This is a genomic window from Egibacter rhizosphaerae (genome assembly GCF_004322855.1).
GTDB classification, from domain to species: domain Bacteria; phylum Actinomycetota; class Nitriliruptoria; order Euzebyales; family Egibacteraceae; genus Egibacter; species Egibacter rhizosphaerae.
This window is the reverse complement of the sequence record NZ_CP036402.1, coordinates 2,448,174-2,504,283: the sequence shown is the minus strand read 5'-3', so window position 1 is coordinate 2,504,283 and position 56,110 is coordinate 2,448,174. Positions and strand designations below refer to the sequence as shown.

Below are 56,110 nucleotides of genomic sequence, written 5' to 3'. Positions count from 1 at the left end.
AGACGTCGAGGCCCTGGGCGACGAGCTCGTCGAGCTCCTCCAACAGGACCCCCGGGTCGAGGACGACCCCGTCGGCGATCACCGGCGTGACCGCCGGGTACATGACCCCGCTCGGCACGAGGTGGAGCTTCAGCGTGCGGTCGCCCACGATGATCGTGTGGCCCGCGTTGTTGCCCCCCTGATAGCGCACGACGTAGCCCACGTCGTCGGCCAGCAGATCGGTGGCCTTGCCCTTGCCCTCGTCACCCCACTGGGTGCCGACAACGATGATCGCGCCCATCGGCTCGCTCCTCGCGTGTGCGGCGGTCGCACGTCCACATCCATGGTGCCGGATCATCCCCCGGCTTACCGCTCCGGCACTCCCACCGGGCCTACCGCTCCGGCACTCCCACCGGGCCTACCGCTCCGGCACTCCCACCGGGCCTACCGCTCCAGGCGGAATCGGATGCGGATGTGCGTGTGGTACTCGTCGATCTCGTTGTCCTGGACGGTCGCGGAGGTCTCGAGCACGTCGAAGCCCTCGATACCGCGGAGCGTCTTGGACGCCTCGGCGAGCGCCTTGTGCGCGGCATCCCGCCACGACTCGGTCGACACGCCCACGAGGTCGATGGTCTTGATCACGGCCATGGCGGGCCTCCAGCTCGGATCGACGGTCCGGGTCCGACGGGCCCGCGCCGCTCGCCGCATCCGGCAGCGAGGTCGGCGAACCCATCGGATCCACCCACCGCGGGCGCGCTCGCCGCACGCCGCGCAGCGAGCAGACGGCGCGATCCTACGGCCGACACGTGGGGACGCCAACCCGCACCGCTCGACGAGACACCCACCCACACCCCGGCGAGACACCACCCACACCCGGTGTGACAACCCACCAGCACCCCGGGAGACCTACGGTTGGGGGCAGCACGCGCTTGACCCCCCTGACCCGCGGGGCAGACTGCCCCCAGACCGGAGACCGCGCACGCTCGATCCCGGTTCCGCAGCCACCCGGGCGACCCCGCAGCGACAGACGACCGACAAAGACGAGCCGACGTCCCGCACCCGACGCAACGGCGACGCAGGAGGACACATGGTCAGCGAGCTCACCATCGACGACATCACGGGCCTGCTCGGCGAGGAGGCCGACTCGCTGCTGAACCACAAGTGCGACACGGTCGGCGCCGAGCAGTTGCACCTGCCGGGGTCCGACTTCGTGGATCGCATCTTCATTCCCAGCGACCGCGGCAACCAGGCGCTGCGCAACCTGGCGCAGGTCTTCAACCACGGGCGGCTCGCCGGCACGGGGCACCTGTCGATCCTGCCCGTCGACCAAGGGGTCGAGCACTCGGCCGGGGCGAGCTTCGCCAAGAACCCCGCGTACTTCGACCCCGAGAACATCGTGCGCCTGGGGTACGAGGGAGGCTGCAACGCCGTCGCCTCGACGTTCGGGGTGCTCGGGATGACCGCCCGCAAGTGGGCACACCACATCCCGTTCATCGTCAAGATCAACCACAACGAGTTGTTGACGTACCCGAACACGTTCGACCAGATCCGGTTCGGAACGGTGCGCGAGGCGTGGAACATGGGGGCCGCCGGGATCGGCGCGACGGTCTACTTCGGTTCGCCCGAGTCGAACCGCCAACTCGTGGAGATCGCCGAGGCCTTCCACGAGGCACACGAGCTGGGGATGTTCACCGTGCTCTGGTGCTACACCCGCAACGACGCGTTCAAGACCGGCGGCACCGACTACCATGCGGCCGCCGACCTCACCGGGCAGGCGAACCACCTCGGCGTCACGATCGAGGCGGACGTCATCAAGCAGAAGCTGCCCGAGACGAACCGTGGGTACGAGGCGCTCAACGCCGGCGACAGCTCGTACGGCAAGCTCGACCCGTTGATGTACGACAAGCTCGCGAGCGACCATCCGATCGACCTCACCCGGTACCAGGTGCTCAACTGCTACATGGGCCGGGCCGGGCTGATCAACTCGGGTGGCGCCTCCTCGGGGCACAGCGACAAGGCCGAGGCGGTGCGCACCGCGGTCATCAACAAGCGAGCCGGCGGCATGGGGCTGATCAGCGGCCGAAAGTCGTTCCAGCGCCCGATGGAGGAGGGCATCGAGCTGCTGCACGCGATCCAGGACGTCTACCGCAACGAGGAGATCGCCGTGGCCTAGACGGCCGCGCACCACGGACGACGGGGCGGCCCACGTGGGCCGCCCCGCGATCATTCGGGGGCCGTGTCACCCGCCGCGACCGCGTCGGCGACCTGAGGCGCCAGCGCATCGGCCCAGAGGCCGTATCCCAGGTCCGAGGGGTGGAAGCCGTCGGCGCTCATGGACTCGGGCCGGCCGAGGAAGCGGGGGCTGGCCTCGGCCCGGATGTCGACGAACCGCACCCCGACGTCGCGGGCGGCCGCGGCCTGGCGGGCGCGCAGCAGGTCGGCCTGCCAGCCGAGCAGCCACCGCAGGGGCCTCGGCACAGCCGGCACCGTGTGGAACTCCGGGATGCCGCCCAGCACCACGGGGGCACGGCTGGCCGCCTCGACCTCCTCGAGCATCCTTCGGGTCGTCTCCGCCATGCGCCAGGGAGCGTGGGCGTGGGTCACGTCGTTGGACCCCACGACCACGAGCACCACGTCCCACTCCCCCCCAGCGAGACGGGGCGCCTGGTCATGCTGCACGTCGCGGGTGCGTGCGCCGGACACCCCCAAGCCCACGACGCCGACCGTCCGGTCCAGCGCCTCGGCGACGCGGGAGGCGACGAGCACCGGCAGCGCGCCCTCGGCAGTCGGTGAGCCGATCCCCTCGACGGTCGAGTCCCCGAGCACGGCGAGCCGTACCTGCCCCGTGTCGGCGCCGGCGCGAACCTCGCCGTCGGGCGTCACGGTGTGTGCCACCTCGTAGGGCGGCCGCGGGAGGTACTCCTCGCGCGCGGTCATCCAGGCCTGCCCGACGACCAGGGCCAGCAGCGCGGCCGGCGCCCCGAGCCAGAGCGCCGGTCGGCGGACCCCTCCGCGCTTGCCTCCTTCGACCGCCACGCGCCTCACGCCGGTGTGCCCCTCGCCGCCACGCGTCTCACGCTGCCGCGGCCTCGAGGGCGCGCGCGAGGTCGGTCCAGAGATCCTCGACGTCCTCGCAGCCGACGCTCACGCGCACGAGGCCCGCGGGCAGGTGCGACTGGCCGCGCTGGCGGGTCCGGCGCTCGAGCGTGGTCTCCACCCCGCCGAGGCTGGTCGCGTGTGCGATCACCCGGACACCGGCGCAGACAGCGTCGGCGGTCCCCGCGTCGGCGACCTCGAACGACAGCATCGCGCCCGGTCCGTCGAGCTGCTCGGTCGCCCGCCGATAACCCGGATCGTCGGGCAGGCCCGGATACCGCACCCGGTGCACCATCGAATGAGCGGCCAGCCGGCGGGCCAGCTCGCGGGCCGAGGCCTCCCCCCGCTCGATCCGCACACCCAGGGTCCGCAGGCCGCGCAGGGCGAGCCACGCCTCCATCGGCCCCGGAACCGCACCGTGCCGCGTGCGGTGGGCTCGCAACTGGGCGAGGTGATCCACGTCCCGCGTCACCGCCGAGCCGAGCAGCACGTCGGAATGCCCCGACAGGAACTTCGTCGCGCTGTGCACGACGACGTCGGCCCCCTGGTCGAGGGCACGTTGCCGCATCGGCGTCGTGAAGGTCGCGTCGACCACCACGCGACAGCCCCGGGCGTGCGCGCCCTCCGCGAGTGCGGGGATGTCCGCCACGCCCATGAGCGGGTTGGTGGGGGACTCCACCCAGAGGGCGTCCGCGCCGTCGCACGCCGCGAGCGCCCGTTCGGTGTCGGCGATGTCGACCGCGCGAGGGGTCAGCCGGCCGCGCTCGGCGAGGTGGTCGACGAGCGCGTGCGTGCCGCTGTACGCGTCGTCCGGGACAACGACGACCGCGCCGTCGGGCAGGCCCCCGAGCGCGGCGTCGACCGCGGCGATCCCGGAGGCGAACGCGACGGCGGCGCCCCCCTCGAGGGACCCGAGGGCTTCCTCGAAGGCGGTCCAGGTGGGATTGCCCTCCCGGGCGTACCCCGGCGGCGCGTCCTCCTCGGAGCGGTAGATCGAGGTCAGGACCACCGGGGGGTTCACGGGATCCCCAGGCTGGTGGGGCCGCCCGGCGGCGACGGCGACCGTCGCCGGTGCCAGGCCGCCCGCGTCGGCGCGTTCGAGCGGGTTCGACATGCGCGGCACCGTACCCGCACCTAGGGGAGGCGGGCGAGCTGGCGCGCCGCTGCCACGAAGCGTCCGTCCCCGTCCCACAGCTCGCACGTCTCGTCGGTGAGGCCCCCCTGCACGACGTGGGAGGCCAGGGCGCACCGCAACCAGCCGGCAGCCGGGTGTGCGCGCAGGTGCACGGTGAGCTCCAGGGTCGGCACCCATCCGCCGATGCCGAGCTCCATCACCGTCGGAGCGATCCCGTCGACCAGGCAGGCCAGGCCGAGGAGGTCGTTGGGCCGTCCGTCCGCGAACCGCAACCACCCGACCTGGCGGGGCCGCCCGTTGGGGATCCCGTCGATCATCCAGCCGCGGGCGGTCGGGTCGACGCGCCAATCGACCCGTTCGAGCAGCGCGATGCCCAGCGGATTCCCCGCACCGGGCTCACGGCCCACGCACGCGTCGGGCGGCGGCAACGACGGAGGGGCCACGTCCAGGTACTGCGGATCGGGTGCGGCCGGCAGCTCCCCGAAGCGGGCGATCGCGCGGACGCGCGCCTCCCCCTCCTGGCGGATCGCCGCGGTGGCCACCGCGGCGCGCCGCCCCTCGCGGTGCACCGCGACGGCGATCTCCACGGGTCCGGGAACCAGCCCCGAGAGGAAGTGCCCGGTGACCGTGAGCGGGTCGGGCGCCGGGACCTCGGCAGCGATCGCTCGGAGCGCGAGCACGAGCCCGTACCCGCCGTTCAGGGCCGGCCCCACGCTCCATCGCTCGCTCGCGACGCCGTGGTGCACCCCCGGCCGACCCCGCTCGAGCACCGTATCGACATCGAGCTCACCGCCGGGCCCGCTCGCCATGGCCCGAGCCTACCGGGCAACGGGACACGCGTGGGACACCGGGGTGCTTGCCTACCGGTGCCGGTGGCGCTGGATGCGGCCGACACGGAGCCGCCGGCACGGCAGGAAGGGCTGGGCACCGCCCGGACGGGGGGACGTGTGAGCTGGAGGCCACGGCCGAACGGGGAGCTAGGCCACCCCGGCGGGGCGGCCCGTGACCCACGTGGCCGGCACGTTCGCCACGCCGGCGGCGGTCGCGGCCACCCCGAGCCCGCGCGTCAGCGGGTCGCGGGTGGCGAACTCCTCGGCCGAGACCCCGGCCGCGCACGCCATCGCGTGCAGCTGATCGATCCCGTGCCCGAACCACACGCGGGCGTTCTCGTCGTCACCGGCGCTCTCCAGCACCCGCCCGTGGGCATAGTGCACCCATACCGCGAGGTCACCCGCGCCGAGCTGGGCCACCTCGGTGAGGGCGCGCTCCGTCGCCACACGCGCCGCGTGCAGCTCGCCGAGCTTGAGTCGGGCGAGCGCCTCGACCACGAGCATGACCGGCAGCTGCTCGAGCTCGTCGCGACGCTCGTACCACTCCCGGGCGCTGGTCACCTCGGCCAGCGCCGACGACGACTCGCCGCGCAGGTAGGCCGCGAAGCCGCGGTGGACCGCGAGCGCCGCGGTGAGCGAGTCGTCGGCGTCCTTCCCGGCGTGGGCCTCGGCCCGTGCGAAGGCACGATCCGCGTGCTCGGTGTCACCCTCGAACAACCGCACCAGCCCGCTCGACAGGCACGCCCACCCGGCGGCGGAGCTCGCGCCGGCGCCCGTCGCGAGCTCCTCGCTGCGCTCGGCGAGCTCGTGCGCCTCCTCGTGCTGCGCGGCCCGCGCCCGGGTGTGCGCGTGCTCGCCGCAGGCAACCGCTTCCCGCACCGGCAGGGACAGGCGCCGCCAGTGCTCGCGCGCCTCGCGGTGGAGCCCGTCGGCCGCGTCGAGCTCCCCGAGCCGGCACCGTGCTCGGGCGAGTTCGTGCAACGCCTCGCCCTCGAGCCGCGCGAACCCCGATCCCGCAGCCCGCGCCCGGGTTTCGACGAGGCGGGTCGCGGCCGCCTTGAAGCGGCCCTGCCGTGCCTCCTCGCGCCCCGCCACCAGGTCCGCCTCGAGCACGGCGTCGAGCCGCCCAGCGCGCTCGGCGATCTCCTGGGCCTGCGCAGCGGCACCCAGGGCCTCTCGCCCCTCGCCCCGCGCCGACATCACCGCGGCCAGCGCCAGCAGCGCCTCGAGCCGCGCGAGCTCCCGTCGGTCGCAGTAGGCGCGCAGCAGCGCGTCGCTGGCCTCCTCCATCGCCTGATCCAGCGCCCCGTGGGCGAGCGCGACGCGGCAGCGGCGGATCTGCAGCGCCACCGTGTCGGGATCGTCGCGGCCCATGGCGAGCAAGCGGTCTGCCAGCGGGTACTCCTCGCGGTCGAGCGCCGCGTCGACCTCGGCGATGCGCAGCTCGGCGCGGGTGATCCGTCCGAGGCTGGAGGCGTTGCGCAGCATCGCGAGCGCCCGCCGCTGCCCCGACGTATCACCGCGGGCACCCGCCAACCGGGCCTCGAGCTGCCACTCCTCGGGAGCGGCGTCCTCGCGGGGCACCTCAGGCATGGTCGCTTCGCGCCGGATCGCGGCCAACAGGTCGCGTACAACCGGCGGGGCGGAGGCCTCGGTGGCACCCTGCGCCTGCTCCCACGCCGCGACCGCCTCGTCGGCCTCCTGTCGGCGGCCGAGCACCCGGTCGGCGCGGAGCCGCAGCTCGAGCGCGGTCGTCGAGCCCGGATCGTGGGCCAGCAGCCAATCCGCGGCGTCCCGAGCCGCCGCCATCTCGCCGCGCCCGGCGCGGTCCTCGGCAACGCGCGCAGCGATCCGCTCGGCCAGGGTGCGCACCCGTTCGCGTTGCTCGCTGACCCAGGGCAGGTCGACGTCGGGGCAGAGCGGCCCGCCCACACGCTCGAACGCCGCCTCCAGCGCCTGGGGCGTGTCCGAGGCCGCCAGCTCCTCGACCTCGGCGACGTCGACCGTCAAGTGATCGGCGTCGAGCGCCACCCACCTGGGGCCGACGGTGACCGGCAGCGCCGGCACCGCGTCACGCAGCAGCCACAGCAAGCGCGACAGGCGCCGTCGCGCTGCACTCGACCCGGCCCCGGGGGCCACGAGCTCGGCCAGCCGGCCCCGCTCGTATCCGCCGGGCTCGAGCGCGAGCACCGCCAACAGGCCGTGGGTTCGCGGCGGAGGCTCCTGCACCCGCCCGTCCGTCTCGACCCGCACCGGCCCGAGCAATCTCACCCGCACGTTCACAGATCCCATGACCTCGCCTCTCGACTCGACCGTCGATCCACCGAGCCACGCGCGTCCCCCCGTGATGCGCGTGGCGCTGCGCGGCGTTCCCCTCGTCTCCCGCGTCGGGGGATCGCCGCGTGTGAAGGATGGTGCACGATAGGGCGTGACACGGGCGTGACACGATGAGGGCACGGCGCGGGAGGCCAGTGATGACGATGGCGGCCGAGCACGTCGCGCGGCCGCACCTTCGGCAGGCGCTGTTGCGGACACGTATCTCCGCGGTGATCGCGGGAGCGGGCTACGGCAAGACGGCCCTGGCCGCCGAGCTCCTCGAGACGCACGAGTGCCCCGCCGCGCGGGTGCGCGTACGCCAGGACGCCGCCGACGCCCACCAGCTGCTGGAGAGCGTGCGGCAGGCGTTGGCGCGTGCCCGCCTCGAGGAGGCCTCGGAGATCCTCGACGCCACCGCCGCCGACCCGAGCGGCCTCGCCGACGCGCTGCACGACGGGCTGGTGGAGGTGAGCGAGCCGACGCTGCTGCTCGTCGACGACGCCCAGCGACTGCAAGACGACGCCGCCCGCTACCTGCGCGAGGCGATCGAGGAGCTGCCCGAGCCGCACGTGGTCGTCCTGTGTGCCCGCTGGCTGCCACCCGAGCTGCGTCCGCTGAGCGAGCGCCCCGACGCGACACTGCTGTCGAGTGACGACCTCGCGTTCTCCGAGGCCGAGATCGCCGAGCTCGGCCGTGCCTACGGCCTCGACCTGTCGGAGGACGATGCGGGGCTGCTGCGGCGCACCACGGCCGGCTGGCCCGCGGCGCTGCGCATGCTCCTGCCCGCACTGCCCGCCGAGGACACCGGCGCGGCGATCCAGCGGCACGCCCAGGAACCCGCGACGCTCGGGGCGCTCACCGAATCCGCGCTCGGACGACTGCGCCCCGAGGACCGGGACCTGGTCGTCCAGCTCGCGCACCTGCCGCTGCTCGACGGGCCACTCACGGACCGCGTCGCGGGGCGCGCCGGCACGCTGGACACGCTCGCCGCGGCCGGACTGCCGCTCACCCCCACGCGGGACGGATGGTGGACGATCACCGATCCCGTACGGGACCAGCTCGTCGGTCGGGCGTCCCTCGACACCTCCACCGCCGAGACCGCCGCGCGCGCCTACGACCTGCGCGAGGAGCGCCGGGCCGCCGTGTGGGTGTTGCTGCGCGCCGGCTGCGAGGAGCGCGCGGTCGCGACCGCGGGCTCGTGGTCGAGCCAGGCCGCCGTCCAGCTGGGTCCCGAGCCCCTGCAGCGTCTCTGCGGGTCGGTGAGCGACGCGGCGCTGCGCCGCGATCCGCGCGTGCTCGTGCACCTGTCCCGCGCGTGCCGCCACGCACACGACATCGAGGGCAGCCACGCCGCGCTGGAGCGCGCGGAGGCCCTGCCGCCCGACCCCGCCATGGCCGACGAGGTCGAGGCCGAGCGCATCCTCGCCGAGATGTACCAGGGCCGGGAGGACGACGTGCACGAGCGGGCGGAGGAGCTGCTCGCCCGCACCGACACCGACCGACCCGTCGTCCGCGCGAAAGCGCTGCAGGCCGTGGCGCGCATCACGGCCTCGAGCCGGGAGGAGGCGGACCTGCGCCGCGCGGACGGGCTGCTGGCCGAGGCGATGGGCATCTGGGACCGGCTCGGGGAGTCGTCGCTGTTGGCCCAGGTCGCGCTCTTCCGCGGACTCGTCGTCGCGTGGCCGTTGGGGCGCCACGAGGACGCCATCACCTACCTCGACACGGCCCTCGCCAACGCGGGCGCGTTCAGCCAGCAGCGCGCGAACGCCCTGCCGTTCCTGGGGTACGTGCTCACCTACGCCGGGCGCCACGAGGAAGCCGACCGGTGCTTCGCGGAGACCGCACGGCTCGGCGAGCGTCTCCAGGACCGCACCGCCCAGGTGTACGCGCAGTGGGGGTTCGCCCGCTCGGCCTCGCATCGTGGGGACGCCCCCGGCACCGTCCGGGCGGTGGACGAGGCGCTGCGCCTGGCCGGCGACCGGTTCGTCGACACCTCCGGTGGCGCCTACCTGCTCGCCGACCTCGCCCAGCTGCTGGACCGGGTCGGCGAGGTCGATCGGGCCTGGGACCTGCTCGCCCGGGCGGACACCGCTGACACCGGCACGCTCGGCCTCGTGCCGCTCGCCGCGTTCGCGCTGCACGCGCGCAGCGGCGATCCCCAGCGGGCCGAGGACTATCTGGAGGAGGCCGTGCAACGACCGGCCCTCGAACCCCGGGAGCGTTGGCGCGTCGCCCTCCTGCGCGCGGAGGCTGCGCGCCGTCGCGGCGCCCGGGACGACGCCGCGGCCCACGTGCGCGACGCCCTCGAGCGCGCCGAGGCGACCGACGTCCCGGACGCACCGTGGATCCGCGAGGCTCGGCTCGCGGCGCAGCTCGCCCCGCTCGTCACAAGCGAGCCGGCGGACGAGCCCTCCCCACGCACCGTGGTGCGGCTGTTCGACGGGTTCCGTGTGGATCACGCCGGTCACGACGCCACCCCCCCGGACGGCCGCCTCGCCGCCCTCGTGAAGATCGTGGCCCTGCAGGGTGGGAGCGCGTCCTCCGAGCAGGTGATCGAGGCGCTCTGGCCCGAGACCGACCCCCACGCGGGTCGCCAGCGGCTCCGGCGAGTGCTCGCCCGGCTGCGTCGGGAGTGCGCCGACCTCGTGACCCGCGACGGCGACCGGCTCACCCTGCCCGAGGGCGCCACGATCGACCACGCGGCGTTCGTCGAGGCCGCCAGGGAGGCGCTGCACGGGTCGACCGGCTCCCGGGAGGGCGCGCGGATCGCCCTGGGTCTCGCCGGCGACCTCTTGCCCGACAACCGGGGCGAGGAATGGGTCGAGCCGGCGAGGAGGGAGGTCGCGCGGCTGCGGCTCGCGCTGCTGGACCAGGTGGCGACGGCGGCCGCCGAGAGCGGGGATGCCGACGAGGCGGCCCGGCTGTTCGGGGACGCGATCGCGATCGCCCCGTTCGACACGGCCCGCCACGACCGTGCCGCCGGGCTCCTGGAGGCGGCAGGTCGTTCGGCGCAGGCCGAGGCGCTGCGCCGTCGCGCGCGCACCGCGGCGTGGGAGGACGGGGCCACCGGTTAGGGGCGCCGGTCCGACGACGTCCGGCGGGCGGCGCTGGCGGGCGTGTCGTCCAGCGTCCGCGCGGCCGCGGCGGCCGTGAGGGCGCGGGTCAGCGGGTCGCGGGCCGCCAGCGCCATCGGGTCGAGCCCCGCCTCACGGGCGATCTCCCGCAGAAGCTCGTTCCCCCGGCTCAGCCAGCGTCCGGCCTCCTCGGGCCGGTCGCACGCCTCCAGCACCCGCGCGTGCGCGTAGTGCAACCCCACCGCGAAATCGCTCGCGCCAAGCTGCGCGATCTCGCGCAGCCCGCGCGCCGTCGCGTCGCGGGCGAGCTCGACCTCCCCTCGGGCGAGGTGCGCGAGGCCCTCGATCGCGAGCACGAGCGGCAGGTGATCGAACTCGTCGCGGCTCGTGTAACGCTCGCGGGCCTCGTGCAGGGACTCGAGCGCCTCGCCAGGACGATCCGCGAGGTAGTCGAGCAGACCGATCAGCAGCCGGGACGTCGCGACCAGCCCGGGGTCCGCCACGACGTCGGCACGCTCGGTGGCGACCAGCGCGGCCCGCCACGACGCGTCGACCATCCCGTCGCGGCAGGTCAGTGCGAGCGCGCGATAGAAGCACGCCCAGCCGTGCTGCTCGGGGCTGCCGCCGCGCTCGGCGAGGTCACGCGCGTCGTCGGTGGCCTCGAGCGCCTCGGCGATCCGACCGGCGCGAATGAGCGTGTAGGCGTGCTCGCTCGCGGCAGCCGCCTCACGAGCGGGATAGCCCAGCTCGGCCCACCGCTGCCGCAGGTCACGTTGCTGCACGTCGGCGATGTCCAGCTCACCGAGCCGGCACCGGGCCCGCGCGGTCTCGTGCCGCAAGTCCAGCTCGACGCGCGCGAGGCCCAGCTCCTCGGCGCGGGCACCCGCGGGATCGAGCCGGTCGAGCGCCTGGGCGAACCGCCCTTGGCGCAGGAGCTCGCGGCCGTGGGCGAGCTCGGCGGCGAGTTCCAGGTCGGCCCGGCCGAGATCGCGAGCCGCTCGGTGGGCCTCCTGTGCGCTCGCGATCGCGTCGCGTTTGTCCGCCCGCCGCGAGTGCGCCGCCGCTTGGACGAGCAGCGCGGCCACCCGCGCCTCGCGCTCGCCCTCGCAGTAGTGGTCGACCAGCGCGCGCGAGGCCTCCTGCACCGCCTCGTCGAGCCGCCACGAGAGGAGCGCGAGCCGCGCCCGCCGCACCGCGACCGCACCGCTGTCGGCGTCGGCCATGGCGAGCAGCCGCTCCGCGAGCGCCAGAGCGTGCTCGTCGAGCGCTCGGTCGATCTCGACCAGCCGGAGCTCGTCGCGTGACAGCGTCCCGTCGGTGACGGCCTGACGCAGCACGCCGATCGCCCGGTTCTGCCCGCGTCGGTCCCCGCGCGGCCCGCAGCCGTGCGCGAACGCCTGCCAGGCGTGTGGCGGGGCGGTCGGGCGCGGCTCGTGATAGGCGACCTCGTCCCGTTCCCCGCGCAGCTGGCCGACGAGCTCGCGGAGGTGCGGGGGTAGCCGCTCCTCCTCCAGCCCGCTCTGCTCGCACCAGCGATCCAGCGCGGCGAGCCCTTGCGCGCGCTCGCCGAGGGCGAGGTGGGCCCGCAGGCGCAGTCCGAGCAGCTCACCGTCCCCCGCGTACTCGGCCTGGCGCGGGGCAAGGACACGGATCGCCTCGGCCGGCCGGTCGGCTGCGAGGTGCCAACTCGCGAGCTTAGCGATGGCGTCGCGCACCGCCGCGGTCACCTCCCTGCGGCGCTCGACGACCCAGGGCAGGTCGCACCCTTGAGCCAACGCGCCCGACGTCCCCTGAAGGGCCAGCTCCAGGTCGTCGGCGGCCTCGCTGCGCGCCGAGGCGAGCATCTGCTCGACGTCGACCTCGCGGGCGTCCGCGGGCAGGGTGACGCGCCGACTCGTGATCGAGAGCGCCAGGTCGGGCACCGCGTCGCGCAGAAGCCACAGCAGGCGCGAGAGGCGGCGGCGAGCGGACGTGCGTTCGAGCTCGGGAGCGACGATCCGCGCGAGCTCCTCCCGCTCGAATCCCTGCGGGCGCAGCGCCAACGCCACCACGAGGCCCCACGTCCGCGGCGGGGGCTCGAACTCACCATCGGCCCCGGTGACCGCGACCCGCCCGAGGAGGCGGATCGATGCCCTCTCGGCGCAACCCGCCATCAGATGCTCCCGCCGTTCATGGATACGTTCCGCGGTCGGTCGGTCGTCGCGCGACGGATGGGGCTCGTCCCGGCCCGAGCCCCACGCCTCGGGCCGGGACGAGCCGGGGGTGTCAGGAGGTACCTCCGCGGGCGTCCTCGTCGGCGACCGGTGCATCCCCCGCCGACCCTGTATCCCCGGCCGGCGCCGCCTCGCCTGTATCCCCGGTCGGCGCCGCCTCGCCTGTCGGTCCCGCGGGCGCCGGACCGTTACCGCCGTTGCGCTGCCCGAGGGCGTCCCCGGCGGCCGAGGCGGCCTGACCGAGGAGCCCGCCGAGCCCCCCGCCGACACCGGCCTGACGCGACGCGGCCCCGCCGCGGCTAGCCCGGCCGGTATCCCCGGCGGACCCCTCCGCCCCCGTCCCCTCGGACGCGTCGGCGTCCACCGGGTCGGTCGTGTCGTCGTGCTCGCGCGCACGGCCGACGAGGTCGCGGAAGGCCTTCGAGGTGTCCTGCAGACGCCGGTCCCAGGTCGCGTTGATCTCGACGCCCTCGATCGCCCGGTGGTAGGTCGCGAGGGTGTAGATCATCGCGAACGGCTCGAAGAAGGCGCGGACGAGCAGGTGCGCGAGCAGGAACGTCGCGACCAGCGCGATCAGCTGGACGACGAAGGCGTCGAAGAACACGGCCGCACCGAAGAACAAGGGGACGCCGACCGCGACGAGCGCGACGACGAAGAAGACGCGGCCGAGCACCCAGACCTTCGCCGCGGTCGCGAGGACCGGCTTGTACACCTGCGCGTAGAGGATCAGCCCGTGCCGCGCGCTGCGCCACACGTTGTCCTCGTTCAGCGCGATCGCGTAGGACAGGATCGCGTTGTCGATGTACGAGGCGGCACGGCGCACGACCTGGCCGACGATCCGCGCGATCTGGGAGACGGCGCCACCCAGCGGCAGGATGTCGACGATCCGCACGAACGACCGCACGAACGCCCGCACGACCCGGTCGACGATGCGGTCGACCGCGAACAGGATGCTCACGTCACGGAAGTTGTCCTTGACGACCTCTCGTCCGTACTCGACCTGCCCCTTGCCCTGCGGGAGTTCGCCCTCCAGCAGCAGCTTCGTCGCGACCGCGATGTGCGCGCCCTGCACGAGGTAGAGGACGTAGCGCTTGCCGAGCACCAGCAGCCCACCCGGCACCGCGACGGCGATGATGAAGCAGATGATGGCGAGCAACTCGACTCGCTCGGCGAAGAACACCGCCAACGCCCCCCACAGGGCCATCCACAGGACCGTGGCCAGGAAGAACCCGCCGTATACGACCACGTTCGCGAACAGGAACGGTGTCGTCTTCCGCAACAGCCCCATCGCTTCGCGGAAGGGCACCTTGCCCGTCGTCTCGTCGCTCATCCCCTCACCTTTCATCCCGCTCGAACCCGACCTGCAACACGACACCGGAGTCGCCCTCGTCGTCGCTCACGTCGAGGATCACGAGGACACCGTCGTCGAACCCGTGGCCCGCCAGGGCGTAGACGTCGGCCTCCGGCCCCTCGACCGCCTGCCCGTCCAGCTCGAGCGTCTCGCCGGCGTCGTGACCCTCGCCCTCGTCGACGTCCCAGCCGGCCGCCTCGACCTCGTCGCGCAGCGGTCCGGCGGTCTCCTCGAACGGCGCGTCGACCGCCAGCTGCACGGAGAGGCTCAACCCGTCGTCGTCCCGCTGGGTCTGCTGACCGAGAACCTCGGCGCCCTCGGGCAGCGGGAACTCGTCGGGGAACTCGTCGGGCAACTCGCCGCCCCCGAGCGTCATCTCCCCGTCCTCACCGGAGAACGAGAGCTCCCCCGACTCCTCGTCGAAGCTGACCTCGCTCTGCTCGCCGTCCTCGCCGGTCACGGTGACGCCCTCGTCGAAGTCGATGTCGACGTCCTGCTCGTCATCGGACAGTGCCTCACCGACCGCACGCTCGGTAAGCGACTCGACCATGTTCCCGCACGCGGCGAGTAGCAGCGCGAGCGCCGCGAACACCGCCCCGAACACTAAACGCCTCCGCACAGGTCACCCTCCCGCCGGTTGTCCCCGCCCGCCCGCACCCACCAGTACGGCTGCGGGTACGGACAGTAAAGCGGATCGCTGTCCCGATTCTGTCCCGAGGGTGTCCCCTTACGGGCCACCGGCCCGTCCACGACCCGCCTGGAGAGCCCACCGGAGGCCTCGCCCGCCGCCTGTCGAGAGGCGGGGGCGCCGGCTATCCGGTCACGAGCACCGCGATCGCGACCACCACGGCCAGGCCCACCGCGACCCACACGCGCCGATCGGCGAGCAGTGCTCGGAGCCCGCCGGTCGCCCCGGTCTGCGCCGGGCGGGCGAGCGGCTGCGGTTGCAGCTCGGGACGGCTGATCGCGACCGCGAGACCGGTGCGCCCGGTCTCGCCCAGCTCCTCACGGACCACCCAGGTGGCGAGGTCGGGCCGCTGGGCGAGCAGTTCGGCGGTGGCCGCGGCCGTTTCGGGAACGATCCGGCCCGCTCGGCGTTGCCCGTCCGCGTCGAGCACCTCCACCTGCCGCCCGTCGGCGACCTCGACGGTGCGCAGCGTCACGGTCCGGTCGACCCCGAAGGCCGGGAAGGCCATCGCCTGCCGCTCCTCGGGGGAGGCGGGTTGCACGTCGACCACGGCGATCTCGTCGAACGCCTCGGGCGCCAGCCGGGCAGGGGGGCGCGGCTCGCCGTCCTCGACGACCTCGTAGCCCCGCGTGATGATCGGCCCCTGCGGGGTGGGGCGCTCGCCCGTGGTCCTGCGGAGTTCGGCCATCTCGCACTCCCGACGTCGTCGCACGCATGCTCGCAGACGTCGGGCGGGTCGACCCGCGAGCCCCACCGCCGAACGGACGGTCGCGGGGACGCCGGACCCTAGTCGTGCCCGGCCGCGAGGGCGCTCGGCTCCCCGGTGGAGGGCTCGGCCGTGTCGACGCCCTCGATCACGAGGGCGTCGTGACCGACGTCGACGCGCACCGCCTGGCCCTCGGTGATCGACCCGTCGAGCAGCGCGAGGGCGACACGATCCTCGAGCTCCTTGCGCAGCGTGCGCTTGAGCGGTCGGGCCCCGTAGACGGGGTCGTAGCCGCGCTCGGCGAGCCAGTCCTTGGCGGCCTCGCTGACCTCGAGAGCCAGGTCGCGCTGGCCGAACCGCTCGCCGACGGTGCGCAGCTGCACGTCGACGATCTCGCGCAGCTGGTCCTTGTCGAGCCGGTGGAAGATCAACAGCTCGTCGAGGCGGTTCAGGAACTCGGGGCGGAAGTGCTCGCGCACGCTCGCCATGACCCGCTCGCGCATCTGCGCCTCGGGCAGGTCGGCCTCCAGCAGCCACTGGCTGCCGAGGTTCGAGGTCATGATGACCACGGTGTTGCGGAAGTCGACCGTCTGCCCGTGCCCGTCGGTCAGCCGCCCATCGTCGAGCAGCTGGAGCAGCGTGTTGAACACGTCCGGGTGGGCCTTCTCGACCTCGTCGAGCAGCACGACCGAGTAGGGGCGACGGCGCACCGGCTCGGTGAGCTGACCGCCCTCCTCGTAGCCGACGTAGCCCGGCGGCGCCCCGACGAGGCGGCTGACGGTGTGCTTCTCCTGGAACTCGCCCATGTCGAGGCGGACCATCGCCCGCTCGTCGTCGAACAGGAAGTCGGCGAGAGTGCGCGCGAGCTCGGTCTTGCCGACCCCGGTCGGCCCGAGGAAGAGGAACGACCCGAGCGGGCGGTTCGGGTCCGCGATGCCGGCCCGGCTGCGGCGCACCGCGTCGCTGACCGCCTGCACGGCCTCCTCCTGGCCGATCACGCGCTCACGCAGCACGTCCTCCAGGCGCACGAGCTTCTCGCGCTCGCCCTCCATGAGGCGGTCGACCGGGATCCCGGTCCACTTCGCGACGACCTCGGCCACGTCCTCGGCGGTGACCTCCTCGGTGAGCAGGGTGGCGCCCTCGGCCTGCAGCTCGGCGAGCTGTTGCTGGGCGTCGGCGAGCTCCCGCTCGGCGGCCGGCAGCTCGCCGTAGCGCAGCTCGGCCGCGCGCTGCAGGTCGCCGTCGCGCTCGGCGCGTTCGGCCTCGTCCCGCAGCCCCTCGATGCGCTCCTTCAGGCTGCGGATGACCTCGATCGCCGCCTTCTCCGCCTGCCAGCGCTCGGTGAGCTGGGCCAGCTCGCCGCGCAGGTCGTCGAGCTCGTCGGCGATCGCCGCGCGCCGCTGGCCTGCCTCGGGGTCGTCCTCGGCCGAGCCCTCGAGCGCGGCCTGCTCGATCTCGAGCTGCTTGACGCGGCGGTCGAGGACGTCGATCTCGGTGGGCATCGAGTCGATCTCGATGCGCACGCGGCTCGTGGCCTCGTCGATCAGGTCGATCGCCTTGTCCGGCAGGTAGCGCTCGGTGAGGTAGCGGTCGGACAGGCGTGCGGCCGCAACGAGCGCACCGTCGGTGATGCGCACCCCGTGGTGGACCTCGTAGCGCTCCTTGAGGCCGCGCAGGATCGCGACAGCGTCGGCCACGCTCGGCTCGCCGACGTGCACGGGCTGGAAGCGGCGCTCCAGCGCCTTGTCCTTCTCGACCTCGCGGTACTCGTCGAGGGTCGTCGCGCCGATCATGCGCAGCTTCCCGCGGGCCAGCAGGGGCTTGAGCATGTTGCCGGCGTCCATCGAGCCCTCGGCCTTGCCGGCACCGACGATCGTGTGCAGCTCGTCGACGAAGGTGATCATCCGCCCCTCGGCGGCCTCGATCTCCTTGAGGACGGCCTTGAGTCGCTCCTCGAACTCCCCGCGGTACTTCGCGCCCGCGATCATCGCGCCCAGGTCGAGCGCGACGATGCGACGGTCCTTGAGCGACTCGGGCACGTCGCCGGCGACGATGCGCTGGGCGAGACCCTCGGCGATCGCGGTCTTGCCGACCCCCGGGTCGCCGATGAGCACGGGGTTGTTCTTCGTGCGGCGGCTCAGCACCTGCACGACCCGGCGGATCTCGTCGTCTCGCCCGACCACCGGGTCGAGCTCGCCCTGCTCGGCGGCCTCGGTGAGGTCGCGCGCGTACTTCTCCAGCGCCTCGTAGGTGTCCTCGGGCGTCTGGCTCTCGACCCGCTGGTTGCCGCGGACCTCGCGCAGCGCTGCCAGCAGCGCGTCGCCGGTGGCCCCGGCCTGCTGCAGCACACGTGCCGCGGCGTCGGTCCCCTCGCCGATGGCGAGCAGCAGGTGCTCGGTCGACACGTACTCGTCACCGAGTGACTCGGCGCGCTGCTCGGCCTCGGTGAGCGCCTGGCTCGTGGCCCGGGACGCGCCGGGCTGGCTCGTCGCGCCGCTGGCCTGGGGCAAGCGGGCCAGCGCCTGCTCGGCCTCCTGGCGGAGCGCGTCCGGAGCGCCGCCGAGGCGACGCAGCACCGGCGGCACGATGCCGTCCTGCTGGTCGAGCAGCGCGACGAGCAGGTGGACGGGCTCGAGCTGCGGGTTCCCGCGTTCCACGGCGAGCTGGAACCCGCGCTGGACGGCCTCCTGGGCCTTGATGGTCAAACGGTTCGCATCCATGGCCCCAACCCTAGCGCGGCGTCGCAGTGCTCGCAGCAGAAAACTTGAGTCTTAGTTGCTCAAGTCGGAGCGGCCCTACCCTCGCCCATGGCTTCTCCTCCGGGGCAGGCCGTCGCGCACATGACCGTCGGCGTCGCGGCGGTGAGCGTGCTGGACGTCGACGACTTCAAGGCGTTCAACGAGGTCCACCACCACGGGGCCGGCGACGTGCTGCTGGCCGAGCTGGCGGCTCGCTGGCGCGAGCTCGTTCCCGAGCAGGCGACCCTCGCCCGCTACGGGGGTGACGAGTTCGTGATCGTGCTGCCCGGCCATTCGAGCGCCGAGGCTCTCGCGGTGGTCGAGACCCTGCGCGGGCGGGTGCCCGAAGGCCAGACCGCCTCGGCGGGCATCGCCACCGGCGACAAGGACGACACCCACACCGAGTTGATCGCCCGCGCCGACATCGCCCTCTACGAGGCGAAGCGCGGCGGGGGGAACCGGGTCGTCAGCGTCGACGAACGTCAGCGCCAGCGAGCTCGCCGTCGAGGGCTTCGCGCCCGAACTCGACGCGACCCTGGCGGCTGGCGACCTGGCGCCGGAACGGTTGACGCTCGAAATCACCGAGAGCGCGTTGCTGCAGCAGACCGAGACAGTCGACCGCACCCTCGCCGCGGTCCGGGAGGTGGGGGTCCGCCTCTCGCTCGACGACTTCGGTGCGGGCCACGGCTCCCTCACGCGCCTGCAGTTCCTCCCGTTCGACGAGATCAAGCTCGACCGCAGCCTGATCGACAGCCCGCACGCGGCGGCGTTCATCGGGGCGGTCACCTGGCTGAGCGACGCGCTGCGCACCCCGGTGATCGTCGAGGGCGTCGAGACCGAGGAGCAGCTCGAGCTGCTCCGCCCGATCGGCTGCCACGGCGCTCAGGGATTCGTGCTCGCGCGCCCGGTGGAGCCCGCCGCGCTGCCGGCCGTCGTGCGGGGCCTGTCGCAGTGGTGGCCCTGGCCCCACCACGAGACGGTGCCCGCCCGAGACTGATCCGCCCGCCGGAGACGAGCCGCCAGCGTCCCGACACCGCTGGCGACATCCGATAGCCGACGGGCGTGGCCGAGTCAGCGCCGGCGGCGGCCCACGGTGCGGTGCGGCTCGATCTCCGTGGACGGCTCACGGTAGAGCACGATCTCGGCCGACCGCGCCCGCGCCTGCTCGCGCAGCGCGTACTCGGCGTCGCGGCGGACCCGTTCGACCTCCGCGAGCGCCTCGGTGAGCCGCTCGCGGGTCTCCTCCAGCTCCTCCTCCAACCGCAGGACCCGCAGGACTCCGGCGAGGTTGACGCCCTCCTCCTGGGTGAGCTCCTGGATGAGACGGACCCGCTCAACGTCGCGCTCGGAGTAGCGGCGCGTACCCCCCGCCGTCCGCGACGGGCGGATGAGGCCCTTGCGCTCGTAGGTGCGCAGGGTCTGCGGGTGCACGCCGGCCAGCTCGGCGGCCACCGAGATGATGTAGACCGCCGTTTCCCGCCGAACTCGCGCAACCATCAGTGCGCCTCCTCCCGAGCGGCCACCGCGGCGTCCAGGTGCGCCCGCAGCTCGTCGGCCTGCTCGGTCGCACCGAACTCCTCGAGCATCTTCTTCTGCGTGCGGCTCAGCTTGCGGGGGACGACCACGTCGACGACCACGAGCAGATCGCCGTAGGCGCCACCGGACTTGGGCGCACCGCGGCCGCGCACGCGGAGGGTGCGGCCCGGTTGCGTGCCGGCGGGCACCTTGACCGTCACGGCGCCGTCCAGCGTGGGGACCCGCACCTTCGTCCCGAGCGCCGCCTCGGTCATCGTGACGGGAAGGTGCACGACGAGGTTGTCCCCGCGGCGGTCGAAGAACTCGTGCTCCGCGACGTGCACGGTCACGTAGAGGTCGCCGGGCTCTCCGCCGCCGCCCCCCGGCGCGCCCTTGCCCTTGAGCCGGATGCGAGCACCGTCCTTGACTCCGGCGGGGATGCGGGCGCGGATGTCGCGGGTGCGGGTCTCGCGCCCACTGCCGCTGCAGGTCGAGCACGGATCGGTGATCTGGCGACCGCTGCCGCCGCACGACGGGCAGGGCTCGCTGAACCCGAACATGCCCTGGTCGCGCGTGATCAGCCCCTGGCCTCCGCACGTGCCGCACACCTGCGGGCTCGTCCCCGGCCGCGACCCGGAGCCGTGGCACGTCGAACAGGGCGCGGGCCCGGCCACCCGCAGCGTCGTCGTCACCCCGGCCATCGCGTCCTCGAAGGACAGCGTCAGCTCGGTCTCGACGTCGGTGCCGCGCTGCGTGCGTGCCCGGCCGCGGCTGCGGGTCGACCCGCCGGCCCCGAACGGGCTACCGCCCGCGCCGGCGCCCTCGCCGAACAGGTCGCCGAGCAGGTCCGAGAGGTCGAAGGTCTCCGCGCCCCGGAACCCGCCCCCGGCACCGAACGGACCGGCCCCGCCGGGGCCCGGTCCACCACCGCGGAACGCCCCGCTGTCGACCAGGTTGCGGACCTGGTCGTACTCCTTGCGCTTCTCGGGATCGGAGAGGACCGAGTAGGCCTCGCTGATCTCCTTGAAGCGCTGCTCGGCGTCCGGATCGTCGGGGTTCGCGTCGGGGTGGTGCTCGCGCGCCAGCTTGCGGTACACCCGGGAGATCTCGGACTGGTCGGCGTCCTTCGAGACCCCCAGGGTTTTGTAGTAGTCCTTCTCGACGTAGTCGCGTTGGGTCATGGCTACTGGGCCACCGACACCGAGGCCGGCCGCAGCACCCGCCCCTTGAAGCGGTAGCCGGGCCGCAACACCTCGGCCACGTACGGCTCCTCGACCTCCTCGTCGGCCTCGACCTGCATCATCGCCTCGTGGTGCTCGGGGTCGAACGGCGCCCTGACCCCGGGGACCTCCTCGAGGCCGGCGTCGGACAGCGCGGCCCACAGCTCCCGGTACACCATCTCGACGCCCTTGGCGAGCGGCTGGTCCTCGGCCTCCTCAGCGCCGAGACGCACGTGCCCGAAGTTGTCGAGCACCGACAGCAGGTTCCCGACGAGCTGTTCCGCGCCCTTGTCGAGCGCCTCGCCGCGCTCCCGCTGAACGCGACGGCGGAAGTTCTCGAACTCCGCGCGCTCGCGCCGGAGCAGGTCGAGGTACTCGTCGCGCTCGGCGGCAACGCGTGTGAGCTCGTCGACGGGCTCGCCGTCGGGGTCCGCACCACCGGCGGCAGCCTCACCGTCGACCGCCTCGCCGGACGAGGGTGGCTCGGACCCGGCCGAGCCACCCTCGGCGAACGACGCGTCGGCGCCCTCGGCCCTCGGGTCGTGCGCACCGGCCTCCCCGGTGGCGTCGTGCGGCGGCTCCTGCCGGGCCGAGCCATCGGTCACGTCAGGCTCCTCGCCCGGGTCGTGCCGCGCGTACTCGTCGCGTCCGTGGCGTGGATCCCCATCCATGGGCTACGCCGACCCCTTGTTGTCGTCGTCGTCCTCGTCCACGACCTCGGCGTCGACGATGTCCTCGTCGTCGGTCGCCGTCCCGGCGCCGCCGGCCTCCGCGCCGGCGGCCTCCTCACCCGTGGTCGCGTAGAGCTCCTGGCCGACCTCCTGGCTGACCTGCATGAGCTCGTCGGTCGCGGACTGGATCTGCTCGGAGTCGTCGGTCTGCAGGGCGTCGCGCACCTTGCCCTGCGCCTCCTCGAGCTTCGCCCGGCTCTCGGCCGAGATCTTCTCGTCGTTGTCCTTGACGAGCTTCTCGGTCTGGTAGAGGACGTTGTCGGCGTTGTTGCGAGCCTCGGCGGCTTCGCGACGCTTGCGGTCCTCCTCCGCGTACTGCTCGGCGTCGCGGACCATCCGATCGATGTCCTCCTTGGGGAGGGCCGTCTGACCGGTGATCTGCATCGACTGCTCCTTGCCGGTCGCCTTGTCCTGCGCGGACACGTTGACGATGCCGTTCGCGTCGATGTCGAAGGTGACCTCGATCTGGGGCACGCCACGCGGCGCCGGCGGGATGTCGGTGAGCTGGAACTTGCCGAGCGACTGGTTCGCGTCGGCCATCTCGCGCTCACCCTGCAGCACGTGGATCTCCACCTGGGGCTGGTTGTCCTCGGCGGTGGTGAAGACCTCGCTCTTGCGGGTCGGGATCGTCGTGTTCCGCTCGATGAGCTTGGTCATGACCCCGCCCTTGGTCTCGATGCCCAGGGACAGCGGGGTGACGTCGAGCAGCAGCACGTCCTTGACGTCGCCCTTGAGGACCCCGGCCTGCAGCGCCGCGCCGACGGCCACGACCTCGTCGGGGTTGACGCCCTTGTGCGGCTCCTTGCCGCCGGCGAGCTCCTTGACCACGTCGATCACCGCGGGCATGCGCGTCGAGCCGCCGACCAGGATCACGTGGTCGATGTCGCCGGTGGCGACGCCGGCGTCCTTGACCGCGGCCTGGAACGGCTTCTTGCAGCGCTCGAGCAGGTGCTCGGTCATCTGCTGGAACTGCGCCCGCGTGAGGGTCTCCTCGAGGTGCAGCGGGCCTTCCTGCGTCGCCGTGATGAACGGCAGGCTGATCGACGTCTCGTTCGTGGTCGACAGCTCGCGCTTGGCCTTCTCGGCGGCCTCCTTGAGGCGCTGCAGAGCCATCTTGTCCTGCAGGAGGTCGACGCCGTGGTGGTCCTTGAAGGTCTTGCCGAGCCAGTTGATGATCTCCTGGTCCCAGTCGTCGCCACCGAGGTCGGTGTCGCCGCTGGTCGCCTTGACGTCGAAGACCCCCTCGGCGATCTCGAGCACCGACACGTCGAACGTGCCGCCGCCGAGGTCGAAGACGAGGACGGTCTGCTCGTCCTGCTCGTCGAGCCCGTAGGCGAGCGACGCCGCGGTCGGCTCGTTGATGATGCGCAGGACCTCGAGACCCGCGATCTCGCCGGCCTCCTTGGTGGCCTGCCGCTGGGCGTCACCGAAGTAGGCGGGCACGGTGACGACCGCCTCGGTGACGTCGTCACCCAGATAGCTCTCGGCGTCCCGCTTGAGCTTCTGCAGGATGCGCGCCGAGACCTCCTGGGGCGTGAAGGTCTTCCCGTCGACCTCGGTCGACCAGTCGCTGCCCATGTGGCGCTTGACCGACTGGATCGTCCGGTCCGGGTTGGTGACCGCTTGCCGCTTGGCGACCTCGCCGACGAGGACCTCGCCGGACTTCGAGAAGCCCACGACCGAGGGCGTGGTCCGGGTCCCTTCGGCGTTCGAGATCACCTCGGCTTCGCCGCCCTGCATGGTCGCGACGACCGAGTTCGTCGTTCCCAGGTCGATGCCGACTGCCTTTGCCATGTACCACCTCCGCGCCGCTCAGGCGCTCAGGGACGTCGTGTTCTCGAACCCGAGCCTACCCCTCGCGACGGGCAGCAACAACATGGTTGAGCCAGTCACACTCAGATTTTATTGCTTCGACACTCGCGGTGCGCGCCACCGGTGGTCGACTCGCCGTCCCCGCGCGTCCGCCCGATCGCGCCCGTTGAACGCCACCGCGAGCACGGCCGGCAGGACCACCACGACGATCGCGATCACCCACATCAGCCAGATCGCCATCTGCCCTCTCCTTCCCCACCTCTTCCCGACCTCGTCACCCTCGGACCGTGGCGTGCGGGGCACTCTCACCCGCGCACCTCGAGCTGCCATCCCGGCTCGACCCCGTGCTCCTGGAACCGCCCCTGGGGGAGCTCGAGCGCGCGACGGTACTGCCCCTCGGGCTCGTGCACCGGGCACGGGTCATCGTCGCACACGTCCATCTCGATGATCTCGGTCACCGTGCCGGCGTCGTCCGCGAAGGCGATCGAGAGAGGGAACCGCACGCCCTTCATCCAGAAGCCGCCATCGCGGGAAGCGGGATACTCGAACAGCATCCCGGTGCCCTCCGGCAGATGGGACCATCCCATCAGGCCGACCGCCCGCCGATCCTGGTCGTCGGCGACCCACACGTGCAGCGGGACGGTGGCTCCGTCCGGACCGGTGAGCACCACGTCGTCCGTCGGCCAGCCCTCGGCCTCGTCGGGGACGTCGGCGGGTTCGGGTGCTCCCGCGGGACCAGCGGCGTCCTCGTTCCCCCCGTCGGACGCGGCTCCCTCGCTCTCCGCGGCTCCCTCACTCCCCGCGGCTTCCTCGCCCGAGGCACCCTCCGAGCTCTCGCCCTCCGTCGCGCACCCCGCGAGGCCGGCGAGGGCGAGGGCCAGCACCGCGCCCGCCCCCGCGGCCGCGCCCAGCACGGCGCGGCCGCGGGCGTGCGGGCGAACTCGCCGTCGCGTCATACCGGGCACGATACGCGTTCCGCGCACAAAGCCCCCGAACGGGGTCGGCGACCGACGCACCGGTGCGGGGACCCCTGGACGCCGGACGTGCCGCCCGTCCGCATCGTTCGACCCGTCGCGCCGCGGACTCTAGCCTGCGGACAGTACCGGTCTGACTTCTAGGAGCGCCGATGGACACGCTCGACGTCGTTCGGCTCGCTGCCGGCATCGCGATCTTCGGGATCGGCCTCGGCCTTGCAGCACGCCGGATCGTCTTCCTCGTGCGCCTGCTCTTCGTCGCACAGCCGATGCCCGAGCGCATGCACGGGTGGGGCGAAAAGGTCAAGTACCTCGTGACCCACGTGCTCGCCCAGCAGAAGATCCTGCAGTGGAACGCCAACGGTTGGCTGCACGCGCTGATCTTCTGGGGCTTCATCGTCCTGCAGACCAAGACGCTCGAGGCCGTCGGCGAGATCTTCGACCCCGCCTTCCACATCCCCGGCTTCCCCGCGGGCACCGTCCGCGCCGAGGTGCTCGGGTTCACCCAGGACCTGTTCGCGCTCCTGGTGCTGGTGGCGATCATCGGCTTCGCGATCATCCGCTTCACCCAGCACCCCGACCGCACCGGGCGCGGGTCGCGGTTCGCCGGGTCCAACCTCGACGAGGGCTGGTACGTCCTGATCGCCGAGTTCGCGCTGCTGTACACCGCGCTCGTGCTGCGCGGCGCGCGGTCGGCCAAGGGCATGCTGCCCTACGGCGACGGCGCGTTCGTGTCCAACTGGATGGGTCAGTTCTTCGGCGACCTCGACCCGGCCGTGCTCGACCTGCTCGGCGCGGTGTTCCTGCTCGCCCACCTCGCCGTGTTCGTCGGGTTCATGCTGTTCACGCTGCACTCGAAGCACCTGCACGTCTTCTCCATCCCCTTCCAGGTCGCGTTCAGCCGCTTCCCGAAGGGCCTCGGCAAGCTCGAGTCCGAGAAGATCGACATCGAGGAGATGGACGAGGACGACGAGCTCGGCGTCGGCAGGATCGAGGACTTCGGGTTCAAGCGCTTCCTCGACATGTACTCGTGCACCGAGTGCGGCCGGTGCCAGAGCCAGTGCCCGGCGTGGAACACCGGCAAGCCGCTCAACCCCAAGCTGTTGATCATGGACCTTCGCGACCACCTCTACGCGAAGGGGCCGTACCTGCTCGACGAGTCGAAGGCCGAGGCCGCCGGCGGCCACGAGAACGTGCCGGTGCTGCAGCAGATGCTCGTCGGCGACGCGCCCGGCGAGGAGGGCCCGGTCATCGACTACGACGTGCTATGGTCGTGCACGACCTGCGGCGCGTGCGTAGAGGAGTGCCCGGTCGACATCGAGCACGTCGACCACATAATGGACCTGCGCCGCTACAAGGCGATGATGGAGTCGAGTTTCCCCGAGGAGGCCGCGGGGATGCTCCGCAACCTCGAGAACTCCGGCGACCCGTGGGGCGCGGGCTCGTCGAAGCGGCTCGAGTGGGCCGAGGGCCTGGACGTGCAGGTCGCCGACGGCCCGCTCGACGACGACGTCGAGTACCTGTTCTGGGTCGGCTGCGCCGGCGCGTTCGAGGACCGCGCGAAGAAGGTCACGCGCACCGTCGCCGAGCTGCTCAACACCGCCGGCGTGAACTGGGCGGTGCTCGGGCCGGGCGAGACCTGCACCGGCGACCCCGCGCGCCGGGTCGGCATGGAGTACCTGTACCAGATGATGGCCGAGCAGAACGTCGAGACGCTCAACGAGGTCGGGGCGACGAAGATCGTGGCCACCTGCCCGCACTGCTTCAACACGATCCGCAACGAGTACCCGGACTTCGACGGGCACTTCGAGGTCATCCACCACACCGAGCTGCTGTCCCGGCTCGTCGAGGAGGGCCGCCTCGCGTCGGAGCAGCCGATCTCCAAGCGCGTGACCTACCACGACCCCTGCTACCTGGGCCGGCACAACGGGAAGTACGACGAGCCGCGCGCGGTCGTCGACGGGGTCGAGGGGCTCGAGAAGGTGGAGATGCCGCGCTGCCGCAACCACGGGTTCTGCTGCGGTGCCGGCGGCGCGCGCTTCTTCATGGAGGAGGACATCGGCAAGCGCGTCAACCACGAGCGGATCGACGAGGCCCTCGACCAGCGCCCCGACCTCGTCTCCACCGCGTGCCCCTTCTGCATGGTGATGCTCGACGACGCCGTCCAGGACAAGACCGGCAAGGGCGAGCTCGGCGAGGGCGACGTCCGGGTGGTCGACGTGAGCCAGATCCTCGCCGACTCGATGCTCCCGGTGGCGCAGGTCAACGGTAACGGGTCGCATCCCTCGGTCGCGCCGGGGGAGGCCGACCAGGCGGACACCGCCCCGGGAGCGGACGACGGCGACGGACCTCGCTGAGGACCCCACCCGGCCGCCGCGCGTTGCTCGAGAGCGGCGCGGGGCCTACTGCCGGATGTCGCGGATCTCGGTCCCGCGCTCGGCGAGGTCGGCCGCCGCGTCGACCTCGCCGAGCATCGCGTGCAGCTCGTCCAGCGCCCCGGCCGGGACCGCCAGCTCGTAGGCCGCGCCCGTCGCGTCGTAGGCGCCCGGGGCCATGTCGGCCCCGTGGCGGGCCGCCCACTGCCGCAGCCGGTGCTCGAGGCGCCCCGCCTCGGCGTGGGAGGCCCGCACCTCGACGACGTGCACTCGCCGCCGCGTGACCCGAGGGGCGTCGTCGAGTGCCGCACGCACCGCGTCGCCGTAGGCGCGCACGAGGCCACCCGCGCCGAGCAGCGTCCCGCCGAAGTAGCGGGTGACGATCGCGACGACGTCGGTGATCTCCGCACCCTGCAGCACCGCGAGCATCGGCGCACCGGCCGTCCCCGACGGCTCTCCGTCGTCGTTGGAGCGCTGGCGGGCCCCGTCGGGTCCGACCATGAGCGCGGTGCAGTGGTGGCGAGCGTCGTGGAACTCGCGGCGGACCTCGGCGATGCGCTGCTGCGCGGCCGCTTCGTCGGGTACCGGCGCGAGCGTCGCGATGAACCGCGACTTCGTCACGCAGGTCTCGCGGCGCACCTCGCCGGCGATCGTGTCGAGCGGCTCGGGCTCGTCATGCATGTGCAACGCAGGGTGCGGTCGCGGCCTGGTTGCACGCGCAACGATGGTCGCCACGGCGTTGCGTGTGCAACGACTGGCGGCGTTGCCCACGGAGCGGTCTCATCCGCGCTCGCCGGCCTCCCCGAAGTTCTCGTAGAAGCGGCTCGCTGTCGGACCCTGCTGGCCCTGGTACTTGGAGCCGAGCTCGGCGCTGCCGTACGGGTGCTCGGCCGGCGAGGAGAGCTGGAACAGCGCGACTTGCCCGATCTTCATGTGGGGGTAGATCGCGATGGGCAGGTTCGCGACGTTCGAGAGCTCCAGCGTCAGCTGCCCGGAGAACCCCGAGTCGATGAAGCCCGCGGTCGCATGCACCAGCAGGCCGAGCCGGCCGAGGGAGCTCTTCCCCTCCAAGCGGGCCACGAGATCGCCCGGGAGGCTGACGCGCTCGTACGTGGCCCCGAGCACGAACTCACCCGGGTGAAGGACGAACGACTCCCCGGGCGCGACCTCGACGATCTCGGTGAGGTCCGGCTGCGGCGCCCGCGTGTCGATGTACGGATGACGATGGTTCGCGAAGACGCGGAAGCCGTCCCCGATACGCACGTCAACGCTCGCCGGTTGGATGGCATGGTCGGCCAGCGGGTCGATGACGAGGGCACCCTTGTCGAGCTGCGCACGGATATCGCGGTCGGAGAGGATCACGACGGGCTCCGCGGTCGGCGCACAGGTCTCGTGCATCCTACGCGGTCGCCGCAGCGTCGATTGCTGGTCCCACCCCCGGCGCTGTACAGTCGGGACCCGTACCGCGGGTGTAGTTCAATGGCAGAACACGAGCTTCCCAAGCTCGCAATGGGGGTTCGATTCCCCTCACCCGCTCCATGGGGTCTTAGCGAAAAAATCGGCCGACTGTTGGCGGAAAACCGGCCGGCTACGAGCGGCGAGACGACGGCGCCCCCGCTGCGAGGGCGGGGGCGCCGGTACGTCTCGGGTAGAGGCGGGGCGGCCTCAGGCAGCGTCGAGGTAGGCGCGGTCGAGCGTCTCGGCCTGGTCGGCGGTGAGCTCGACGAACCCGTGGTTGGCCTCGTCAGGCGCGAGTAGGGGATGCTCGGGGTCACCCAGCCCGGTGTCGGCGTGCCAGTTGCGCAGCTGGCGGACGTTGCACGCCGCCGCCGTGATCGCGAGCATCAGCCGGATCGGCCCCAGCCCAGTGGTGCGCACGAACCCGCGGCGTAGGTTCTCGGCGCTAGCGTTCTGGACGTTGCCGAAGAACCCCTCGACGTAGGTACGCCGGTCGTAGGAGGCCCTCCACTTGCGGCTGCCCCAGTAGAAGGGCTGGTCGAGCTTGGCGGACACCTTCCGGCATGATGCGACCCGGTTGGCCGCAGCTAGCCAGAAAGCCGTCGGGTTGGGCGAGCGGCGGTAGGCTAACCACACGACAGTCGGCGCCCCCGAGCTCCTGAACATCGGACCGGAGTCGATGTGTGACCAGCACGGCCGGGGCAAAGCGTTTGCGTTGGAACTCTCGCATCACACTATGGGCATCGGGATGCTTGGCGCTTGAGGAGAAGAGCACCGCCGCGCGGTGCAACAAGCTAGGCGCGTCCAGCATCTCCAGCGACGTACACGCCCGCGCCGGCTGGCGACAGGACTCCTCATGCAGGAGCGCAGCAAGCTGAGCGATCACCATTGATCCACCCGCCCCCGCGAACAACGCCGGGCCTGTACCGACATCTCGAACGGCCGCGCGCAGCTCGCCGACGTCGGCGGTCAGCGCACAGGCGTAGGTTCTCTCGAGTGCGGCGAGCTCGCTCGCATACGGTGCCTTCATCCGTCGCAGTATTGCGCACGCGAGAGGGGGCGGCTCAAGAGCCGCGACCCCCCGCTGGGGCGCCGGCTCGGCAGTCAACCTCGCTGCGCCCGCGGGTTCGCGCCTGCCACGGCGCAGAGACTGTCGAGGCCATCGGGATGTTGCGCAGGCTCGCCCGCCGCATCCGCAGCCTGGAGGCCGAAGCGTCCGAACACGAGACCGCGCTGCATCGACTCATCGCCTCCTGGCGGCCCGACCTGCTCTGGCCCAGACCGGCACCTGGGAGTGACAGGCTGAAGTGGCCCCGGTGTGACGGGGCGGAATCTAGCGATCGTCGCCCATCGAACCGGTAGACGCTTTCGCTGGCAGCAAGCACCTCCTCGTCGTCGGTCACTGCGACGGCTGTCACCGGCCAGTCCGGCAGGCCGTCGGCCTCGCCGTGGGCGCTCCACCGTTGACCGTCGAAGGACGCCACCCCTTCCCAGGAGGCCACCCATGCCCCGCCGTCGGGGCCCACCGCCACCTGGTCGGCGCGGCTGCCGATGGGCGCCGCCTGCTGGTGCGAGAGGGTCGTCCACTCCTGGTCGTCGAACCTTGATACGCCCGCGTGGGTGCCGGCCCACACGACACCGCCCGGACCGATCTCCACCGACTCGACCGCGTCGTGGGCAAGTCCGTCGTCGGCCGTGTAGGTCCTCCACGCCTGCTCGTCCTCGCAGCCGCCCAGCCCCGCCGCCAGCACGGCGCCGCAAGCGAAGGTCGCTAACGCCCCGACCCGCCTCGTGTTCGCAACAGCCATGGCCTGGTCTCCCCGGTGGCATGCCAGCATCCCGCCGAAGAGACGTACACACCCCCCAACAAGTTGCACGGAATCGGGGCGCGATCATCGGCGGCCTGGAGGCCGCAGCGGACACGGTCGCGGTGGTGAGTTCGTCGCATGCCGGGTCGGTGCTAGACGTGCTAGACCCGGCGCGGCATGCAACAAGCCTGCACACCGGGTGTGTCACGCGGGGCAGGCAAGGACCCGCGGATGTGTCAGACCAGAACGATCGGGTGGGAGCTTGGTGCTACCGGCCCTGACCCACTCTCTCGCCGAACCCGCACGAACAATCGAGGCTAGCCGGCGTCCTCACGCGCGAAGACGAGGAAGCCCTCCTGTCCGGTGATGCGCAACTCGTCGCCGTCGCGGGTGAACCGTTCGGCATTCTCGAGTACGGGCTCGAACGCGCGGTTCGCCCGCGCTGCGTCATCGTTCGGGCACTCCATTGCCTCCTTATCGAAGAGGCCGAACTCGATCTCGTCGCCGTCCACTCGCACGCCCGGCACGTCATCGCCGTCGGGCTGCTCGTCGTCGATGTAGCTGTACCCGATGCCGCACGGGTCCTGGCCGCGCGCCTGGGTGCCCTCGATGATCAGCGTTGCGGTGGCCTCAGCGCCTTGAAGTGGGTCACCACCGTCCGGCCCTTCGCCGTCAACCAGCGTCCACTCACCTTGCAGCGCCCCGAGTTCGCCCTCGGTTCCCTCCTCGATCTCGCTCTCTGCGCGCGCCGTGCCGTCCCCCGGCTCCTCGGGTTCGTCGTCGCCCGGGTCGCTGTCCGTACACGCCGCCAACACCAGCACAGGGATGACGCAGGCCAGGCCGAGCTGTAAGACCTGGACACTGCGTGGACAACCGTGTCGCAACGTCATCGCCTTCTCGGGTGGCGACAAGGAGAAGCCCTCACCCTCGCCTAATCCGTTATGACGTCGATTTCAATGGCGTCCTGCACCGAGGAGAGATGGCTCGCCGTTCCCTTCTCACTGCACGGTCCGTAGGCACCTCCTGGGGCGGAGTCCCCTCGGCGGGTTGAGACGATTCCGTACGCCATCGTAACGTCTTCGATATCAGGTCCCCCACTGTCGCCCTTGCAGGTACGTGCTTCGAATTCGAACAACCGATCAGCCCCCTCTGCTGTGATCAATGTGTCCGATATGGGACCTGTCTCGAGGCCACCCGATTTCCCGGTTCGTCGCACCACGACTCCCTGACCATAGTTGATGACATTACTCTGTCGACGCTAATGTAGCGGGTGGTCGGACTGTCGTAGATGTGCGGTGTGTTGGTCTGACCCCAAGCGGCACCGATGTCGATCCTGGCCGCGTCGACCCGGGGACCGTTAACCGAGGCGTTGCCAGCATTCGGGACTCCACCTACGGTCGTGCCGCTGTGACCCACCCAATCACCCTGGTCGAAACAATGCCCAGCGGACATCATGTAGCGCCTGTTGGAACCGTTCGATGCACTGAAGCCCAGTGTGCATCCTGGTTCCGATGCCAGCCCACCCCGCAGATCATGCCCTGTGCAATCCTCCCGACTGCACGACTCAGCCTCCGGCTCGCGCTCCTCGAGCACGAAATGGCGGCTCCAGGAGCCGAGGACATCCTCGACCACGCGCTGCGCTCGTGCATCAGGCGAATCGACACCGAGCCGGATGATGTTGTCCGATGGCCGGTATGCGAGCGTTGCCTGTGTTCTGAGCTCCTCCTCGATCTGGGGGAGCCGCTCGCTGGCGAGGTCGTAGGCCTCCATCAGCGTCTCGGACTCGTGCTCTTGTGATACCAATGCGACGTCGTCCTGATAGGGCGCGAACTCACTGTCGCCCTCGAACACCGCTTCTACCTGCGCCTGCACCTCCGCCCCGTCATCGACTACCCCGACCTTGAGGTCGCGCTCCTGCCCATGGTCCACCCACAGGCCCACGAGACGGTCGTCAAGCGCTTCTGCGAGAGCCTCGGCGATCTCGTAGCGCACGGCTTGACGCTCAAGCACATGCTGCGCCTCGCCGAGCGAGTGACCGAACTCCTCCATAAGGTCGTCGACCTCAGGACCGTGGTTGTCACGATGATCCTCGTCTGGCTCCGCGGAGGACGCCGCTGGAACGTTACCGGCGACAAGAAGGAGGGACGCGGCACTTATCAGCAGGGTCCGACGGCGTGTGAGGATCCTTGAGACTCTCGGCCTAGGCACCTCTTGCATGGTGTGCCCCCCGGTAGATTGCCGCCTCGGACGATACATGTGACGCGTCGAGCGTTTTCAAGGGTGAGCCGCGACTCGTTAGGTAGGTCTAGGCAAGCAAGAGTGGAGTGCGACCTTCTCGAGGCGCCCCGCGCCGAACGGGCGCTGTGTGGCGTGGTCGCGCAGGCGTACGTGGAGGGCGTGTCCACCCGCGAGGTCGAGGACGCGCGGGGCCCAGCTGGCCATCACCAGCTTCTCACGCAGCCAGGTCAGCCAGATCGCCGCCGACCTCGACTGGCCGCTCCCGCGCCTACGGGGCCTCCTCTCCCGGGGCTTCCTCGCCCGGCGCTTCTTCTCCTGGGGCGAAGGCGATCCACTCGCCCTCGGCGGTGATCGTGACGCGCGTGCCCAGGTAGGTCCCGCGGCGCTCGCGGAAGTGCGCGATCTCCTCGTCGTCGAAGTGGGCCTGCGCGGCCTCACGCTCCTCGGCGGGGATGTCGTCCCACGACCCGTAGGAGAACGCCAGGGGCCACTCGTAGCGGATCTCGCCGTCCTGGCGGACCTGCGCGGGCGGTCCCGCGAGCAGGTCGGCCAACAACGCGAGCGGCTCCGCGCCCTCGCGCTCCAGCGCCCGCCAGGTCGAGGCCGGATCGGGATCGTGCAAGCCCTCGGTCGCCACGAACCGCTCCGCGCTCGCGAGCTCGGCCAGGCGCTCGACGTCGCAGGCGCGGGACGCCTCGAGGATCGCCGTGCGCGTCTGCGCCGCCGGCTCCGGCAGCGCGTCGCGTTCGGCGGGGGCCACGCGCTCGACATCCTCTGCCGAGCACCCGGCCTCCTCCTCGGCGTCGCGCTGGGGACGCACGCTGGCGGCCATCCCGTCGACGATCTCGCGGGCGGCCTCGAACGTCGCCCGGTCGGGGTGGTCGGAGGCCGACAGCACGACCGTGGTGTCGCCGTCGAGCGCGACCGCCCACGTCAGGGTCTCGGTGCCCTGCGGGAGCAAGCCGCCGTCGGCCACCTCGTCCGCGATGCGGACCGCCTCCCGGCCCTCGAACTCGGCGTGCTCCACCTCGGCGCCCTCGGTGCCGCGTCGCTCGAGGAACGTGTCGAGGTCGTCGGCGAGGACGTCGACGACCACCGCGGCATCGACGTCGTCGGTGGCCTGCTCGCCGACATCGATCGGCTCGGGATCGAAGAGGCGACACGGGGTCCCGTCGACGAGCTCGGCGGTCTCCCAGTCGCCCGGGTAGCGGATCTCGAGGCCGGCCGCCTCGTCGGTGCAGGTCTCCGGCTCCCACTCCGCGAGCGGCGTGTCGGTGTCCCCCGCATCCGAGGCCGGCGCGTCGTGCGCGCCCGCGCCGTCCCCGTCCTCGGCGGGCTCGGTGTCGCCAGTGCCGTCCTCGTCGGCCTCGGCGTTTGCGCCGTCGCCGTCGTCCTCGCGGGGCTCGTCTGGGGGTGCCTGCCCCTCGACCTGGCCCGCCGCGCTCGGCTCGTCGTCGAGGACCACCGCCCCCTCGTCGCCCATCGGGAGCTGCGCCGCGCCGACGGGCAGCGCGACCGCGAGAACGGCGAGCGCCACGATCGCCGTCCCCCCGCGCCGCACCGCGTCCTGGCGCCGCGCGCGACGACGCACGTCGTCGACCGCGTCGGGGCTGGCGCTCACGCCCTGCGCCCGGGTTCGAAGCAGGGCGCGCAGCCGCTCGGACTCCTGCTCGCCCATGGCTAACCCACCTCTCCGAGTTCGGTTCGCAGCCGTTCGAGCCCGCGGGAGACGCTGCTGTTGACCGTGCCGACCGCGCAGCCCATGACGCGGGCGATCTCCTCCTGGGGGAAGTCCTCGTAGTAGAAGAGCACCACCGCGGTCCGCTGGCGCGCGGGCAGGCGCTGCAACGCGCGACCGAGCGCGTCGGCGTCGGCGACCTGCTCGTCCGCCGCTCGGCCGCCGCGGTCATTCCCGTCGCGGCGCTCCCGCGCCCGCCGCTCCCGCACAAGCCGTCGGATGCGGCTGCGGGACTCGTTGGCGATCGCCTGCCGCAAGGAGGCACGCGGATTGTCGATACCCCCGCGGCGGGCACGGCGCCACGTCCGGGCGAGAGCCTCACCGACGGCGTCCTCGGCGAGCTCGCGGTCGCCGAGCAGCAGCCAGGCCAGGCGCAGGCCCGCGTCGTAGTAGTCGGCGAGCGCGTGCTCCAACGACTGCGATGTTCCGCTTGCTGCCGCTCCGGCGGTCTGACCCTTCCAACGACCGACCGTGGTGTCCTGGGGTTGACTTGTCGGCCGTTCGGGGCGGCAGCACCGAGATGGCTCACCGGCCGAGCGGGCAGTGACCTCATAGGAGCCTGACCACATCAGGTCCCCTCGCAGTCCTGTCCGCCCGGACGCAGGGAGTACTGGGCCAACCACACGGATGTTGAGGTCTGCACGTGCGGGCGACACGCCGAAACGACCGATTCGGCGAGTGCGGCGACGTCGTCGGCGGCGACCGCCGAGGCTGCGCCGTCCACGACGACGCTCTCCACCTTCGGACCCGATTCCTTTCCCGCCTCTGACCAGTCTCGGTGGAACCGGTCAATCGCGTCGTCCACCGATGCGGATGCGCTGCCGGCGACGAGGAGGTGCTCGGTGTCAGTGTCGGCAAGTTCGGCCAGAAGCGCGTCGTCCGAGCCGCGCACGGGTGGGGCGAACAGAGGCGAAGCCGCGCGAGCGGCCGGCCCATACATGGAGCAGGTGAGCAATACCCCCGCCGCGCCCTGCTCGTGCGCGTGGTCGATGAGGGCGTACATACGTCGGCGCAGGGTGGGCGTGAGGCCACCCCCACTGGTCGCTGCCGACATGAGACGATCATCCAGGAGGTTCCAGAGATCGGCCTCGGGAAAGTGCGCCGCGAAGGCGTCCCGTGCCGGCACGAACGCGGCTGGGGTGGCGTGCACGAGCGCGACGAGTGGGGTCATCAAAATCTCCGATCTGTCCCTGCAGCGGGCGGGACGGGAAGCGAAGCGCTCACCCCCGAAGTCGATGCCGAGCTCGTGAGCGAGTTCGATGAGCTGGGCGCGGGTCCGGGCTGGGAGGGTGATGCCGTCCCGCCGAGCGGCGATCTCCGCTCGCGCTTCCTTCTCACCGGGGAACAGCATCTCGTCGGAGTCCTGAGCGAGCGGTGTCGACTTGACTTCGTCGATAAGGGCCTCGGCGTCGGCGACGAACGCGTCCCAGCCGCGCACGGCATCGATCGAGACGGCGACGTACGTGTGCCCGCAGCCGCTCTTGCCATCGGGGTCGAAGGGACTCCCCACGCCGGCGCCGTAGGCACTGCCGGGCAGGATCCCAGAAAGGAAGTCGATGGCCAGCGAGATCCCGTAACCTTTGTGCCCTGCCATGGGAGCGATCGTCCCTTGCAGCGCGGCCGGCAGGCAGTTCGGCGGCGAGGTGGATGAGCGCGGCGCGGCGACCGGCGCGGGCGTAGATGCCGAGTTTGCCGAGTCGGGGGCCGTACTTCGCGGATCCCGCGGCGCAACACCTCACCCAGCTCGGCCAGCAACGCCGGACACGTCACGATCTCGAAAGGGCCGTTCGGTCAGCCAGCGGTCAACGAGCTGCGCGCTCACGCCGGTAGCGACCGCCGCGGAGATGAGCACGTTGGGGTCGACGACGACGCGCACGCGCCGCTACGCCGCGCCGGGACGGCGGTTGGCGCGCTCCCCATCGGCCAGCCGCTGTGCCTCCTCCTCGCAAAGACCGCTACGCTCCCGCGCCTCGGCGAGCGTGCTGCGCACCGTCTGGTTGTAGGTGGCCCACGCGGCCTGCTTGCTCACCCCGAGGGCCTCGGCGATCTTGGACCACGCCATGCCCTGCTCGCGAGCCTGGGTGATCACTTGCCGCTGCCACTCCTCGAGCTGCCGGCCGGCGGCGCGCAGCCCGCGCAGCTGATCGAGCGGATCCTCGGCGCCGAGCTGCACCCGGATGCGGACCCGTTCGTCGGCGCGGTCGTGTTCCAGTCGGGCTCCCATAGAGTCCAGCATGCCCTCGAAGCACGCTACGTCAACCAAACTTGACGGTGGGAGCGGCTGCTTCGGCGGTCCCAGTCCTCGGGCGCTCACCTCCCAGCAGTCCAGCCGGCCGATCCACACAAGACAGGTGGCCTACCGGCTACCGAGCGTCACGAGGATCGGTTGAGGTCAAGTTCGCGCCACCCGGCAAGGTCCGCACTCGCCGAAGTCCTGTGGGGACGTTAGACCAATGTTCGCTAATAGGGAAGCGGCAGCCCCGGGTGCGGGGGTGTTGACGCTGCTGGGGTTCGTTCGGTCAAATGACTGCTCACCGTGTCCGAGGAAACTCAGAGCCCTCGGCGGCACGACGGAGGCAGGAGACATTCCATGTCCCGCTCATCATTTCGAGTCGATCAGCCTCAACCGAATGATCTGGTAGATAGCCCGTTACTCGTGGCCGGGATGGGCGGCGGTTTTGAAGCCACTATCGATATCCGTGTGCTTGACGGTGATGGCAAGGTTCTAGTCGAAACCTTCACCACCGCCAGCAACCTCATCTCAGCGTGGCAAGAAACGGTCAACTTGCCCGATGATCTTCCGGCTCCTCGCGGGGTGGTCGAAGTAGCCCCGAGCACTGGCAAGGACGAACCGGAGTCGCGCATCTCCGTTCCAGTGTTCTTTGGCCCGGCGATCATTTCCGACTATCGCAGCTACATGCTCTACGTAGTCCAACCGGGCGACACCCTTTCCGGTATCGCAGCCTCCGAGCAGCTCTACGCTGGCAGCGGAGGGGAGCCCATCTTTGAGGCCAACCGAGACATCCTCGCTGATCCTGACCTCATTCATCCGGGACAGGTCCTGCGCATCCCAGCGAACTTCTGAAAGGGCCGTTCGCCGACCTCACCTGGCCCACTGGGGGAGGAGCGGAGTGTCTCCGCTCGTCCCTACCGGACGCAACAACGCCTCCCACAGTGGCACAGCGGCTACACAGCTTGTGACTGGACCGGCATCCCGGCTGGGCCGCGATGCCCAGCCGCGGCCGGCTACAGAACGTTCGGGCGACCGAGCTCAACCGAGTTCCACCCTGCCCGGCAAGGACCGCAATCAGGACGCGCGTCAGGCCTGACTTCCGCAGCTCGTAGGCAGATTCGCGGTGTCTGCGCCGCAACATGCCTGGTCATGGCGTTGAGGTCAGTCGCGACGCTCGCTGTCGTGTAGACACACGACCCTGTGGTGGTTGTCGTGTTGGCGTGTGTGTGTCGGCTAGCTTGGTAGGCATGTACTTGCGGGAGACCAAGCGGCGCAACCGCGACGGGTCGGTGGTGTCGTACCTGGCGCTGGCCCACAACGAGCGCGATCCGGAGTCGGGCACCCCGCGGGCTCGGATCCTGTACAACTTCGGGCGGGCCGATCGGGTGGATCGCGCGGCGCTCGAGCGCCTGGTCGACAGCATTGGCCGGTTCCTCGGCCACGAGTCCGCCAGCGAGCAGGCGGATGCGGGCTCGGGGGAGCTGCCGCCGGTGGTCGACAGTCGGGCGATGGGCGCCAGCTGGGTGGCCGATCAGCTGTGGCAGCGGCTGGGCATCTCCACCGCCATCGGTGAGGCGGTGGCCGGCGGCCGCGTCGACGCCGAGCTGGTCGAGCGGGTGGTGTTCGCCATGGTCGCCAACCGCCTCTCAGGCGAGCCGCTGTCCAAGCGCGCCGGCACCCGCTGGGTGGCCGAGCGCGTGTTCATCCCCGGGCTGGAGGCCATGAGCGAGGACGACTGCTACCGGGCGATGGACCGGTTCCTCGAGGTGATCGGCGAGGTGCAGCGGCGCGTGTTCTTCAGCGTCGCCAACCTGCTCAACCTCCAAGTCGACCTGGTGTTCTTCGACTCGACATCGACCTACTGGGAGACCGACACCGCCGACCAGCCCGACCCGCGCGAGGAGCTCGACCCGCGCGAGGACGAGAGGGCCACAGACGGCGATGAGGCGGGCGAGGCCGTCGAGGCCGCGGTCCGCACGTGGGGACGGTCCAAGGACCACCGCCCCGACCTGCCACAGGTCGTGATCGGCATGGCCGTCACCCGCGAGGGCATCCCCGTGCGCGTGTGGACCTTCCCCGGCGATGCGTCGGATCAGACGCTGCTGCGCACGGTCAAGGACGACCTGCGCGACTGGCAGCTCGGCCGCGTGGTGTGGGTGCTCGACCGCGGGTTCACCAGCGAGCAGAACCGCCGCTATCTCCAGCGCGCCGGCGGCGGCTACATCATGGGCGAGAAGCTGCGCGGCGCCTCGAGCGAGGCCGCCGCCGCGCTGTCGCGCCAAGGCCGATATCGCACCGTGGCCGGCAACCTACGCGTCAAGGAAGTCCGCGTTGACGACGGCGCCGCCCGCGACCGGTTCATCGTCTGCCACAACCCCGAGGCCGCCGAGCGCGACGCCGCCGTGCGCGCGGCGATCGTGGCCCGCCTCGAGGCCGCGATCGAGGGTTCGGATCAGCTCCCGGCTGCCGAGCGCGCCGAGCTCGCCGGCGCCCTGCGCACCAAGCCGGGCTACAACCGGTTCCTGCGCACCACCCCCAAGGGCTACCTGCGCGTCGACCGCGCCGCGGTGCGCCGCGACGCCCACTACGACGGCAAGTACCTGCTGCGCACCTCAGACGAGTCGCTATCCGCCGGCGACATCGCCGAGGGCTACAAGGCCCTGTACGAGGCCGAGCGCGGCTGGCGCGACCTCAAGACCGGCATCGACCTGCGCCCGGTGTTCCACCACAAGCCTCAGCGCATCCAAGCCCATGTGCAGCTGTGCTGGCTCGCCTTGCTGCTGATGCGCGTCGCCGAGCACGCCACCAGCGACACCTGGCGCAACCTGCGCCACGAGCTCGACCGCCTGCACCTGGTCACCATGGCCACCCGCGAGGGGCACCTCGCCCAACGCAGCGAACTCACCCCCGGGCAACGCGACATCCTCGCCGCCCTCGAGCTGCCCACCCCACCACGCGTGCTCGACGTCGCGGCCACCAAGTAGCCACCCCGTCACCGCACGTGAGGTTGTAGTCACACGACCCCACCCCTCCCGCATGCGCGAAATCGCAGGTCACACCCCAAAACCGGCCAACCCGCGTGTCTACCAGCTGCGGAAGTCAGGTCAGGGGGCGTAGGGCCGCACCGGCACGACCACGTCACAGCGGGGCTGCGGACATCCGCGTTCCGGAAGGTCAGGACTGGTCCGGTTGGACCGGGGCATACCGGGAGTAGGTGATCCCGGAGTCGAACGCGCGGGTTTCGAGGAGGCGCAGCCTCGACGCGTGCTTGTCGGGGAAGAGTGGGCGGCCGCGGCCTTGAACGACGGGGTAAACGAACAGCCGGTACTCGTCAACCAGCCCGGCTGCGATGAGGGCATGGCACAGGGTGATGCTGCCGGTAACCACGATGTCCTCGCCCGCCTGCTGCTTCAGCGCACGAACCTGCTCGAGGGGGTCGTCGGGCAGCACCGTCGAGTTCTGCCAGTTCGGGTGGGTCATGGTTGAGGAGACCACGTACTTGTCCACGCGGTTCAGGTAGTCGGTGACGCCCGTAGCGTCGTCGAGCTGCTGGGGCCAGAAGCTGCGGAAGTCCTCGAACGTCTGGCGCCCCACCAGCAGGGCGTCGGCCGCGTCCTGCTGACGGTGGAGCTCACCCAGTAGGTCCAAGTTGTCCACGCCGGCTTGCGCCTGAGGGTCGAACCAGTCGCCCAGCATCTCGATCGCCCCGTCGACGGTGATGTTCTGGGTGATTGCGAGTGTCCGCAACGGCGACCACCTCCGGTTTCGATGTCCTGCCGCACCCTCCTCTACTTGGTAGGACACGAGCCGTACACCGAACTCATCGCTGCGGGATGCCGAAGACCTGTTGACGCCGGTTCGATAATGCGAATCGGTTGCTTGTGATGGGCGGGTGGATGCCGCAGCGTGCTCGATCGACCTTCAGCTGCCCGGCTGAGGTTGAACTCGGACGAAGGCTCCGCGGGATGTTGTGCCGTGTTGCACGGGGCGGGTAGCTGCGGGGTATTCGAGGCGCGCTTCGGGCATGCGGCGTAGGAGCGGGAACGCCGTGCAGTGAAGTGATCCGTGCTCGTGCGGGAACGCGTGGAGGCTGTGATGCGAGCTGTCGTTCAGCTGGGTTACGGCGGGCCGCCGGAGGTTCTGGGGGTGCGCGAACTCGACCTGCCGTCGCTCGGGGATGGTGAGGTGCTGGTGCGGGTGCGGGCGGCATCGGTGCATCCGGATGTCTGGCACGTGGTGACCGGTGTGCCGCGGGTGTTGCGTCTGATGGGCTCGGGCGTGCGCCGCCCCAGCAACGTTGTGCCTGGGACGGACATGGCCGGGGAGGTCGAGTCGGTGGGGGCGGGGGTGACGCGGTTGCGCCCCGGTGACGAGGTGTTGGGTGAGACGCTCGGTGGGATGCAGTGGCGCAACGGTGGCGCGTACGCCGAGTACGTGGCGGTGGCGGAGGATGCCCTGGCCGTCAAGCCGTCGCAGGTGACGTTCGAGCAGGCCGCGACCGTGCCCACTGCCGGGCTCATCGCGCTGGCGAACCTGCCCGACCAGGACCAAGCGCGTTCCCAGCGGATGCTTGTCAACGGGGCCGGCGGCGGGGTGGGTGCCATCGCCGTGCAGCTGGCACGGTCGTGGGGTGCACAGGTGACCGCGGTGGATCACACCCGCAAGCTGGACTTGCTGCGCGCGCTCGGCGCGGATCGCGTCATCGACTACACGACCGACGACGTCACGCGCAGCAGCGACCGCTATGACTTGGTGTTCGACGTGGTGGGCAACCATCCGTTCTCGGCGTACCGGCGGGTGCTGGCCGACGACGGCGCGTACGGGTTGATCGGCCATGACCAGTTTGGGGCGCAGGGTCGGCGGTGGTTGGGCAGCATCCCGAGGATGTTTGGGTTGATGGCTCGGTCGCCGGTGGAGCGGCGGCTGCCGCGACCGTCGTTCACGGCGCCCGACCGCACGGCGTCGATGGCGCGCCTGCGCGACCTGCTGGAGGACGGCGCGATCACGCCCGTCGTCGCGCGCGCCTTCCCGCTCGAGCAGGTGCCCGACGCCCTCGAGCTCCTCGCCTCCGGACAGGCGGTGGGTCGGATCGTCGTCGTGCCGTAGGGCATCAACGCGGCCGCTGCTGCGTGCTGGGGCGGATGCCTGCGGGTGACTTGCTATTGGTTGGACGGGTCGGCCATGCGTCGCTGCATCTCGTCGGGAGGGACGTCCTCGACGTGGGAGGCGATGTTCCAGCGGTGCCCGAAGGGGTCGTCGAACTGTCCGGAACGGTCCCCGTAGAACTGGTCTGTGGGTTCCTCCAGCGCCCGGGCGCCGGCACGTACGGCCTTGTCGAAGACCCCGTCGACGTCGTCAACGTAGACGTGCAGCGTGACTGGCGATCCACCGATCGACTTCGGACCCAACGCGCCAACGCTGGGGAACTCGTCGGACAGCATGATCACGCTGTTGCCAAGCTGCAGCTCCGCGTGGCCGATGCGGTCGGGGGTGTCCCCCGGCATGCGCACGCGTTCGGTTGCGCCGAAGACTTCTGTGTAGAAGTCGATCGCGGCGCTGGCGCCATCGACGTGCAGGTAGGGCGTGACGCGGGGATAGCCCTCGGGGATGGGGTCGACGGTGGCCATGGCAGCGCTGTCCTCTCTCGCGGCGTTCGACGGCCCCAGCATCTTCCCGTGTCATGACGGCGTCCACGTCCCTTCAGACACCCCTTGTGTGATGGGCCATCGGCGCGTCTGTGGATTGACCACCCGAAACGAAGAAGTCATCGGTCCAAGGATCATTCGCGGGTACGGCCGCCCGGATCCCGGTCCTACCCGGCGAGGTCCGTGTTCTCCGTCGATCCGGTGGGGCGTTGGACCGCATCCTGGGCTACACGCGACGTGCCGACTCGGGTACCATAGGGGTATGGGCCAGGATGCCGCACGCACCCACCGCGTGAACGTCACCCTCGACGCCGAACACGCCGCCAAGCTCTCCCGCTTGGCCGAGCGCACCCACGTCAACGAAGGCACGCTGGCCCGGTCACTGCTGGCCAGCGCGATCGAGGCCACGGACCCCGATCCCGACAACGTGGTCGCCCTCCTCGACGGCATCGACGGCGCCTTCGAGCGCGCGCGGCGCGGCCTGGGACAGTCAGCTGCCGGCCAGACGATCCCACTCGACGAGCTCTAGCCGTTGGCGCAGGTCGAGGTCGCCGAGACCGCCGTCGAGGATCTTCACTGGCTCATCCGCACCCACAGCCTTCCCGAGGACACGGGCGCTCGCGTGCGTCGAGGGCTCGTACAACTCGAGCAGTTCCCGGAACTCGGACCAGAGCTGCAGGGCCGGTGGGCGGGTCTACGCTTCGTCCTCGGCCCCTGGCGCTGGATGCTGGTGATCTACCAATACGACGAGCCGAACGATCGCTGTGTGGTCGTCACGATCCAGGATGCCCGCTCCTCCTCCGCCGCAACGGCGGGGACCTGACACGGCCCATCCCGGCGAGGACCGTGTTGCGCCAATCGTGTTACGGACGTTGGACCGCGTTGCTGTCCTGATGTTCGGAGTAGGCCAGTGTCCGGACGGAGCTACTTCGCGAGTTGCTCGAACTCCTCAGCCGAGAGGCCGGCCTGCCGGAGGATGGACCGCATCGTCCCACGGGCGATCTCACGATGGTCAGGAACGATGACCGTTCGGCCGTCCTCGTTCCGGAGCTTCACATGGCTGCCACGCTGGGAGACCACCTCGAAGCCCGCGCGCCGTAGAGCCGCCATGACCTCGCGCGCGGCATACGTCCGCACCGTCTCAGACGGCGATGTCGATCGGCATGATCACGGGCGCTTCGCCGACGTCGGCCTCTTGGTCCTCGAAGTACAGCGCCAGCGCTTCGGCCAGGTTGTCGCGCGACTCTTCCATGGTCTGGCCTTGAGAGGCCACGTCGACTTCCAGGCACTGAGCGACGAACCAGTCGCCCTCACGCGAGATCGCAGCCGTCAACCTCATCGCTGCCATCGTAGCCCTCAGGGCGCCAAGTGGCTGCTCAGCTCGCCGCGGCCCCGTCAGCTGTTCAACTGCCCCCGTGTCCGGCCTACCCGGCTGATATGACCTGCCGGTAGCGGTTCCATGGGTTTCGCCTCCGGGGGTGTCAGAAGGGACCCGCACAGGGTTAGATCGCGTCCCGTGATTCGGCAGGGTGACGAGCTGAGCCACGGCGACTCGAGTCACGGCATGAAGGTCGGCTGCCTCGGCGAGTCTGGGTCCCAGTCGAAGCGATGAGTCTGAGCGTGCCCACAGGTCCAACCTCCCGACCGAGGCAACTACCTCGCCGGAGTAAGTGATGGGACTCATTGACATCGAGCTGTTCGCAACACTCGACCTCGTCGGGCAGTCACCTGGCGGCCCCGACGAGGACCCGGTCGGGTTCCCCTTGGGCGGCTGGCAGGCGCCCCTGCTGGACGAGGTCGCCGCTACGCAGGTCGGTGCCGCGTACGAAGGCACGGACGCTCTTCTACTCGGCCGGCGAACGTATGACATCTTCGCCGCGTACTGGCCGTACCAGGGGGGCAGCGAGGACGATGAGATCGCCACGATCTTCAACGGCGTCCCCAAGTACGTCGCCTCCCGCGGCAAGCCTGACCTTTCGTGGGCCGGCTCCACGCAGCTCGGCCCAGAACTGGCCGACGCGGTGCGCGAGATCCGCGACCGGCACGAGCACGTGAAGGTCGTCGGGAGCCTGAACCTCGTGCAGACCCTGCTGCGCGAGAAGCTCTTCGACCGCCTCGACCTCTGGGTGCACCCGATCGTGCTCGGTGTCGGGAAGAAGGTGTTCGACGGCGGCGCGGTGCCCACGAACGTCATCCTCCTCGAACCGCCCGCAGCCAGTCCGAATGGCATCGTGCTCCTGCGCTACGGGCTCGCCGATGGCACGCCCGGCTCGGGGGACATGAGTGCACCCGATCGCGGTGCCGGGCGCGACGATTGAGACCGGCCTGCGTCCGGCCCGATGACCGGTCATGAGTCATGCCAGGGCTCGGTGCCGCCGTGCCTTGCTGGTGGTGAGACCTCGAGGACGACCTTGCCCCGAAGGTGGCCGCCGCCTATGACGCGGTGGGCGCGGGCGGCGTCGCGGAGGGGGACGGACAAATGGATCGGTAGCTGCAGGTCGCCGGCGGCGGCCAGGCCGGCGAGTTCGGCGAGTACGGTGGCGGAGCGGGCGCCGCGCAGGCGCTGCGCCTCGAGCCGCGCCGCAGCGGTGTCGTCGACGGTGGTGACGATGCGCGCGGGGTCGGCGGCGACCGGCTGCGAGGCGTCGAGCGCGCCGCGGCCGGCGGCGTCGAGGACGGCGTCGACGCCGTGTGGTGCCTGGTCGCGGATCCGGTCGGTGAGCCCGGCCCCGTAGCTGATCGGGAGTGCCCCGAGGGAGCGCAGGTAGTCGTGGTTGCGGGGACTTGCGGTGCCGAGGACCGTGGCGCCGCGCCGGCGTGCGAGCTGGACGGCGACGGTGCCGACGCCACCGGCGGCGGCGTGCACGAGGAGCGTGTCGCCCGGGCCGACCTCGAGTGTGTCGATGGCGTGGTGGGCCATCTGACCTGCGGCCGACAGCGCACCGGCGACGCGCCAGGGCAGTGCGTCCGGCTTGGGGGTCACGTCGCCGACGGGGACGGTGACGGATTCGGCGTAGGCGGTGAGCGTGGTGAACCCGAGCACGTCCTGTCCCCGCTTGAGATCCGTGACGTCGGCGCCGGCGGCTTCGACGATGCCGGCGAACTCGTTACCGAGGGTCTGGGGGAAGGTCGGGTCCATGACGTGGGCGAGGTCACCGCGCCGGACCTTGGCGTCGACTGGGTTGACACCGGCGGTGATGACGCGGACGCGCACCTCGCCCGTACCGGGCGCGGGGACGTCGACGCTGGCGGGCCGCAGCACCTCGGGAGGCCCGTAGCGGTCGAACACCACGACGATGCTCATCACGGCAACCTCACGATCAGGACGCATAGGGGCGTGCCTGCCGCGCGTCGCGCAGCGCGCGTGCCCACCAGGTGAGCTGGTCGAGGAGCGTCTTGGTGGCTGCGACCGGAGGGATCCCGCAGCGACCCGTCGGGGCCGAACTGACGGTGCGCCCAGTGGAAGCTGAGGGTGTCGCGGATGGTGACCGCGGGTCGCGGGATGGTCGTCCAGGCCGGCTCATCGAGCTGTAAACTACACCGTGCAGTTTACATCTGCAACGAAAGCGGAGGTCAAAAGCCAGTTGACCGCGACCGGGGTGCGTAGAGGGCCTACCAAGCGCTGGGCGATCGTCGATGCGGCCCGCACGATGTTCCTGCGGGAGGGCTTCACGCGGGCGAGCATGGACGCGATCGCCGAGGCGGCGTCGGTGTCCAAGCGCACCGTCTACAACCACTTCCCCGACAAGCAGGCGCTGTTCCTCGCGGTTCTGGCCGACACAGTGGCGCCGGTCCTCGACGAGTTCCTGGCGCTCCTCGAATGGCACCTGGCCGACGTGAGACCGGATGACCTGCGCGAGACACTCGTGCGGTTCGGTCGCGACTGGGTGCACACGACCGTGCTGTTCCCCGACCACGCCGCGCTGCTGCGGCTCGTGATCGCCGAAGCGACCCACATGCCCGAGGTGATCGACGCCTGGCGCACCGCCGGTGCCGGCCCGAGCCAGGACGCCTTAGCTGAACGACTCGACGCGCTCACCGCCGCCGGCCTGCTCGACATCGCCGACAGCACCGTCGCCGCGCGACACCTCACCGCCCTGGTGTGCAACCCGCCCCAATCACGGTCGTTCTTCGGCGTCCTCGACCTCGACGACGCCGACGTCGACGATCTCGTGACCGAGGGCGTCGACGCGTTCCTGCGCATCTACCAACCGCGATCAGCCCAGTAGCGGCGCAGTGCTCGGCTGGTTCGGCTCAGGGCCACACGGGCCGTTGCCGACGGGACGGGCGAGGCCCACCGAGTCGGCCAGGATCGCCTCTCGTCGGGTTGGTGTGCGTTTTCCAACGTGATGACGGGAGCGGCCCTCGTGCTAGTCGATTGGGCGTTCCTGGCGGGGCCGCGTCTGTCGCAACAGTGTCAACGCTGCGACCCCTCCGAGCGTGGCGATCACCGCGGCACCAGCGAAGGCTGCGCGCGTTCCGGTCAGGGGCCCCGGCTGGGAGATCGCGATGGTGGACAGGATCGCAACGCCCAGTGCGTTGCCGATCGTGAATGTGGTCTCCTCGACTCCTGAGGCCAATCCCGCGTCGCGTTCGGCGACGCCGGTCAGCGCGGCGATCTGGGCGGCGACGAAGGCGGCTCCCAGCCCTGCGCCGAACACGACCAAGCCGAGGATGTGCACGCCGATGAACGCCTCGCCCGCAGTCCCCTGAGCCAACAGGACGGACCCGAATCCGATCAGCGTGATCCCAGCCAAGGCCACACGCTGGGGTCCGGCTCGGGTCACGAGGCCCTGTCCGACGAACACGCCGACGAACGACGTCACGGTCATGACGGCCATGGCCAAGGCGAATCGGACGGCCGAATACCCGAGGACCTGCTGGGCGAACAGGGTGAAGGTGAACAACACACCGTCGACGGCCATGCCCGCGGTCAGCACCACGAGGTTGCCCCCGACCAGCGTCCTCGAGCGGAAGATGCGCAGCGGTACGAGGGGGCGGTTGCGCGGCGCTCGACGAGCACGAACAGGCCCGCCAGCGCCACGGCGACGCCCAGCAGTGCGACGGTACGGGCTGCCGTCCACCCGACATTGGGCGCTTCGACCACGGCGTAGATGAGCGTGAGCAGCGCCAGGGTGATCGTGAGCGCCCCGGGGATGTCGAGGCTGTTCTGGTGACGCGGGTCGCGTGAATCGGGCAGCAGTCGCGGGGCCAGCGCTAGCACGGCCCCACCGACTGGGATGTTGAGGAAGAAGATCCATGGCCATCCCAGCCCGTCGGTGAGCGGCCCACCGAGCAGCAGGCCGGCAGTGGCGCCGATGCCGCCCAGCGATCCCCAGACGCCGAGTGCCTTGTTGCGCTCGGCACCTTCCGGGAAGGTTCTTATGAGCAGCGATAGGGCGGCGGGCACCATGACCGCCGCGCCGAGGCCCTCGATCACCCGAGCGGCGACCAGAACGCCGCTCGACCAGGCCAGGCCGCACAGCAGCGACGCGCCCGTGAAGGCACCGACCCCGGAGGTGAACACGCGGCGGTGTCCGAGGAGATCGGCGCAACGGCCGCCGAGCAGCAGAAGCCCACCCGACGTCAGGGCGTACGCGATGATCACCCACTGCACGCGCCCGGGCGAGAACCCCAGTTCCCTCTCGATCGCTGGCAGGGCGGTGTACACGATCGTGCTGTCGCTGACGACAACGAAGAACGCCGCGCACAACACGACCAGCCCCCACCCGCGACGAGGGCCGGGATCCGTCTCACGTGCCTTGCGCCCCCGTGCAGGGGGCTGCTCGCTCATCATGATTCCACGTCTCCCGTGTCGACTTGCAGTCGCGTAGGCAGATCCGGCCCGGGTGGGAGAGTTCATCGGCTGCGCGGGCGATTCCCGGGCCCCGATTACCGGAGGTGGGGCCCCTGAGGGCGCCGAGCTCGCGTCTCGACCCGGCAGCGACAGGGTGGCGCCTACGGAGCGGCTGCCGCGACGCCGGTGTGCAGCCTGGGCGGCAAATCGAAGTCGGCGAGCAACCCGGCGTCCAGGAACGCGGTGATCTGATCGATGCGCCTCTCGGCCACGGCGACCACGTCGATTGAGTGGGCGACGTAGCTCCGCTCGTCGCTGTTCCAGCGGTAGCAGCCGAAGGCAAGCTGCGCGTTGGCGCGAACCGGAAGCAGGCGCCATCGTTCGCGCAGCGGCCCTCGGGGCAGGAACGCGGCGATGGCCTCACGACCGCGGTACCAGGCCGCAAACGGCGGCATGGAGAATGTGGCGTCCTCGGCGAGGAGGTCCAGGATCGCTGCGGCGTCGCCCCGCTCCCAGGCGTCGACGTAGCCCTGCACGAGCTCGCGCAGCCGGACGTCGCCGAGCGTGCGCAGGCTCGCCTGCTGGCTGCGCTCGGGCAGACGCCGCCGGAGGGTGCCGCGGGCGCGCTGCAGGGCACTGTTCACCGCCGCCACTGTCGTCTCCAGCGCCGCGGCGGTCTCTTTAGCTGAGAACCCGAGGACTTCCCGAAGAACCAGTACCGCGCGTTGATTGGGCGGCAGGTGCTGGACCGCCGCAACGAAGGCCAGCTCGACGCTCTCGGTGCGCTCATACCGCGCAGCCGGTCCGGCACGGCCCGTGTCCACATGGAGCCGATCGGACGGGTAGGGCTCCACCCAGCCGGCCTCGACGGCCCACCACTCGGCGTCATGGGGATCGGCGGCCGGTCCGTAGTCGACAGGAAGGGCTCGCCGAGAACGCTGCTCGAGCAGGCGCAGACTGGCGTTGGTGGCGATCTTGTGCAGCCACGTCCGTAGAGAGCTTCGGCCCAAGAACCCCGGAAGACCTCGCCACGCCCGCACCAACGTCTCCTGGAGCGCCTCATCGGCGTCGTGAACCGATCCCAGCATCCGGTAGCAGTGGGCGTGCAGTTCCCGCCGGTACGGCGCGACCAAGTCCACGAACGCGCGCTCGTCGCCGCTGTGAGCAGCGTCCAGCCGTGCGCGCTCCCGGCGCTGCGCCCGTGTCGTCTCCTCGTGCGAGACCCCCGTGCCCATCCAAGACCCCTTGCCGCTGGTGTCTCTTGGATGGGATAGACCCGCGCAGCGGCCCGGAACTCATCGGTCGAGACCGTATGGATGAATCCGGGGACTCCGACGGGTCCACATCGACGGAACGTGCCGACCGACGATGGTGGAGTTGCGCATGGGCACATCTACAAGCCCTGTACACCCGCCGACGTCGGCCTCCACGGTCTTCGCGCGATGAGTTCGCCCAACCGTGCGGATCCGTCTCAAAGTGAGGCGGCGACGTCCGACCACCGCGACGACGTGTCCGACGCGCACCGTGTGCCGCGATGCAAACCCCCTGAGGAGGCGCCTGAGATGTTCACCAACAGTAGTGCGTTCAGTGGCTTCGCGGTCAACGATCTGGCCGCGGCCGAGGCCTTCTACCGCGACACGCTCGAGCTCGAGGTGTCCCAGCAGCACGGGCTGGCGACCCTGCACCTGGGCAGCGGGACCGACGTCCTGATCTATCCCAAACCCGGTCACGTGCCGGCGACGTTCACGATCCTGAACTTCCCCGTCAACGACATCAACACGGCAGTCGACGAGCTGGCCGCCCGCGATGTCACGCTGCTGCGCTACGACCACATCGCCCAGGACGACCGAGGTATCGTCCGCCCGCCGCAAGGCCACGGCCCACTCATCGCCTGGTTCATCGACCCTGCCGGCAACACACTGGCCGTCCTCGAGGACCAGTGACCCCGTCGCATCGGCTGCCGCGCCGGCCCCGACGGCCCCGGACGCTCGCCAGCGGCGCATGTGACCTCGAGCTGCCCCGGCTCGGCAATCGCCGGATCTAACGGTCCGCGCCGAAGTGCAGGCCCTCGAGCCCGAGCGCTACACCGTGTTCGTCGGACCGGTCGCGTCGGCTTGGGGGGTGCTGGCCGCGGGTCGCGCGTTGGCGATCGTGGCCTGCACGGCAGTGCGGCCTCGGTCGACGATCGCGGGATCGCGGTGCAGGGTCGAGAAGTAGTTGGCCAGCTCGAGGGCGGCGTAGAGCTCGAACGCCAGTTGCCCCGGATCGACGCCGGCGTCGAGTTCGCCCTGCTGTTGGGCGGTGGTGATCAGGCCCTCGAGCAGGGCCACGCCGCCTTGTTGGAAGGTGGCGACCTCGTCGTGGATCGGCCCGTCGGGCCCGTCGAACTCGGCCAGTAGTTGCGCGAAGAAGCAGCCGCCGGGGAACACCCCCCGCTCGACGTAGGACAGGTAGGCCTCGCAGAAGCCCTCCAGCTGGGCGAGCCCCTCGGGGGCGTCGAGCCCCGGCCCGAGGACCTCGCGTTCGAAGACCTCTTGCGCGGCGGCGATGGTCTCCTGCTGCAACCGCTGCTTGGAGCGGAAGTGGGCGAACACCCCGCTCCTGCTCACCCCGACCTCTTGCGCCAGGCGACCGATGGTCAGGCTCGACAGGCCCTCGATCGAGGCCAGCCGCATGGCGGTCTCGAGGATGGTCGCATGAGTCTGCTCGCCGTCGGAGCGGCGTCGGGGTTCGTCCATCGCGCGGCCCATCACCTCTCGTGACGACACCCTTGACAAGCTAGCACACCTGTCCCACCTTTTGCGCACAGTTGTTCCATCTATGGTTGTGAGGCTCGGCCTCGCAGGGGGAGGTGCTCCAGATGCCCGCCGACCGGATCCACCGCGCCCGCTCCGTCGATGGCACCGAGATCGCCGGCCGCGTCCACGGTCAGGGACCACCAGTGGTGCTCGTCCACGGCCAGACCGGCGACGGCGACCTCGACTGGGCCGCGTTGCTGCCGCACCTGACCGACCGATTCACCTGCTACCTGCCAGCCAACGACGAAGAGATGGCCACGTTGGAGGCCGCGGGTTACGTCGAAGACGTCGCGACGTACGCCCCGACCCTGCTGCAGGAGATCCAGCTCGAGTCCCAGCCCGAGGCGTTCAGCCCGACCAGTCCCGCGGCCCTCGCCGAGATCACCGCCCCGGTCCTGCTGCTGCACGGCAGCCGCACCCCCCTGCGCTGGTTCACCGACGCGGTCGGCCACGTCGCGGCACACACCGCCGAGAGCGAGGTCCGCGAGATCGCCGGTGCCGGACACGGTGCCCCCGTCATCGAGCCCCACGCGGTCGCCGAGGAGCTGATCGGCTTCCTCGCCTCCTCTCCAGCAGCTGGCCCGCCCCATGCGGCGGCGGTAAGGGCCTGACGCTCTTGGACCCGCCACCGACGCCCCGGTGCGCCATCCGGGCCGACAGGGGCCCGGGGCACCAGAGCCCCGTGCGACCCTGGTCAACCGGGGAGAGGCTGCGACACTCCCGCGAGGGCCACCCGGGCAAGACCACGGGTGGCCGGGGCGAACGAGTTCGGTGAGGAGGCGCAGATGAGCGGGGTGCAGGTCGGCACGTTCGAGCAACCAGACGAGACCATTCCTGTCGAGAAGGCGACGGCGGAGCGGATCAACGTCAGCGGCGTCAGCGTGTGGCGGTTCGTGTTCGAACCGGGCTGGCGGTACACGCAGCACTTCGAGCCAGACCCGTGCACGGCTCCGCACGCGGCCTACATCGTCTCCGGCACCTTGCACGTGGCGATGGACGACGGCAGCACGGCGGAGGGCGGCCCGGGGAGGTGATGGTCATCGCGCCGGGGCACGACGCGTGGACGGTCGGTGACGAACCCTGCGTGTTCATCGACTTCGCCCAGAGCGTCGACTGGTCGGCGCTGGACGGCTGAGCCCGAGGTCCGCGCCCCGGCGTCCAGGCGGTCGGGTGGTCCGCGCCCCGGTAGGCTCGGCGCGAACCTGCTCGGATCGGGAAGCCGGCGCGCCCGTCCTTCCCCGTCCGGAGCGTGTCCAGGCGCTTGGAGGACCCCGTGATCGACCTCACCTCGCTGTTCCTGCACGTGCTGGCGGCCATCGGCCTCGTGGCCGGGGGACTCGCCCAGGTGATGGCCGGGTCACGTCTGCGCACCGCCGAAAGCGGGAGCGAGCTCCTCGCCTGGACGCGCTTCACCCGCACGGCGGGGTGGCTCGTCGCGGCCTCCGCAGCCCTGTCGCTGCTGACCGGCGGGCACCTCGCCGGCGCGGTCTGGGGTGGCGAGGCCGGCGGGTTCGCGAATCCGTTCATCACCCTCGGCCTCGTCGGCCTGATCGTGCTCGTGCCCATCGGTCCCGCCGTCGGCGAGCGACGATTCCGCCGGCTCGCCGAGGCGGCCGCCGAACTCGGGGAGTCGACCGCTTCCGAGCGGTTGCACCGAGCCGCCCGCAGCCCCGCGCTCTGGGGGCCCGTCCACTCGCTCGTCGGGGTCGGCGTCGGCCAGGTCGCCCTGATGGTCTACAAGCCGGGGTGGCTCGTGGGCGCCCTCGTGCTGGTGCTGACGTTCGCGGCCGGGTGGGTAGCCGGCAGCGCCGTCGCCGCGCGGTCCGCTCCCGCTGCTCACGGATGAACACCGTGGACTCGGCGCTCGTGGCGCGCTCCTGTGCCCGGCAGCAGGCCAGGCGCGGTCACGGTCATGGTGGGTCGGCATGCATGGTCGAGTCCGCCGACGGCTAGGCTCGAGGCGATGAGCGAACAACGCGGCACGACCGCCACGGTCGACGACGGTCGCTTCGAGCGCGACACGAACTACCTCAGCGACCGCATCCTCGACGACCCCCAGGCGCGGTGGCCGGTCGAGCCCAGCCGCTACCGGCTCGTGGTGGCACGCGCGTGCCCGTGGGCCAACCGCGCGGTGATCGTGCGCCGCCTGCTGGGGCTGGAGGACGCACTGCCGATGGGCATCGCCGCCCCCACCCACGACTGGCGCAGCTGGAAGTTCGACCTCGATCCCGGGGAGGTCGATCCGGTCCTCGGCATCCACCGGCTGCGCGAGGCCTTCGAGGCGCGTGAACCCGGCTACGACCGGGGCATCACCGTGCCCGCCATCGTCGACGTCCCCTCCGGGCAGGTCGTCACGAACGACTTCCGCCAGATCACCGTGGACCTGTCGACCCAGTGGCGCGCCCACCACCGGTCGGGCGCGCCCGATCTGTACCCCGAGCACCGCCGGGACGAGATCGAGGGCGTGGCGGAGTTGGTTTATCGCGACGTCAACAACGGTGTGTACGAGGCGGGGTTCGCCGGCAGTCAGGCCGCCTACGAGGACGCCTACCAACGGCTGTTCGACCGCCTCGACTGGCTCTCGGATCGCCTGGCCGACCAGCGGTACCTCGTCGGCGACCACATCACCGAGGCCGACATCCGGCTGTTCACGACCCTCGCGCGCTTCGACGCGTCTACCACAACCACTTCCGCTGCAACCGATCGAAGCTGGCGGAGCTGCCGGTCCTGTGGGCCTACGCCCGCGACCTGTTCCAGACCCCCGGATTCGGCGACACCACCGACTTCGTGCAGATCAAGCAGCACTACTACCTCGTGCACACCGGCCTCAACCCCTCGGGGATCGTGCCGGCGGGCCCCGACCTGCACGGATGGGCGCAGCCCCACGGCCGCGAGGAACTCGGCGGCACTCCCTTCGGGGAGGGCACGCCCCCGCCGGCGCCGCCGGAGGACGAGCGCGTGCCCGCCGAGCACAACCCGGCCCTGCGCGCGGTGGCCCCATCAGCCGTGGGGTGAGTGGCCGACGCCGCCCACGCACTCGAGTGGCCTAACCACCTCGATTGCCCTCGGGGTCGGCGCCCTCCTCACAGGAACTCCGACACATCGAGCACCGAGGTGTCAGGCGGCTCGGAGTTGAGCGCGTCGCGGACGCGAAGCGCGCGCAGTGCCGTCTCGTAGTGGCCTTTGGACTCCGCGTGGTCGGCGGCTTGGCGCAGCAGTTGGGCAGCGTGGGTCGTGTCACCGCACTCGTGGGCGGCCTGCGCGTGGAGGAGCCACAACTGTGTGGTCAGGTGGGGTAACGACCCGGCGTGCTCCGCGTCCGGCGCGGGCTCGGTGCCCTCGAGCGCCTTGGCGAGGAAGTCGCGGGCCGCTTCGGCGTGTCCGGCCTGCAGCAGGCACCGGGCCCTGAGCACGTCGACCTCGCGACGCTCCGCCTCGACGCCCAGTGCCGCGGCGGCAGCGTCCGCGTCCTCAACCCATCGCCGCGCCGTGTCGGTGTCGGTGGCCTCGAGCGCGACCATCGCCGCGGAGCGACAGAACCGCAGCCACTCAAGCAGCGGCATGGAGGCGGGCGACAGCAAGGCATGCGCCTGCGCCAGATGCTGGCTGGCATGGCCGGCGTTGCCCAGCACGGCATGGCCGCGGCTGGCGACCCAGTGGGCGCGGCCCCTCAGCTCCGCGCTGTCGACCTTGTCGACGGCGTCGCCCAGTTGGGACAGCGCGCCTGGCAATTCGTCGTGGTCGTCGGCCTCGACCAGGACCGACACGTGCACCGTCATCAAGCGCAGGTACGCCGAGGTGTCGGCCAGCGACGAGGCCGGCAGCCGGGCCAGGGCCGCACGAGTGCACGCCAACGCTCGGTCGATGTCGTCGATGTCGCGCAACGCGCCGGCGAGGTCGCTGCGCACCAGCACCTCCAGGTCCACCGAGCGCTGGTCGACGACGAGGTCGAGCAGGTCGGTCAGCAGCTCTGCGCGCCGCTGATGCTGGTTGGTAGCGGCCAGCGCCCCCTGGAGACGTCGGCCCGTCGCGATCGCCGCCAGGTGGTCGCCGCGGTCGCGGGCCTTGTCGAAGGCCCCCGTCAATATGGCCGCCGCGGTCGCATGGTCGCGCACCTGCATGGCGTCGTCAGCCAGCCACTCGTGGATGAGCGTGTCCAGCGGGGCGTCGCGGGCGTGCGGGGCCTGTTCAGTGATTCCCCCCGTGGCCAGGCCAAGGTCGGCCAGCCCTTCCACGCTGAGCAGGTCACCCAGCGACACGCCGAGCGCATGAGCCATCGCCACCACCGCGTCGAGCGTCGGCGTGCGCCGCCCCGCCTCGACGAGCGACACGTAGCTGGCGGTCATGGCCTGCCCCGCGACCTGCCGCTGCGTCAGGAAGCGTTCGATCCGCAGCCGCCGGAGCCGCTGTCCCAGGTAGGGCTGCTCGAGCCCCCTGACGCCTACCTCACCCGGACGCTGCACCTCAAGAGCTCCGACCCATGGGGACCGATCCGCACTACAACCACAGTAAGCCTACACCGCAACCTAGCCTCTGTCATCTTCGTGAACACAAACACAACTGTGGTGAGGTCGCGCCATGCACACGGCACATCGTCGCGTCTACGCGAGGAGTTCAGTCGCTGCTCAAGTACACAGATGGGTGACGGTGCGCGCCGATACGTCGGTGGTTGCGAGGCTTCCATGCGACGGAGATGACCGCGGTTACTGACGGGGTTGACACGGGTTGTGTCGACGTCCAGACTCTCGAGGTATAACGCCAGTCACGCCAAGAGAGAGGGCATGACATGACAGTCCGGATTCCCCGAAGCGTCGCGGCAGCCGCCTCATCCTTCGCGATGGTGCTGACGCCACTGATCGAGCCCGTGAGCCCGGCGGACGGGGCGGCCACCCAGGGAGCGCCAACCGCGGTCATGGCGGAGGACGCCACGTCCGGCAAGGGCGGCGGCAACTGGCCCTTCTTTGACGACTGACCGCCCGCGCCTCGATGTCTCGACGGATCCGCAGAAGCCGACAGCCCTGATGCATGGGAGGCGCCGATTGGGGTGTCTTGTCCGCCGCATCGACGAATCCACACAGGGGGTGGCAAATGACATAGTCCGTGCCCAGCACCACGTCGAGTACTGAGCAAAAGAGAGTCGACCATGAGCAGAAGCTGGACGAGAATCGGAGGGCTTTATGTCTAAATCACTCGCCCGCAACCTCCTTGCAGTCGTCGCTGCTGGAGCTTTTGTGATCGGGGGCGCCGGAACCGCGATGGCCGACAGCGGCGAAGTCGAGATGGACCCCGATAGCAGGGTCGCCCCCGCGGACAACAGCGAGCTAGTGGGGGGCGGCCTCTGGCAGTATGGCACGAACTGGTTCTCGGGGTACTCGAACTATCTCCACGAGGAGAACTGTCACGGATCGTCCGCGCAGTCGGGAGACAATTTCCAGCGCGACCATGGGGTGCCGGCTGGTCTCTGGGCAACCGCCGACGTAGAGCGGGACGGTGTGAACACCATTCGCGCCTTCTGGACGAACAGTTGTGGTTGATTTGATCTGTATCGTTCGGCGCGAAGACCGATAGGGTCGCAGGGGTGGCGTCCGGAGTTGTTCGAGCTGGCGTCACCCTTGCGGCCATGGCCGCCGGCGGCTATCCAG

General features: G+C 71.1%; 53 protein-coding genes, 1 tRNA gene and 4 pseudogenes (1 of these 58 running past the window's edge). 20 read left to right on the top strand and 38 right to left on the bottom strand.

The features are described 5' to 3' along the window. On the bottom strand, positions 1–280 hold the beginning of the coding sequence (locus ER308_RS11715; protein WP_131155161.1) for an adenylosuccinate synthase. 998 nt of this gene lie to the left of the window's left edge; the window shows 280 of its 1,278 coding nt (coding positions 1–280); its start codon is at positions 278–280; the stop codon falls past the left edge of the window. Between the two features lie 143 nt (positions 281–423). Beyond that, the gene (locus ER308_RS11710) at positions 424–627 is read right to left on the bottom strand and encodes a dodecin family protein (protein ID WP_131155160.1); all 204 of its coding nucleotides are present in this window, start codon (positions 625–627) and stop codon (positions 424–426) included. Positions 628–1,066: 439 nt separating this feature from the next. Here ER308_RS11710 and ER308_RS11705 point away from each other — a divergent pair, with 439 nt between their 5' ends. After that, a complete protein-coding gene (locus ER308_RS11705; protein ID WP_131155159.1) occupies positions 1,067–2,152 on the top strand; it encodes a class I fructose-bisphosphate aldolase in 1,086 nt (361 codons plus the stop codon). A 50-nt stretch (positions 2,153–2,202) separates the two neighbouring features. Here the strand turns inward: ER308_RS11705 and ER308_RS11700 are convergent, their stop codons facing one another. The 4 genes from ER308_RS11700 to ER308_RS11685 all read right to left on the bottom strand — a co-directional run bounded on the left by ER308_RS11700 (position 2,203) and on the right by ER308_RS11685 (position 7,332). Further along, positions 2,203–3,024 carry an SGNH/GDSL hydrolase family protein gene (locus ER308_RS11700; RefSeq protein WP_131155158.1) on the bottom strand — a complete coding sequence of 274 codons (822 nt, stop codon included), beginning with the start codon at positions 3,022–3,024 and terminating at the stop codon, positions 2,203–2,205. Positions 3,025–3,052: 28 nt separating this feature from the next. Then, a complete protein-coding gene (locus tag ER308_RS11695) occupies positions 3,053–4,189 on the bottom strand; it encodes a trans-sulfuration enzyme family protein (protein WP_131155157.1) in 1,137 nt (378 codons plus the stop codon). Positions 4,190–4,209: 20 nt separating this feature from the next. Beyond that, on the bottom strand, positions 4,210–5,019 hold the full coding sequence (locus ER308_RS11690) for a thioesterase family protein (RefSeq protein ID WP_131155156.1): 810 nt from the start codon (positions 5,017–5,019) through the stop codon (positions 4,210–4,212). A 168-nt stretch (positions 5,020–5,187) separates the two neighbouring features. Beyond that, on the bottom strand, positions 5,188–7,332 hold the full coding sequence (locus ER308_RS11685; protein WP_131155155.1) for an AfsR/SARP family transcriptional regulator: 2,145 nt from the start codon (positions 7,330–7,332) through the stop codon (positions 5,188–5,190). A 182-nt stretch (positions 7,333–7,514) separates the two neighbouring features. On the opposite strand from ER308_RS11685, the gene ER308_RS11680 reads away from it, so the two are divergent. Next, positions 7,515–10,430 (top strand): AfsR/SARP family transcriptional regulator, encoded by a 2,916-nt coding sequence (locus ER308_RS11680; protein WP_165492026.1) that lies wholly within the window; start codon positions 7,515–7,517, stop codon positions 10,428–10,430. Here the strand turns inward: ER308_RS11680 and ER308_RS11675 are convergent. The 5 genes from ER308_RS11675 to clpB form a co-directional block, all read right to left on the bottom strand. After that, complete coding sequence (locus tag ER308_RS11675; protein WP_131155153.1) at positions 10,427–12,583, bottom strand: hypothetical protein; 2,157 nt, start codon at positions 12,581–12,583, stop codon at positions 10,427–10,429. The genes ER308_RS11680 and ER308_RS11675 overlap by 4 nt on opposite strands. Positions 12,584–12,695: 112 nt before the next feature. After that, positions 12,696–13,973 carry a collagen-like protein gene (locus tag ER308_RS11670; RefSeq protein ID WP_131155152.1) on the bottom strand — a complete coding sequence of 426 codons (1,278 nt, stop codon included), beginning with the start codon at positions 13,971–13,973 and terminating at the stop codon, positions 12,696–12,698. 4 nt (positions 13,974–13,977) lie between these two features. Beyond that, positions 13,978–14,613, bottom strand: a complete 636-nt coding sequence (locus ER308_RS11665) for a hypothetical protein (protein WP_131155151.1) — start codon at positions 14,611–14,613, stop codon at positions 13,978–13,980. Positions 14,614–14,806: 193 nt separating this feature from the next. Then, a complete protein-coding gene (locus ER308_RS11660; RefSeq protein WP_131155150.1) occupies positions 14,807–15,370 on the bottom strand; it encodes a hypothetical protein in 564 nt (187 codons plus the stop codon). Positions 15,371–15,468: 98 nt separating this feature from the next. Further along, entirely contained in the window at positions 15,469–18,108 is a 2,640-nt protein-coding gene (clpB, locus tag ER308_RS11655) for an ATP-dependent chaperone ClpB (RefSeq protein WP_131155149.1), read from the bottom strand. An 87-nt stretch (positions 18,109–18,195) separates the two neighbouring features. On the opposite strand from clpB, the pseudogene ER308_RS23220 reads away from it, so the two are divergent. Both ER308_RS23220 and ER308_RS22415 read left to right on the top strand, forming a co-directional pair. Then, positions 18,196–18,537 (top strand): annotated as a pseudogene (locus ER308_RS23220) (GGDEF domain-containing protein); the annotation flags it as partial. A gap of 64 nt (positions 18,538–18,601) precedes the next feature. Continuing rightward, positions 18,602–19,123, top strand: a pseudogene (locus ER308_RS22415) (EAL domain-containing protein); the annotation flags it as partial. Positions 19,124–19,197: 74 nt separating this feature from the next. On the opposite strand, the gene ER308_RS11645 reads toward ER308_RS22415, so the two are convergent. The 6 genes from ER308_RS11645 to ER308_RS11625 form a co-directional block, all read right to left on the bottom strand. Continuing rightward, positions 19,198–19,623 (bottom strand): heat shock protein transcriptional repressor HspR, encoded by a 426-nt coding sequence (locus ER308_RS11645; RefSeq protein ID WP_131155147.1) that lies wholly within the window; start codon positions 19,621–19,623, stop codon positions 19,198–19,200. Continuing rightward, positions 19,623–20,822, bottom strand: coding sequence for a molecular chaperone DnaJ (gene dnaJ, locus ER308_RS11640; protein WP_131155146.1), 1,200 nt, complete (start codon positions 20,820–20,822; stop codon positions 19,623–19,625). Before dnaJ ends, ER308_RS11645 begins: the two co-directional genes overlap by 1 nt. Before the next feature lie 2 nt (positions 20,823–20,824). Further along, a complete protein-coding gene (locus ER308_RS11635) occupies positions 20,825–21,466 on the bottom strand; it encodes a nucleotide exchange factor GrpE (protein WP_165492025.1) in 642 nt (213 codons plus the stop codon). A 69-nt stretch (positions 21,467–21,535) separates the two neighbouring features. Continuing rightward, positions 21,536–23,386: a molecular chaperone DnaK gene (gene dnaK, locus ER308_RS11630; protein WP_131155144.1), complete on the bottom strand. Its 1,851-nt coding sequence runs from the start codon at positions 23,384–23,386 to the stop codon at positions 21,536–21,538. Positions 23,387–23,494: 108 nt separating this feature from the next. Next, positions 23,495–23,644 (bottom strand): hypothetical protein, encoded by a 150-nt coding sequence (locus ER308_RS21605; RefSeq protein WP_165492024.1) that lies wholly within the window; start codon positions 23,642–23,644, stop codon positions 23,495–23,497. A 65-nt stretch (positions 23,645–23,709) separates the two neighbouring features. Next, positions 23,710–24,360, bottom strand: coding sequence for a DUF192 domain-containing protein (locus ER308_RS11625; protein ID WP_131155143.1), 651 nt, complete (start codon positions 24,358–24,360; stop codon positions 23,710–23,712). Between the two features lie 170 nt (positions 24,361–24,530). On the opposite strand from ER308_RS11625, the gene ER308_RS11620 reads away from it, so the two are divergent. Continuing rightward, positions 24,531–26,735: a (Fe-S)-binding protein gene (locus ER308_RS11620; RefSeq protein ID WP_131155142.1), complete on the top strand. Its 2,205-nt coding sequence runs from the start codon at positions 24,531–24,533 to the stop codon at positions 26,733–26,735. Between the two features lie 45 nt (positions 26,736–26,780). Here ER308_RS11620 and ER308_RS11615 read toward each other — a convergent pair whose 3' ends face one another. Both ER308_RS11615 and dcd read right to left on the bottom strand, forming a co-directional pair. Next, entirely contained in the window at positions 26,781–27,434 is a 654-nt protein-coding gene (locus ER308_RS11615; protein ID WP_205745581.1) for an IMPACT family protein, read from the bottom strand. Positions 27,435–27,533: 99 nt separating this feature from the next. Then, positions 27,534–28,115, bottom strand: coding sequence for a dCTP deaminase (gene dcd / locus ER308_RS11610; protein WP_131155141.1), 582 nt, complete (start codon positions 28,113–28,115; stop codon positions 27,534–27,536). Positions 28,116–28,218: 103 nt separating this feature from the next. Here dcd and ER308_RS11605 point away from each other — a divergent pair. Then, positions 28,219–28,292, top strand: a tRNA-Gly gene (locus ER308_RS11605). A gap of 126 nt (positions 28,293–28,418) precedes the next feature. Here ER308_RS11605 and ER308_RS11600 read toward each other — a convergent pair. From ER308_RS11600 to ER308_RS11560, 9 genes are all read right to left on the bottom strand, one after another. Further along, positions 28,419–28,766 (bottom strand): hypothetical protein, encoded by a 348-nt coding sequence (locus ER308_RS11600; RefSeq protein WP_131155140.1) that lies wholly within the window; start codon positions 28,764–28,766, stop codon positions 28,419–28,421. Between the two features lie 509 nt (positions 28,767–29,275). Further along, positions 29,276–30,019 (bottom strand): hypothetical protein, encoded by a 744-nt coding sequence (locus ER308_RS11595; protein ID WP_131155139.1) that lies wholly within the window; start codon positions 30,017–30,019, stop codon positions 29,276–29,278. Between the two features lie 317 nt (positions 30,020–30,336). Continuing rightward, positions 30,337–30,909 (bottom strand): META domain-containing protein, encoded by a 573-nt coding sequence (locus ER308_RS11590; RefSeq protein WP_131155138.1) that lies wholly within the window; start codon positions 30,907–30,909, stop codon positions 30,337–30,339. A 41-nt stretch (positions 30,910–30,950) separates the two neighbouring features. Beyond that, complete coding sequence (locus tag ER308_RS23215) at positions 30,951–31,235, bottom strand: trypsin-like serine protease (RefSeq protein WP_420826160.1); 285 nt, start codon at positions 31,233–31,235, stop codon at positions 30,951–30,953. Beyond that, on the bottom strand, positions 31,178–32,236 hold the full coding sequence (locus tag ER308_RS11580) for a chymotrypsin family serine protease (protein ID WP_131155137.1): 1,059 nt from the start codon (positions 32,234–32,236) through the stop codon (positions 31,178–31,180). The genes ER308_RS23215 and ER308_RS11580 overlap by 58 nt, the downstream gene beginning before the upstream one ends. A 289-nt stretch (positions 32,237–32,525) precedes the next feature. After that, positions 32,526–33,935, bottom strand: a complete 1,410-nt coding sequence (locus ER308_RS11575) for a hypothetical protein (RefSeq protein WP_131155136.1) — start codon at positions 33,933–33,935, stop codon at positions 32,526–32,528. Between the two features lie 2 nt (positions 33,936–33,937). Beyond that, on the bottom strand, positions 33,938–34,408 hold the full coding sequence (locus ER308_RS11570) for a sigma-70 family RNA polymerase sigma factor (protein ID WP_165492022.1): 471 nt from the start codon (positions 34,406–34,408) through the stop codon (positions 33,938–33,940). Positions 34,409–34,563: 155 nt separating this feature from the next. After that, on the bottom strand, positions 34,564–35,610 hold the full coding sequence (locus tag ER308_RS11565; RefSeq protein WP_276319896.1) for an Ldh family oxidoreductase: 1,047 nt from the start codon (positions 35,608–35,610) through the stop codon (positions 34,564–34,566). A gap of 267 nt (positions 35,611–35,877) precedes the next feature. Next, entirely contained in the window at positions 35,878–36,219 is a 342-nt protein-coding gene (locus ER308_RS11560) for a hypothetical protein (RefSeq protein ID WP_131155133.1), read from the bottom strand. Positions 36,220–36,585: 366 nt separating this feature from the next. Here ER308_RS11560 and ER308_RS11555 point away from each other — a divergent pair, with 366 nt between their 5' ends. Together ER308_RS11555 and ER308_RS11550 are read left to right on the top strand one after the other, a co-directional pair. Continuing rightward, positions 36,586–37,080 (top strand): LysM peptidoglycan-binding domain-containing protein, encoded by a 495-nt coding sequence (locus tag ER308_RS11555; RefSeq protein ID WP_131155132.1) that lies wholly within the window; start codon positions 36,586–36,588, stop codon positions 37,078–37,080. Positions 37,081–37,475: 395 nt separating this feature from the next. Then, the gene (locus tag ER308_RS11550) at positions 37,476–39,212 is read left to right on the top strand and encodes an IS1634 family transposase (protein WP_131155131.1); all 1,737 of its coding nucleotides are present in this window, start codon (positions 37,476–37,478) and stop codon (positions 39,210–39,212) included. Between the two features lie 190 nt (positions 39,213–39,402). On the opposite strand, the gene ER308_RS11545 is transcribed toward ER308_RS11550, so the two are convergent. Beyond that, entirely contained in the window at positions 39,403–39,975 is a 573-nt protein-coding gene (locus tag ER308_RS11545) for a dihydrofolate reductase family protein (RefSeq protein ID WP_131155130.1), read from the bottom strand. 348 nt (positions 39,976–40,323) lie between these two features. Here ER308_RS11545 and ER308_RS11540 point away from each other — a divergent pair, with 348 nt between their 5' ends. After that, positions 40,324–41,334, top strand: a complete 1,011-nt coding sequence (locus ER308_RS11540) for an NAD(P)-dependent alcohol dehydrogenase (RefSeq protein ID WP_131155129.1) — start codon at positions 40,324–40,326, stop codon at positions 41,332–41,334. A gap of 53 nt (positions 41,335–41,387) precedes the next feature. On the opposite strand, the gene ER308_RS11535 is transcribed toward ER308_RS11540, so the two are convergent. After that, on the bottom strand, positions 41,388–41,855 hold the full coding sequence (locus tag ER308_RS11535) for a VOC family protein (RefSeq protein ID WP_131155128.1): 468 nt from the start codon (positions 41,853–41,855) through the stop codon (positions 41,388–41,390). Positions 41,856–42,135: 280 nt separating this feature from the next. Here ER308_RS11535 and ER308_RS11530 point away from each other — a divergent pair, with 280 nt between their 5' ends. Together ER308_RS11530 and ER308_RS11525 are read left to right on the top strand one after the other, a co-directional pair. After that, on the top strand, positions 42,136–42,402 hold the full coding sequence (locus ER308_RS11530) for a hypothetical protein (protein WP_131155127.1): 267 nt from the start codon (positions 42,136–42,138) through the stop codon (positions 42,400–42,402). A 3-nt stretch (positions 42,403–42,405) separates the two neighbouring features. Beyond that, the gene (locus tag ER308_RS11525) at positions 42,406–42,696 is read left to right on the top strand and encodes a type II toxin-antitoxin system RelE/ParE family toxin (protein ID WP_131155126.1); all 291 of its coding nucleotides are present in this window, start codon (positions 42,406–42,408) and stop codon (positions 42,694–42,696) included. 101 nt (positions 42,697–42,797) lie between these two features. On the opposite strand, the gene ER308_RS11520 is transcribed toward ER308_RS11525, so the two are convergent. Together ER308_RS11520 and ER308_RS11515 are read right to left on the bottom strand one after the other, a co-directional pair. After that, positions 42,798–42,983 carry a type II toxin-antitoxin system HicA family toxin gene (locus ER308_RS11520; protein WP_131155125.1) on the bottom strand — a complete coding sequence of 62 codons (186 nt, stop codon included), beginning with the start codon at positions 42,981–42,983 and terminating at the stop codon, positions 42,798–42,800. Positions 42,984–43,014: 31 nt separating this feature from the next. After that, positions 43,015–43,212, bottom strand: a complete 198-nt coding sequence (locus tag ER308_RS11515) for a type II toxin-antitoxin system HicB family antitoxin (protein WP_205745580.1) — start codon at positions 43,210–43,212, stop codon at positions 43,015–43,017. Between the two features lie 334 nt (positions 43,213–43,546). On the opposite strand from ER308_RS11515, the gene ER308_RS11510 reads away from it, so the two are divergent. Further along, entirely contained in the window at positions 43,547–44,191 is a 645-nt protein-coding gene (locus ER308_RS11510) for a dihydrofolate reductase family protein (protein ID WP_131155123.1), read from the top strand. 29 nt (positions 44,192–44,220) lie between these two features. Here ER308_RS11510 and ER308_RS11505 read toward each other — a convergent pair whose 3' ends face one another. Beyond that, entirely contained in the window at positions 44,221–45,177 is a 957-nt protein-coding gene (locus ER308_RS11505; protein WP_131155122.1) for an NADP-dependent oxidoreductase, read from the bottom strand. 295 nt (positions 45,178–45,472) lie between these two features. On the opposite strand from ER308_RS11505, the gene ER308_RS11495 reads away from it, so the two are divergent. Next, positions 45,473–46,102, top strand: a complete 630-nt coding sequence (locus ER308_RS11495) for a TetR/AcrR family transcriptional regulator (RefSeq protein ID WP_131155121.1) — start codon at positions 45,473–45,475, stop codon at positions 46,100–46,102. A gap of 141 nt (positions 46,103–46,243) precedes the next feature. Here ER308_RS11495 and ER308_RS11490 read toward each other — a convergent pair whose 3' ends face one another. The 3 genes and pseudogenes from ER308_RS11490 to ER308_RS11480 all read right to left on the bottom strand — a co-directional run bounded on the left by ER308_RS11490 (position 46,244) and on the right by ER308_RS11480 (position 48,905). After that, on the bottom strand, positions 46,244–46,957 hold the full coding sequence (locus tag ER308_RS11490; protein ID WP_338029766.1) for an MFS transporter: 714 nt from the start codon (positions 46,955–46,957) through the stop codon (positions 46,244–46,246). Beyond that, positions 46,957–47,667: pseudogene (locus ER308_RS11485) on the bottom strand (MFS transporter); the annotation flags it as partial. The pseudogene ER308_RS11485 and the gene ER308_RS11490, both read right to left, overlap by 1 nt. Before the next feature lie 164 nt (positions 47,668–47,831). Continuing rightward, on the bottom strand, positions 47,832–48,905 hold the full coding sequence (locus ER308_RS11480; RefSeq protein ID WP_131155118.1) for a sigma-70 family RNA polymerase sigma factor: 1,074 nt from the start codon (positions 48,903–48,905) through the stop codon (positions 47,832–47,834). Between the two features lie 327 nt (positions 48,906–49,232). Here ER308_RS11480 and ER308_RS11475 point away from each other — a divergent pair, with 327 nt between their 5' ends. Beyond that, entirely contained in the window at positions 49,233–49,613 is a 381-nt protein-coding gene (locus ER308_RS11475) for a VOC family protein (protein ID WP_131155117.1), read from the top strand. Between the two features lie 138 nt (positions 49,614–49,751). On the opposite strand, the gene ER308_RS11470 is transcribed toward ER308_RS11475, so the two are convergent. Beyond that, on the bottom strand, positions 49,752–50,438 hold the full coding sequence (locus ER308_RS11470; protein WP_131155116.1) for a TetR/AcrR family transcriptional regulator: 687 nt from the start codon (positions 50,436–50,438) through the stop codon (positions 49,752–49,754). 92 nt (positions 50,439–50,530) lie between these two features. Between ER308_RS11470 and ER308_RS11465 the strand changes: the two genes are divergently transcribed. The 4 genes and pseudogenes from ER308_RS11465 to ER308_RS11450 all read left to right on the top strand — a co-directional run bounded on the left by ER308_RS11465 (position 50,531) and on the right by ER308_RS11450 (position 53,483). Further along, positions 50,531–51,079, top strand: a complete 549-nt coding sequence (locus tag ER308_RS11465; protein ID WP_205745579.1) for an alpha/beta fold hydrolase — start codon at positions 50,531–50,533, stop codon at positions 51,077–51,079. A 174-nt stretch (positions 51,080–51,253) separates the two neighbouring features. Continuing rightward, a complete protein-coding gene (locus ER308_RS11460; protein WP_205745578.1) occupies positions 51,254–51,502 on the top strand; it encodes a cupin domain-containing protein in 249 nt (82 codons plus the stop codon). A gap of 239 nt (positions 51,503–51,741) precedes the next feature. After that, positions 51,742–52,314 (top strand): DUF2269 family protein, encoded by a 573-nt coding sequence (locus ER308_RS11455; protein ID WP_165492020.1) that lies wholly within the window; start codon positions 51,742–51,744, stop codon positions 52,312–52,314. A 117-nt stretch (positions 52,315–52,431) separates the two neighbouring features. After that, positions 52,432–53,483 (top strand): annotated as a pseudogene (locus ER308_RS11450) (glutathione S-transferase family protein). A gap of 68 nt (positions 53,484–53,551) precedes the next feature. Here the strand turns inward: ER308_RS11450 and ER308_RS11445 are convergent. Then, the gene (locus ER308_RS11445; protein ID WP_131155114.1) at positions 53,552–54,931 is read right to left on the bottom strand and encodes a helix-turn-helix domain-containing protein; all 1,380 of its coding nucleotides are present in this window, start codon (positions 54,929–54,931) and stop codon (positions 53,552–53,554) included. Between the two features lie 374 nt (positions 54,932–55,305). Here ER308_RS11445 and ER308_RS22805 point away from each other — a divergent pair, with 374 nt between their 5' ends. Then, on the top strand, positions 55,306–55,440 hold the full coding sequence (locus ER308_RS22805) for a hypothetical protein (protein WP_276319841.1): 135 nt from the start codon (positions 55,306–55,308) through the stop codon (positions 55,438–55,440). Positions 55,441–55,645: 205 nt separating this feature from the next. After that, positions 55,646–56,002 (top strand): lactococcin 972 family bacteriocin, encoded by a 357-nt coding sequence (locus ER308_RS11440; protein ID WP_131155113.1) that lies wholly within the window; start codon positions 55,646–55,648, stop codon positions 56,000–56,002. Positions 56,003–56,110: the final 108 nt, after the last annotated feature.

Coding starts and splice junctions, on each gene's coding strand:
- ER308_RS11710 (WP_131155160.1), bottom strand. CDS start 627: ATGGCCGTGATCAAGACCATCGACCTCGTGGGCGTGTCGACCGAGTCG.
- ER308_RS11705 (WP_131155159.1), top strand. CDS start 1,067: ATGGTCAGCGAGCTCACCATCGACGACATCACGGGCCTGCTCGGCGAG.
- ER308_RS11695 (WP_131155157.1), bottom strand. CDS start 4,189: ATGTCGAACCCGCTCGAACGCGCCGACGCGGGCGGCCTGGCACCGGCG.
- ER308_RS11690 (WP_131155156.1), bottom strand. CDS start 5,019: ATGGCGAGCGGGCCCGGCGGTGAGCTCGATGTCGATACGGTGCTCGAG.
- ER308_RS11685 (WP_131155155.1), bottom strand. CDS start 7,332: ATGGGATCTGTGAACGTGCGGGTGAGATTGCTCGGGCCGGTGCGGGTC.
- ER308_RS11680 (WP_165492026.1), top strand. CDS start 7,515: ATGACGATGGCGGCCGAGCACGTCGCGCGGCCGCACCTTCGGCAGGCG.
- ER308_RS11675 (WP_131155153.1), bottom strand. CDS start 12,583: ATGGCGGGTTGCGCCGAGAGGGCATCGATCCGCCTCCTCGGGCGGGTC.
- ER308_RS11670 (WP_131155152.1), bottom strand. CDS start 13,973: ATGAGCGACGAGACGACGGGCAAGGTGCCCTTCCGCGAAGCGATGGGG.
- ER308_RS11660 (WP_131155150.1), bottom strand. CDS start 15,370: ATGGCCGAACTCCGCAGGACCACGGGCGAGCGCCCCACCCCGCAGGGG.
- clpB (WP_131155149.1), bottom strand. CDS start 18,108: ATGGATGCGAACCGTTTGACCATCAAGGCCCAGGAGGCCGTCCAGCGC.
- ER308_RS11645 (WP_131155147.1), bottom strand. CDS start 19,623: ATGGTTGCGCGAGTTCGGCGGGAAACGGCGGTCTACATCATCTCGGTG.
- dnaJ (WP_131155146.1), bottom strand. CDS start 20,822: ATGACCCAACGCGACTACGTCGAGAAGGACTACTACAAAACCCTGGGG.
- dnaK (WP_131155144.1), bottom strand. CDS start 23,386: ATGGCAAAGGCAGTCGGCATCGACCTGGGAACGACGAACTCGGTCGTC.
- ER308_RS21605 (WP_165492024.1), bottom strand. CDS start 23,644: ATGGCGATCTGGCTGATGTGGGTGATCGCGATCGTCGTGGTGGTCCTG.
- ER308_RS11625 (WP_131155143.1), bottom strand. CDS start 24,360: ATGACGCGACGGCGAGTTCGCCCGCACGCCCGCGGCCGCGCCGTGCTG.
- ER308_RS11620 (WP_131155142.1), top strand. CDS start 24,531: ATGGACACGCTCGACGTCGTTCGGCTCGCTGCCGGCATCGCGATCTTC.
- ER308_RS11615 (WP_205745581.1), bottom strand. CDS start 27,434: ATGCATGACGAGCCCGAGCCGCTCGACACGATCGCCGGCGAGGTGCGC.
- ER308_RS11595 (WP_131155139.1), bottom strand. CDS start 30,019: ATGGCTGTTGCGAACACGAGGCGGGTCGGGGCGTTAGCGACCTTCGCT.
- ER308_RS11590 (WP_131155138.1), bottom strand. CDS start 30,909: ATGACGTTGCGACACGGTTGTCCACGCAGTGTCCAGGTCTTACAGCTC.
- ER308_RS11580 (WP_131155137.1), bottom strand. CDS start 32,236: ATGCAAGAGGTGCCTAGGCCGAGAGTCTCAAGGATCCTCACACGCCGT.
- ER308_RS11575 (WP_131155136.1), bottom strand. CDS start 33,935: ATGGGCGAGCAGGAGTCCGAGCGGCTGCGCGCCCTGCTTCGAACCCGG.
- ER308_RS11560 (WP_131155133.1), bottom strand. CDS start 36,219: ATGGGAGCCCGACTGGAACACGACCGCGCCGACGAACGGGTCCGCATC.
- ER308_RS11555 (WP_131155132.1), top strand. CDS start 36,586: ATGTCCCGCTCATCATTTCGAGTCGATCAGCCTCAACCGAATGATCTG.
- ER308_RS11550 (WP_131155131.1), top strand. CDS start 37,476: ATGTACTTGCGGGAGACCAAGCGGCGCAACCGCGACGGGTCGGTGGTG.
- ER308_RS11540 (WP_131155129.1), top strand. CDS start 40,324: ATGCGAGCTGTCGTTCAGCTGGGTTACGGCGGGCCGCCGGAGGTTCTG.
- ER308_RS11535 (WP_131155128.1), bottom strand. CDS start 41,855: ATGGCCACCGTCGACCCCATCCCCGAGGGCTATCCCCGCGTCACGCCC.
- ER308_RS11530 (WP_131155127.1), top strand. CDS start 42,136: ATGGGCCAGGATGCCGCACGCACCCACCGCGTGAACGTCACCCTCGAC.
- ER308_RS11520 (WP_131155125.1), bottom strand. CDS start 42,983: ATGGCGGCTCTACGGCGCGCGGGCTTCGAGGTGGTCTCCCAGCGTGGC.
- ER308_RS11515 (WP_205745580.1), bottom strand. CDS start 43,212: ATGAGGTTGACGGCTGCGATCTCGCGTGAGGGCGACTGGTTCGTCGCT.
- ER308_RS11510 (WP_131155123.1), top strand. CDS start 43,547: ATGGGACTCATTGACATCGAGCTGTTCGCAACACTCGACCTCGTCGGG.
- ER308_RS11505 (WP_131155122.1), bottom strand. CDS start 45,177: ATGAGCATCGTCGTGGTGTTCGACCGCTACGGGCCTCCCGAGGTGCTG.
- ER308_RS11480 (WP_131155118.1), bottom strand. CDS start 48,905: ATGGGCACGGGGGTCTCGCACGAGGAGACGACACGGGCGCAGCGCCGG.
- ER308_RS11475 (WP_131155117.1), top strand. CDS start 49,233: ATGTTCACCAACAGTAGTGCGTTCAGTGGCTTCGCGGTCAACGATCTG.
- ER308_RS11465 (WP_205745579.1), top strand. CDS start 50,531: ATGCCCGCCGACCGGATCCACCGCGCCCGCTCCGTCGATGGCACCGAG.
- ER308_RS11460 (WP_205745578.1), top strand. CDS start 51,254: ATGAGCGGGGTGCAGGTCGGCACGTTCGAGCAACCAGACGAGACCATT.
- ER308_RS22805 (WP_276319841.1), top strand. CDS start 55,306: ATGGTGCTGACGCCACTGATCGAGCCCGTGAGCCCGGCGGACGGGGCG.
- ER308_RS11440 (WP_131155113.1), top strand. CDS start 55,646: ATGTCTAAATCACTCGCCCGCAACCTCCTTGCAGTCGTCGCTGCTGGA.